The sequence below is a fragment of the Nocardiopsis halophila DSM 44494 genome, from assembly GCF_000341245.1.
GTDB classification, from domain to species: domain Bacteria; phylum Actinomycetota; class Actinomycetes; order Streptosporangiales; family Streptosporangiaceae; genus Nocardiopsis_A; species Nocardiopsis_A halophila.
This window is the reverse complement of record NZ_ANAD01000241.1, coordinates 1-57671: the sequence shown is the minus strand read 5'-3', so window position 1 is coordinate 57671 and position 57671 is coordinate 1. Positions and strand designations below refer to the sequence as shown.

At 72.7% G+C, this 57671-nt stretch carries 45 protein-coding genes, 2 tRNA genes and 2 pseudogenes (1 of these 49 running past the window's edge); 19 read left to right on the top strand and 30 right to left on the bottom strand.

The features are described from left to right. From mreD to D450_RS0125780, 5 genes are all read right to left on the bottom strand, one after another. Positions 1-324, bottom strand: partial view of a rod shape-determining protein MreD gene (gene mreD / locus D450_RS0125800; protein ID WP_026128773.1) — the 5' portion only. Its footprint begins 243 nt before the window's first position; only the first 324 of its 567 coding nucleotides appear in the window; its start codon is at positions 322-324; its stop codon lies off the left edge, out of view. Next, on the bottom strand, positions 321-1241 hold the full coding sequence (mreC, locus tag D450_RS0125795) for a rod shape-determining protein MreC (RefSeq protein WP_017541517.1): 921 nt from the start codon (positions 1239-1241) through the stop codon (positions 321-323). Before mreC ends, mreD begins: the two co-directional genes overlap by 4 nt. A gap of 1 nt (position 1242) precedes the next feature. Beyond that, positions 1243-2277, bottom strand: coding sequence for a rod shape-determining protein (locus tag D450_RS0125790; protein WP_026124486.1), 1035 nt, complete (start codon positions 2275-2277; stop codon positions 1243-1245). 191 nt (positions 2278-2468) lie between these two features. Then, entirely contained in the window at positions 2469-2879 is a 411-nt protein-coding gene (gene ndk / locus D450_RS0125785; RefSeq protein WP_017541515.1) for a nucleoside-diphosphate kinase, read from the bottom strand. Positions 2880-3119: 240 nt separating this feature from the next. Further along, positions 3120-3497 carry a winged helix-turn-helix transcriptional regulator gene (locus tag D450_RS0125780; RefSeq protein ID WP_241483285.1) on the bottom strand — a complete coding sequence of 126 codons (378 nt, stop codon included), beginning with the start codon at positions 3495-3497 and terminating at the stop codon, positions 3120-3122. A 102-nt stretch (positions 3498-3599) separates the two neighbouring features. Here D450_RS0125780 and D450_RS0125775 point away from each other — a divergent pair, with 102 nt between their 5' ends. Continuing rightward, positions 3600-4007: a RidA family protein gene (locus D450_RS0125775; protein WP_017541513.1), complete on the top strand. Its 408-nt coding sequence runs from the start codon at positions 3600-3602 to the stop codon at positions 4005-4007. Positions 4008-4062: 55 nt separating this feature from the next. Here D450_RS0125775 and D450_RS34340 read toward each other — a convergent pair whose 3' ends face one another. Both D450_RS34340 and D450_RS0125765 read right to left on the bottom strand, forming a co-directional pair. Then, positions 4063-5700 (bottom strand): protein kinase domain-containing protein, encoded by a 1638-nt coding sequence (locus tag D450_RS34340; protein ID WP_051063662.1) that lies wholly within the window; start codon positions 5698-5700, stop codon positions 4063-4065. A 347-nt stretch (positions 5701-6047) separates the two neighbouring features. Continuing rightward, entirely contained in the window at positions 6048-7223 is a 1176-nt protein-coding gene (locus D450_RS0125765; RefSeq protein ID WP_017541511.1) for a trans-sulfuration enzyme family protein, read from the bottom strand. Positions 7224-7285: 62 nt separating this feature from the next. Here D450_RS0125765 and D450_RS0125760 point away from each other — a divergent pair, with 62 nt between their 5' ends. The 3 genes from D450_RS0125760 (at position 7286) to D450_RS0125750 (ending at position 9555) form a co-directional block, all read left to right on the top strand. Continuing rightward, the gene (locus tag D450_RS0125760) at positions 7286-8740 is read left to right on the top strand and encodes an aminotransferase-like domain-containing protein (protein ID WP_017541510.1); all 1455 of its coding nucleotides are present in this window, start codon (positions 7286-7288) and stop codon (positions 8738-8740) included. Positions 8741-8881: 141 nt separating this feature from the next. Next, positions 8882-9136: a type II toxin-antitoxin system VapB family antitoxin gene (locus D450_RS0125755; protein ID WP_017541509.1), complete on the top strand. Its 255-nt coding sequence runs from the start codon at positions 8882-8884 to the stop codon at positions 9134-9136. Beyond that, the gene (locus D450_RS0125750; RefSeq protein ID WP_241483284.1) at positions 9136-9555 is read left to right on the top strand and encodes a PIN domain nuclease; all 420 of its coding nucleotides are present in this window, start codon (positions 9136-9138) and stop codon (positions 9553-9555) included. The genes D450_RS0125755 and D450_RS0125750 overlap by 1 nt, the downstream gene beginning before the upstream one ends. Positions 9556-9642: 87 nt before the next feature. Here D450_RS0125750 and D450_RS0125745 read toward each other — a convergent pair whose 3' ends face one another. The 5 genes from D450_RS0125745 to D450_RS0125725 all read right to left on the bottom strand — a co-directional run bounded on the left by D450_RS0125745 (position 9643) and on the right by D450_RS0125725 (position 16274). Further along, the gene (locus D450_RS0125745; protein WP_017541507.1) at positions 9643-10020 is read right to left on the bottom strand and encodes a DUF4233 domain-containing protein; all 378 of its coding nucleotides are present in this window, start codon (positions 10018-10020) and stop codon (positions 9643-9645) included. Next, positions 10020-11369 carry a bifunctional folylpolyglutamate synthase/dihydrofolate synthase gene (locus D450_RS0125740; protein WP_017541506.1) on the bottom strand — a complete coding sequence of 450 codons (1350 nt, stop codon included), beginning with the start codon at positions 11367-11369 and terminating at the stop codon, positions 10020-10022. Before D450_RS0125740 ends, D450_RS0125745 begins: the two co-directional genes overlap by 1 nt. Positions 11370-11546: 177 nt before the next feature. Then, positions 11547-12953, bottom strand: a complete 1407-nt coding sequence (locus D450_RS0125735; RefSeq protein WP_017541505.1) for an LVIVD repeat-containing protein — start codon at positions 12951-12953, stop codon at positions 11547-11549. Between the two features lie 136 nt (positions 12954-13089). Next, positions 13090-14475: an LVIVD repeat-containing protein gene (locus D450_RS0125730; protein ID WP_017541504.1), complete on the bottom strand. Its 1386-nt coding sequence runs from the start codon at positions 14473-14475 to the stop codon at positions 13090-13092. A 383-nt stretch (positions 14476-14858) separates the two neighbouring features. Next, positions 14859-16274, bottom strand: coding sequence for an LVIVD repeat-containing protein (locus tag D450_RS0125725; RefSeq protein ID WP_026128772.1), 1416 nt, complete (start codon positions 16272-16274; stop codon positions 14859-14861). A gap of 244 nt (positions 16275-16518) precedes the next feature. Between D450_RS0125725 and D450_RS0125720 the strand changes: the two genes are divergently transcribed. Continuing rightward, entirely contained in the window at positions 16519-17247 is a 729-nt protein-coding gene (locus tag D450_RS0125720; RefSeq protein ID WP_017541502.1) for a DUF305 domain-containing protein, read from the top strand. A 256-nt stretch (positions 17248-17503) separates the two neighbouring features. Here D450_RS0125720 and clpX read toward each other — a convergent pair whose 3' ends face one another. The 5 genes and pseudogenes from clpX to D450_RS0125695 all read right to left on the bottom strand — a co-directional run bounded on the left by clpX (position 17504) and on the right by D450_RS0125695 (position 22370). Continuing rightward, positions 17504-18778: an ATP-dependent Clp protease ATP-binding subunit ClpX gene (gene clpX / locus D450_RS0125715; RefSeq protein WP_017541501.1), complete on the bottom strand. Its 1275-nt coding sequence runs from the start codon at positions 18776-18778 to the stop codon at positions 17504-17506. 266 nt (positions 18779-19044) lie between these two features. Further along, entirely contained in the window at positions 19045-19707 is a 663-nt protein-coding gene (locus D450_RS0125710; protein WP_017541500.1) for an ATP-dependent Clp protease proteolytic subunit, read from the bottom strand. Between the two features lie 85 nt (positions 19708-19792). Further along, a pseudogene (locus tag D450_RS31300) lies at positions 19793-20328 on the bottom strand (ATP-dependent Clp protease proteolytic subunit). Between the two features lie 294 nt (positions 20329-20622). Next, positions 20623-22044 (bottom strand): trigger factor, encoded by a 1422-nt coding sequence (gene tig / locus D450_RS0125700; RefSeq protein ID WP_017541498.1) that lies wholly within the window; start codon positions 22042-22044, stop codon positions 20623-20625. 251 nt (positions 22045-22295) lie between these two features. Next, a tRNA-Pro gene (locus D450_RS0125695) sits at positions 22296-22370 on the bottom strand. A 111-nt stretch (positions 22371-22481) separates the two neighbouring features. Here D450_RS0125695 and D450_RS0125690 point away from each other — a divergent pair. From D450_RS0125690 to D450_RS31295, 5 genes are all read left to right on the top strand, one after another. Continuing rightward, positions 22482-22552 (top strand) — tRNA-Gly (locus tag D450_RS0125690). Between the two features lie 164 nt (positions 22553-22716). Beyond that, entirely contained in the window at positions 22717-23202 is a 486-nt protein-coding gene (locus D450_RS0125685) for an adenylyltransferase/cytidyltransferase family protein (RefSeq protein WP_017541497.1), read from the top strand. A 354-nt stretch (positions 23203-23556) separates the two neighbouring features. Further along, positions 23557-25440, top strand: coding sequence for an ABC transporter ATP-binding protein (locus D450_RS0125680; RefSeq protein ID WP_017541496.1), 1884 nt, complete (start codon positions 23557-23559; stop codon positions 25438-25440). Positions 25441-25605: 165 nt separating this feature from the next. Then, positions 25606-26253, top strand: coding sequence for a TetR/AcrR family transcriptional regulator (locus tag D450_RS0125675; RefSeq protein ID WP_017541495.1), 648 nt, complete (start codon positions 25606-25608; stop codon positions 26251-26253). A gap of 145 nt (positions 26254-26398) precedes the next feature. After that, entirely contained in the window at positions 26399-28054 is a 1656-nt protein-coding gene (locus D450_RS31295) for an MDR family MFS transporter (RefSeq protein ID WP_051063661.1), read from the top strand. A gap of 105 nt (positions 28055-28159) precedes the next feature. On the opposite strand, the gene D450_RS0125665 is transcribed toward D450_RS31295, so the two are convergent. Next, positions 28160-28606 carry a hypothetical protein gene (locus tag D450_RS0125665; protein ID WP_017541494.1) on the bottom strand — a complete coding sequence of 149 codons (447 nt, stop codon included), beginning with the start codon at positions 28604-28606 and terminating at the stop codon, positions 28160-28162. Between the two features lie 306 nt (positions 28607-28912). Here D450_RS0125665 and D450_RS0125660 point away from each other — a divergent pair, with 306 nt between their 5' ends. Continuing rightward, positions 28913-29713, top strand: a complete 801-nt coding sequence (locus D450_RS0125660; protein ID WP_017541493.1) for an ABC transporter ATP-binding protein — start codon at positions 28913-28915, stop codon at positions 29711-29713. Between the two features lie 71 nt (positions 29714-29784). Here the strand turns inward: D450_RS0125660 and D450_RS0125655 are convergent, their stop codons facing one another. The 3 genes from D450_RS0125655 to D450_RS0125645 all read right to left on the bottom strand — a co-directional run bounded on the left by D450_RS0125655 (position 29785) and on the right by D450_RS0125645 (position 32737). Next, on the bottom strand, positions 29785-30009 hold the full coding sequence (locus D450_RS0125655) for an antitoxin (RefSeq protein WP_017541492.1): 225 nt from the start codon (positions 30007-30009) through the stop codon (positions 29785-29787). A gap of 151 nt (positions 30010-30160) precedes the next feature. Then, on the bottom strand, positions 30161-31504 hold the full coding sequence (gene mgtE, locus D450_RS0125650; RefSeq protein WP_026128771.1) for a magnesium transporter: 1344 nt from the start codon (positions 31502-31504) through the stop codon (positions 30161-30163). Between the two features lie 117 nt (positions 31505-31621). Then, entirely contained in the window at positions 31622-32737 is a 1116-nt protein-coding gene (locus tag D450_RS0125645) for a PP2C family protein-serine/threonine phosphatase (protein ID WP_017541490.1), read from the bottom strand. Between the two features lie 242 nt (positions 32738-32979). Here D450_RS0125645 and D450_RS0125640 point away from each other — a divergent pair, with 242 nt between their 5' ends. Further along, the gene (locus D450_RS0125640) at positions 32980-34251 is read left to right on the top strand and encodes a GNAT family N-acetyltransferase (protein WP_017541489.1); all 1272 of its coding nucleotides are present in this window, start codon (positions 32980-32982) and stop codon (positions 34249-34251) included. Between the two features lie 644 nt (positions 34252-34895). Here D450_RS0125640 and D450_RS0125630 read toward each other — a convergent pair. The 5 genes and pseudogenes from D450_RS0125630 to D450_RS0125610 form a co-directional block, all read right to left on the bottom strand. Further along, positions 34896-35354 (bottom strand): annotated as a pseudogene (locus D450_RS0125630) (ribose-5-phosphate isomerase); the annotation flags it as partial. Positions 35355-35443: 89 nt separating this feature from the next. Beyond that, positions 35444-35599, bottom strand: coding sequence for a hypothetical protein (locus D450_RS34080; RefSeq protein WP_017541487.1), 156 nt, complete (start codon positions 35597-35599; stop codon positions 35444-35446). 84 nt (positions 35600-35683) lie between these two features. Then, a complete protein-coding gene (locus D450_RS0125620; protein WP_017541486.1) occupies positions 35684-37105 on the bottom strand; it encodes an aldehyde dehydrogenase family protein in 1422 nt (473 codons plus the stop codon). 106 nt (positions 37106-37211) lie between these two features. Continuing rightward, entirely contained in the window at positions 37212-37376 is a 165-nt protein-coding gene (locus D450_RS34075; RefSeq protein WP_017541485.1) for a hypothetical protein, read from the bottom strand. A gap of 45 nt (positions 37377-37421) precedes the next feature. Further along, positions 37422-38033, bottom strand: a complete 612-nt coding sequence (locus D450_RS0125610) for a mycothiol-dependent nitroreductase Rv2466c family protein (protein WP_017541484.1) — start codon at positions 38031-38033, stop codon at positions 37422-37424. 237 nt (positions 38034-38270) lie between these two features. On the opposite strand from D450_RS0125610, the gene pepN reads away from it, so the two are divergent. Continuing rightward, positions 38271-40820, top strand: coding sequence for an aminopeptidase N (pepN, locus tag D450_RS0125605; RefSeq protein WP_017541483.1), 2550 nt, complete (start codon positions 38271-38273; stop codon positions 40818-40820). A 1958-nt stretch (positions 40821-42778) separates the two neighbouring features. Here pepN and malQ read toward each other — a convergent pair. Next, a complete protein-coding gene (gene malQ / locus D450_RS0125600) occupies positions 42779-44836 on the bottom strand; it encodes a 4-alpha-glucanotransferase (protein ID WP_017541482.1) in 2058 nt (685 codons plus the stop codon). Between the two features lie 1003 nt (positions 44837-45839). On the opposite strand from malQ, the gene D450_RS32835 reads away from it, so the two are divergent. Beyond that, entirely contained in the window at positions 45840-47138 is a 1299-nt protein-coding gene (locus D450_RS32835) for an MFS transporter (RefSeq protein ID WP_017541481.1), read from the top strand. On the opposite strand, the gene D450_RS0125590 is transcribed toward D450_RS32835, so the two are convergent. Then, the gene (locus D450_RS0125590; RefSeq protein ID WP_026128769.1) at positions 47023-48456 is read right to left on the bottom strand and encodes an amidase; all 1434 of its coding nucleotides are present in this window, start codon (positions 48454-48456) and stop codon (positions 47023-47025) included. The two genes, D450_RS32835 and D450_RS0125590, sit on opposite strands and share 116 nt — an antisense overlap. A gap of 254 nt (positions 48457-48710) precedes the next feature. Between D450_RS0125590 and D450_RS0125585 the strand changes: the two genes are divergently transcribed. Both D450_RS0125585 and ilvD read left to right on the top strand, forming a co-directional pair. Beyond that, a complete protein-coding gene (locus D450_RS0125585) occupies positions 48711-49448 on the top strand; it encodes a nuclease-related domain-containing protein (protein WP_017541479.1) in 738 nt (245 codons plus the stop codon). A 277-nt stretch (positions 49449-49725) separates the two neighbouring features. Continuing rightward, complete coding sequence (ilvD, locus tag D450_RS0125580) at positions 49726-51588, top strand: dihydroxy-acid dehydratase (protein WP_083932792.1); 1863 nt, start codon at positions 49726-49728, stop codon at positions 51586-51588. A 263-nt stretch (positions 51589-51851) separates the two neighbouring features. Here ilvD and D450_RS0125575 read toward each other — a convergent pair whose 3' ends face one another. Both D450_RS0125575 and D450_RS0125570 read right to left on the bottom strand, forming a co-directional pair. Next, on the bottom strand, positions 51852-52058 hold the full coding sequence (locus D450_RS0125575; RefSeq protein ID WP_017541477.1) for an FmdB family zinc ribbon protein: 207 nt from the start codon (positions 52056-52058) through the stop codon (positions 51852-51854). Positions 52059-52138: 80 nt separating this feature from the next. Continuing rightward, a complete protein-coding gene (locus D450_RS0125570) occupies positions 52139-52639 on the bottom strand; it encodes an HNH endonuclease (protein ID WP_017541476.1) in 501 nt (166 codons plus the stop codon). A gap of 398 nt (positions 52640-53037) precedes the next feature. On the opposite strand from D450_RS0125570, the gene D450_RS0125565 reads away from it, so the two are divergent. From D450_RS0125565 to D450_RS0125555, 3 genes are all read left to right on the top strand, one after another. Then, positions 53038-55194: a prolyl oligopeptidase family serine peptidase gene (locus D450_RS0125565; protein ID WP_017541475.1), complete on the top strand. Its 2157-nt coding sequence runs from the start codon at positions 53038-53040 to the stop codon at positions 55192-55194. Positions 55195-55391: 197 nt separating this feature from the next. Beyond that, entirely contained in the window at positions 55392-55880 is a 489-nt protein-coding gene (locus tag D450_RS0125560) for an acyl-CoA thioesterase (protein WP_017541474.1), read from the top strand. A 232-nt stretch (positions 55881-56112) separates the two neighbouring features. After that, positions 56113-57066 carry a GNAT family N-acetyltransferase gene (locus D450_RS0125555; protein ID WP_017541473.1) on the top strand — a complete coding sequence of 318 codons (954 nt, stop codon included), beginning with the start codon at positions 56113-56115 and terminating at the stop codon, positions 57064-57066. The last annotated feature ends 605 nt before the right edge of the window (positions 57067-57671 follow it).

The following is a 57671-nucleotide window of genomic DNA, read 5'->3' as shown; positions in this document are numbered from 1 at the left end:
CGCGGCCACGGCCGCCGTGCCGTAGACCCGGGCGCGCCCGCGGCCCTCCACCCGTCCGTAGCGGCTGACCAGGTACCCGGCCAGGCAGTACAGCAGCGCGTAGCGGCCCGCCTCGTGGTCGGCCAGCGGCAGCAGGTCCACCGCCAGTCCGGCGCAGAACCCGGTGACGGCCGCCCCTGCGGGGCCGGTGCGCAGCGCGACGGCGGCCACCGCCAGCACCACCAGGTCGGGCCCCACCCCCCAGGGGAGCGGGAGCCGGTTGACCACCGCCGCCTGGACCAGGACCACCGCCGCCACCAGCAGCGCGGTCACCACGCCCTTCATCGGCCCACCTCCCGGGGCGCACGGGCGGCGTCGCCGTCCGGCTTCTCCGGCAGCACCGAGTCGCGCGGGTCCTCGGCCGGGCCGGCCACGACCACCCCGACCACGTCCAGGGCGCCCAGGTCGGCGGCGGGGCGCAGCTCGGCGGTGCGGCTGAGCGCCCCCGGGGTGTCGCGCACCCGGGTCACCGTGCCCAGCGGGACGCCGGGCACGAAGGGGGCGTCGTTGTGCGAGCCCATGGTCACCACCCGGTCGCCCTCCTCGATGCGGGCGTCGGCCTGCATGAGCTCCAGCACGGCCGGGGCGCGCCCGTCGAGCTCGTGCGCCTTGCCGTGCACGGCGCCGACCTCCCGGGAGCCCTCCATGCGGGCGCCCACCGAGGAGGCGCCGTCGGTGAACAGCAGCACGGTGGAGGTGGCATGCGAGGCCCGGATCACCCGCCCGACCAGGCCGTGGCCGTCGACCACGGTCATGTCGGGGGCGACGCCGTCGCGGGCGCCCACGTCCAGGGTGACGGTCTCGGCGTAGCCGCCCGACCCCATCCGGGTCACCGCCTGGGCGGGGACGACCTCGTACCCGCCCAGCCCGGACAGGTGCAGCAGGTCGGCGAGGCGCTCGGAGCGGACCCCGTCCTGTTCGGCGGCGTCGAGCTCGGCCGACAGCCGCCGGTTGCGCGCCTCCAGCTCCTCGATCCGCTCCTGGGCGCCGGGCGCGGCGGCGAGCGCGCGGTAGCCGTCGGCGACGGGCCGGGCGGCGGCCGACACCGCCCCGGCGACCGGGCCGAAGGCGGCGCCGGCCGCGGCGCGGCCTGCGGCGGTGACCGGGTCGGTCCCCGGGCGGCCGTCCAGCACCATCAGCGCGATGGACGCCGCCACCAGCAGGACCAGCACCAGGCGCGGGCGGGGGCCGTCGCGCCGCATCTCAGCGCCGCCGTTCGGGGACGAGGACCTGGTTCAGGCGCTCGTAGTTCTCCACGCAGGTGCCCGAGCCGATGGCGACCGAGTCGAGCGCGTTCTCGGCCAGGTGGATGGGCATGCCGGTCTCGTGGCGCAGCCGGTCGTCCAGGCCGCGCAGCAGGGCGCCGCCGCCGGTGACGGCGATGCCGCGGTCCATGATGTCGCCGGACAGCTCCGGCGGGCACTTGTCCAGGGTGGTGCGCACGGCGTCGATGATGGAGGTCACCGGCTCCTCGATGGCCTGGCGCACGTCGGCGGCCGAGAGCACCACCGTCTTGGGCAGCCCGGTGACCAGGTCGCGGCCGCGCACCTCGGCGTGCAGCTCCTCGGCGCCGGTCGGGTAGGCCGAGCCGATGGCGAACTTGAGCTCCTCGGCGGTGCGCTCCCCGATCATCAGGGAGAACTCCTTCTTGACCGAGGTCATGACCGCCTGGTCGAGCTCGTCCCCGCCGACGCGGATGGACTGGGAGGTGACGATGCCGCCCATGGAGATCACCGCGACCTCGGTGGTACCGCCCCCGATGTCGACGACCATGTTGCCGGTGGGCTCGTGCACCGGCAGCCCGGCGCCGATCGCGGCGGCCATGGGCTCCTCGACGATGTGCACCCGCCGGGCGCCGGCCTGGTAGCCGGCCTCCTTGACGGCGCGGTGCTCGACCGAGGTGATGCCGCTGGGCACGGCCACGACCACGCGCGGTTTGGCGAAGTGGCGGCGGCGGTGGATCTTCTGGATGAAGTAGCGCAGCATGCGCTCGGTGATCTCGAAGTCGGCGATCACGCCGTCCTTGAGGGGCCGGACCGCGGTGATGTTGGAGGGGGTCCGGCCGATCATCTGCTTGGCCTCGACGCCGACCGCGACGATCTTGCCCGTCGAGGTGTTGAGCGCGACGACGGAGGGCTCATTGAGCACGATGCCCCGGCCGCGCACGTAGACGAGCGTGTTGGCGGTACCGAGATCGACCGCCATGTCGCGGCCGAGAAAGGCGAGATTTGTGGTCATGAATCGTCCTCAGCGGCACCGAATCGGCGCGTCGCGCACGGGGCGGGCAATAGGGTCTCGTTCCAGCACGGATGTGGATCCAGCACCCGTATCGTAACGCTGGGGAGTTGCCTCGTTACGCAAACACACCGAATCGTTGCAACGCTGAGGACGCGCGCGGCGGGGACGTCGGCCCGCAGGGCCGAGAGGTGTCAGTCCTGCAGCTCGGGGAAGAAGAGCTTGATCTCCCGCTCGGCCGAGTAGGTCGAGTCCGAGCCGTGCACGATGTTGGCCTGGACCTCCAGGGCGAAGTCGCCGCGGATGGTGCCGGGGGCGGCCGAGACCGGGTCGGTGGCGCCGGCCAGGGCGCGGAAGGCCTCCACGGCGCGCTCGCCCTCGACGACCATGGCCACCAGCGGGCCGCCGGTGATGAACTCGACCAGCGAGGGGAAGAACGGGCGCTCGGCGTGCTCCTCGTAGTGGGTCTTGGCGGTCTCTTCGTCCAGCGTGCGCAGGTCCATCGCGGCGATCTTCAGGCCGCGGCGCTCGATCCGGGAGATGACCTCGCCGATGATGCTCCGCCGCACGCCGTCGGGCTTGATCAGGACAAGGGTGCGCTCCACGTGGTACTCCTCAGGGGTGTAGGCGTCATGCGGCGCGGCCGGCGGTTTCGGTTCGCACCGTTCGGCGGGCGGTCGGCCCGGGCCGGGGGTGCGCCGTCGGCCCCGGTGAGCGCAACTTTACCGGCGCGCCGGGGCTCCCGAGGCCGGTTCGGGGCGGCCCGTAATGCCGGCCCCGGGCGTCGGCCCCGGAACCCGTCGCCGGAACCCGGCGCCGCACCGCGCCCGGGGAGGGCCGCGCCCTCACGCGTCGAACCGCGTCCGGGAGTCCTCGATGCGGGCGAGGTGGGCGCGGGTCCAGTCGCAGAACATGTCGACCGTCTCCCGCAGGGCGCGCCCCGGGCCGGTGAGGGCGTAGTCGACGCGCGGCGGGACGGTGGGGTGGACCGTCCGCTCGGCCAGGCCGTTGCGCTCCAGCATGCGCAGGTTCTGGGTGAGCATCTTGTGGCTGATGCCCTCGACCTCCGTGCGCAGCTCGCTGAAGCGCAGGGTCCGCTCCCCCAGCGCCTCGATGATCAGCAGGGCCCACTTGTTGGCGACGTCGGAGAAGATCTCGCGGGCCAGGGAGTCCGCCCGGCGCAGGTCCGCATCGCCCTCGGAGCCGCTGTACTGCTCGGTCACCACCGGGTTCCTCCGTCACTGGAAAGTGCGTTCTTCCATGTCGCCGCTCACTCTCTTACGGTTCCCGGGTAACCGCAAGAGAGTGAAGACGAGAGGACCGACATGGCCGTCACGCTGCTGTCCCCCGAAGCCCTGCCGAAGATCGGCCTGTACCGCCAGGTGTCGGTGGCCACCGGGTCGAGGATCGTCTCCGTGGCCGGGCAGGTGTCCTGGGACGCCGACCAGGCCACCGTCGGCCGGGGCGACCTCGCCGCGCAGATCGAGCAGTGCTACCGGAACGTGGCCGCCGGCCTGGCCGAGGCGGGGGCGGGCTTCGACGACGTCGCGCGGCTGCGGGTGTTCGTCGTGGACTGGTCGCCCGACCTGATGCCGGCGTTCCAGGAGGGCGTCGAACGCGCCGCCAAGGCGCTGGGGTCGGCCCCGGTGCCGCCGGTCTCGGTCATCGGCGTCGCCGCGCTGGACGTCCCCGACCACCTGGTCGAGATCGAGGCCACGGCGGTCATCGACTGACCGGGCCGGTCCGCTCGGCCGGTGCCCGCCCGAGGGACGCCGGCCGACAGCGCCGTCACAGGTCGGGGTTGGGCTTCAGGCACACGATGTCGTCGGTGAGCGGGAAACTGGATCGGGTTCCCTCCGACCACCCGGGGACGCCTTCGCAGACATGGCGCGCGACGGTCCCGTCGAAGTACCGGTCCCCGGCGAGGCTTCCAGAAGACGACTCGTCGGCCTTCGAGCGCACACCCGCGACGGTGTGCGTGGCGGAGGCGGCGAAGCAGGGCACCTCGACCGCGTTGATGGCGCTGAGGTACATGGCGCAGTCCCCTACCTGGATGTCGGAGCGGCCGCTGTTGACCCACTGGTTGGCCCAGGCGGAGAACTCGTAGTGGTTGATGTAGAGGAGCACCGCGACGACGGCGGCTCCGGCCGCCAGCCACCAGCCGCCGTTGGACGACTGGTTCTGCGAGGCCGTTCCTTCGGCCGTGCCACTGCCGGAGGTGCTCGGCGCCGTGGCGGCCTTGGAGGCGCTCGAGGCCGCGGACGAGGGAGGCCTCTGGCCCGCCACCTGCTTCTTCGCCTTGGGGAACACGAAGCTTCCCGGCGAGCGGCCGGCCTTGCCCGACACGACACCGTGCTGCAGGGAACCGGCATAGGCCTCTTCGCCCGGCCGGATCTCGAAAGTGACCGTGCCTCCCTGCTTCAGGGTGATCAGCCCTGCATGGACCGCGGCATGGCCCACCGAGGAGTCGTCGGTGTAGACGGAGGTGCCCTTGACCTTCCCCCCGCCCTCGGTGCCTCCGGGCGGGAACGTCGCGGTGAACCGCTCGTAGTGGCGTCCCCGGAAGTTCACGGCCGTGAAGCCCCAGTTCACCTTCGTCGCCCCGAGGGAGATCGGCTTCTTCGCGCTCTTGGAGCCTGCCGGTGGCGCCGCCTTTCGCTCCGGCGCCCGCTCCCTCTTCGGTTCCGCATCGCGCTGCGGCTTCGGCCCTTGCCTCCCCTGCTTGCCGCCCTTCGGGCCGGCTTTGGGCGGGCCGGCCCCGACCAGCGTCAGAGCCCTCGTCGCCTCCAAGGTGATGACCTCGGTGACGGCCTCGGGCACCCACTGCCCGTCCGCCCACTCCTGTCCGGCCTCGCCCGTTGAGGAGAGCGCGTCCAGCACCTCGTCCGTGGAGGGCCTGCCCTCCGGTCTCTTTTCGAGGCAGGACCTCACCAGTGCGCCGAGGGCGCCGGGCACGTCGTCCAGGACCGGGGGCTCGTGCACGATGCGGTAGGTGACCGCGTGCGGCGCACCCGCCCCGAACGGACCGGTGCCTGTGACGGCGTAGGCCAGCACGCTCCCCAGGGAGAACACGTCGCTGGCGGGACCGGTCTCCTCCCCGCGCGCCTGCTCAGGCGACATGAACGCCGGCGTGCCCAGCACGCTCCGCGACTGCGTGTAGCTCGTGGAGTCCATCGCCCGCGCGATGCCGAAGTCGATCAGCCGGGGCCCGTCCCCGGCCAGGATGACGTTGCCGGGTTTGAGGTCGCGGTGCACCAGGCCTTTGGCGTGCACGGTGGCCAGCCCCTCCGCCAGGCCCGCCCCCAGGGCGGTCACCGAGCCCGCCGGCAGCGGGCCGTGCCTGTCGACGGCCCACTGCAAGGACGGGCCGGCGATGTAGGCCGTGGCGAACCACGGCGGGGTGCCGCCGGTGTCGGCGTCGACCACCTGGGCGGTGTNCCCCCCGCCCGAACCGCCGCAGGAACCCGCGGTCGTCGGCGAGTTCGTCGCGGACGACCTTGACCGCGACCGGCCGGCCGCCCTTGGAGCGCCCCAGGAACACCTCCCCCATCCCGCCGGCGCCCAGGCGCGCACGGATCCGGTAGGGACCGATCCGGCGCGGATCACTGTCACGCAGGGGACCGAGCACGAGACCTCCACCACGTCGGGGCCCGGGGGCCGGGGGTCTGTGCATCATGGCAAACGGGCCGATCGGTGAACAGCCTCCGCGTCCCCTGCCACACAGGCGTTCCCGGCCCCGGCGGCGCCCCGCGCGCCGCCGGGGCGCCCCTCGGTCAGACGGCGCCGAGGGCCTGCTCGACGTCCTTCCACACATCGCCCGGGTCCTCGATGCCCACCGCGATGCGCACCGTCCCCTCGCCGATCCCCGCGGCCTCCAGCTCCCCGGCGGAGAGGCGGTGGTGGGACGTGGAGGCGGGCGCCATGGCCAGGGTCCGCACATCGCCCAGGGACGGGGCCAGGCGGGCCGTCCTCAGCGCCTCGGTGAAGGCCGCGCCGGCCGCCCGGCCGCCGTGCAGGTCGAAGGAGAGCACGCCGCCGCCCGAGACCAGCAGGCGGGAGGCCAGGACACGGTCCGGGTGGTCGGGCAGGTCGGGATGGGCGACCGACCGCACCGCCGGGTGGCCGGCCAGCCGCCGGGCGACCTCCAGCGCGGTGGCGCTGTGCCGGGGCATGCGCAGCGCCAGTGTCTTGAGCCCGCGCAGGGTCAGCCAGGCGTTGAACGGCGAGGCGCAGGCGCCCAGTTCGAGGCCGTGCTCCCACACCCTGCGGTGCAGACCGGCGTCGGCGAAGACGGCGGCGCCGCCGACCGCGTCCCCGTGGCCGCTCAGGTACTTGCTCGTGGAGTGCAGGGAGATGTCGGCACCGTGGTCGAGGGGGCGGAACAGCAGCGGACTCGCGAAGGTGTTGTCGACGGCGGTGACGGCCCCGGCCTCGCGCGCGACGGCGGCCAGGGCGGGCACGTCGCTCACCCGGGTCGTCGGGTTGGCGATCGTCTCCAGGTAGAGGAGCCGCGTGGTGGGGCGCAGCAGCGCGCGCACCTCCTCGGGGTCGGTGCCCGAGACCCGGTCCACCTGGACGCCCCAGCGCCTTTCCAGGTCGGAGAGGAGGGCGTGGGTGCCGCCGTAGAGCGCGCGCTGGGCGATGATGTGGTCACCGCCGCCCACCAGGGCCGTCAGGACCGCGTTGATCGCGCCCATGCCGGAGGCGTAGGCGGTGGCGGCGGTGCCGTGTCCGAGTTCGGCCAGCGCCGCTTCGAGGGTGCGCACCGTGGGGTTGGAGTAGCGGCCGTACAGGTAGGGCCCGTCGGGGTCCCCGAAAGCGCCGGCCATCGCCTCGGCGGTCGGGAAGGCGAAGGTGTGGTCGAGGTGGAGCGGGGTGCCCAGGGGCGCGCTCGGCCCCTCCTCGGGCACGGGGGTGTGCACGGTCCGGGTCGCGTCGGTGGGGTCCATGCCTCCATGCCACCGCGTATTGGTCCGCCGGTACAGGGCCAATCAAGGCACAATGGTTCGCCATGGGAGCCGAGAAGGTGGACGCGCGGAGGCTGGCGGCGCTGCTGGGCCGCTGGTCGGCGGGGCGGGGGCCGCTGTACCTGCTGCTGTCGGGGCGGCTGCGGCGGCTGATCGAGGAGGGGACGCTGCGGGCCGGGACGGTCCTGCCGCCGGACCGGGCGCTGGCCGCGGCGCTGGCGGTGGGGCGCACCACCGTGGTGGCCGCCTACGAGGAGCTGCGCGGAGAGGGGCGGATCGAGCGGCGCCAGGGCAGCGGGACCCGGGTGGCCCAGGCCGTGCCGCTGCCCCCGGCGGCGGACGGCGGCCCCGAGAACCCGATGTTCCTGCACCTGCTGGAGCCGCAGGACGGCACGATCGTGCTGAGCTGCGCGGCCCCGGAGGAGCCCCCGCCCGAGGTGGAGCGGGCCTATACGGGCCTCGCCTTCCCCGGGCCGGTCGATCTGGGCTACCACCCGGCGGGGCTGGCCCGGCTCCGGGAGGCGGTGGCCGCGCGCTACACCGACCAGGGGCTGCCGACCGACCCGGGGCAGGTACTCGTCACCAACGGGGCCCAGCAGGCCCTGTCGCTGCTGGTCGAGCACCTGGTGGCGCCGGGCGACGGGGTCGTGGTGGAGGCGCCCACCTACGCCGGGGCCTTGGACGTCCTCCGGGCGGCGGGGGCGTCGGTGCTGCCGGTGGCCTCCGGCCCGGAGGGGCTGGACGTGGGCCGGGCGGAGCGGCTGATGGCCGAGCACCGGCCGGCGCTGGCCTACACGGTGCCGCGCCACCAGAACCCGACGGGCTCGGTGCTGCCGCCGGCGGCGGCGCGCCGGCTGGTCCGGGCGGCGGCCCGGTACGGGACGGTGCTGGTGGACGACGGGGTCGCGGCCGACCTGGCGCTGGACGGCTCCCCCGCCCCGCCGTCGCTGGCGGCCTACGGGGAGGCCGTGGAGGTCGGCTCACTGAGCAAGTCGGTGTGGGGCGGCCTGCGCGTGGGCTGGCTGCGGGCCCGCGAGGAGCTGGTGCTGCGGCTGGCGCGGCTCAAGTCGATGCGGGACCTGGGCGGGGACGTGGCCTCGCAGCTGGCGGCGATGCGGCTGCTGGAGGACTTCGACCGGGTGCGGCTGCGGCGCACCGGGGTGCTGCGCGAGCGCCACGACCTGCTCCGGGCCGAGCTGGGGCGGCTGCTGCCGGAGTGGGAGTGCCCGCCGGCGCAGGGCGGGCAGACGCTGTGGGTGCGCCTGCCGCGCGGCGACGCCGCCTCGTTCGCCCAGGTGGCGATCCGCCACGGGGTGGCGGTCCTGCCCGGCCCGGCCATCGACGCCTCCGGCGGCAGCGGGGACCGGCTGCGGCTCCCGTTCTCGCCCGCTCCGGAACGCCTGACCGAAGGCGTACGGCGCCTGGCCGAGGCCTGGAACGCCTACACGACCCCGCGGGGAGCCCCCCGCCCGATGTCCCTGGGCGCGGTGGTCGTATGAGGGGGGCGTCCGCACAGCGGGGGGCCACTCCCGAACGAATACCTCGGACCAACCATTGGTGCCTCGCCGACAACACTGGTGACACCAACTTCAGCGCCAATCTGTCACCAGAACCTCCACCTCCCCCCTTAGAATTGGTGCATGACTCGGATCACGATCGATGTCAACGATGAGTGGCTGGAGGCCGCTCGCGAGGAGTTGGGGACCGGCACGAAGGTCGCCACGATCAACGCGGCCCTTGCGAGCTTTGCCGATCGCAGGAAGGCGAAGGCCGCGATCGAGGCCTTCGACGAGGTCGACATGGACTTCGAGGGGTCGTCGGCTTCCTTCGGATATGGAGGTGGACGCGATCTGTCCCGCCTTGCAGAGGAGGCTCGCGAGAGGAAAGCCGGGTGATGGCGGGGACCGTGTACCTCGCTGACACCTCGGTCTATGTTCTCCGGGCACGCCATGCCGGGGTGAAGAGGCGGTTCGACGACCTGATGCTGAGCGGTCGGTTGGCCGCCTGCCAGATGGTCGCTCTGGAGTACCTCAACAACGCTCCGGACCCCAAGGCGTACGAGACCCTATGGGACGCACTGCACTCTCAGCGCTGGATGGACGTCACACGCACGGCCATGGACCGCGCCATGGACGTCCACCGCGAACTGGCGGCCTACAGCCGCCACCGGAACTTCCGGCTCCCGGACCTGGTCATCGCCGCGACGGCAGAGGAGAACGGCGCGGTCGTCCTGCACTATGACGCCGACTACGACCGGATCGCGGAAGTCACAGGGCAGCCGGTGGAGTGGGTGGTCCCCAAGGGCGGCATCTGAACGGCTCCCCGTCCACGCCTCGGAGGGCCGGAGGCGGTGGTACATGCGTGANCCCCCCCCCCCCTTTCGTGTCCCCGGCCGCCGGGCTCAGCCCGCCTCGGCGGCTCCTGCGGGTCCGCCTGCACCGTTCGCCTCTGCTGCGGCCTGGGCCCGTGCCTTCATCGCGTCGGTCTTCCTGCCGAGCATCACCCCGGCCACCCACAGGCCGCCGAAGATGATGCCCAGCACCCACAGGCCCGGCACCAGGAACCCGGTGGCCACCAGGGTGCCCTGCAGGACCCACCCGGCCCAGTGCGCCCAGGTGAAGCGCTGCAGGGCCGCCAGGACCAGCGCGGCCAGGGCCTGTCCGCCCCACACCGCGCCGGCCACCGCCGGGGAGAAGCCGCTGAGCTGGATGGCGACCGGCACGGCGAGCCCGATCACGATCACCTCGAAGGCGAGCACCACCGCGCAGATGGTCCGCATCAGTCCCCCTTCAGCAGGTGGCCGGCGTCGCCCGCCGTCACCACCGACCCGGTGATCAGCACGCCCGTCCCGGAGAACTCCGCGGTGTCCTCGGCCAGGGCGATGGCCCGGTCGATGGCGTCGTCCAGGCGGGGGGCCACGTGCACCCGCTCGCTGCCGAAGATCCCCTCGGCGATGTCGCCCAGGTCCTCGGCCGTCAGCGAGCGCGGCGAGGAGTTGCGGGTGACCACCACCTCGGTCACCAGCGGCTCCAGCGGTTCGAGGATGCCCTCGACGTCCTTGTCCTCCATCACCGCCAGCACGCCGATCAGCCGGGTGAAGCCGAACGACTCCTCGACGGCGGCGACCGAGGCGGTCATGCCGGCCGGGTTGTGCGCCGCGTCGACGATCACCGTCGGCCCGCGCCGCACCACCTCCATGCGCCCCGGGGACTCCACCCCCGCCAGCGCCTGCCCGATCATCTCCGGGTCGAGCTCGTCGTCGCCCTCGGCCGGGGCGGCGAACGCCTCCACGGCCGCGACGGCCACCGCGGCGTTGCTCGCCTGGTGCTCGCCGTAGAGCGGCAGGAAGAGTTTCTCATAGCCCCCGCGCAGCCCCTTGACGCTGACCATCTGCCCGCCCATGGCCACGTCGCGGTGGGTGACGCCGAACTCCAGGCCCTCCCGGGCCACGGTCGCGCCCACCTCGGCCGCCCGGCGCATGAGCACCTCGGCGGCGGGGAGCTGCTGCTGGGCCAGGACCGCGATGGACCCGGGCTTGATGATGCCCGACTTCTCTTCGGCGATGCCCTCGACGGTGTCCGGGAGGAAGTCGGTGTGGTCGATGCCGATCGGGGTGACCACGGCGACGTCGCCGTCGGCGACGTTGGTGGCGTCCCAGGTGCCGCCGAGGCCGACCTCGACCACCGCGACGTCCACCGGGGCGTCGGCGAACACGGCGAAGGCCATGACCGTCATGACCTCGAAGAAGGACAGCGGCACCTCGGAGCGCTCGTCGATCATGCGGATATAGGGGATGACGTCCTCGTAGGCGTCGATGAACGCCTCCTCGGAGACGGCGTCCCCGTCCAGCACGATCCGCTCGCGGGCGGTCCGCAGGTGCGGGCTGGTGTAGCGGCCCACCCGCAGGTGGCGCTCGCGCAGCAGCGCGTCGATCATCCGGGCCGTGGACGTCTTGCCGTTGGTCCCGGTCAGGTGGATGACCCGGTAGCTGCGCTGCGGGTCGCCGATGAGGTCGAGGACCTCCCGCACCCGCTCCGTGGTCGGGTCGATGTCGGTTTCGACGCGCCGCCCCATGATCTCGGCGATGATCCGGGTGTAGCGGTCGTGGACGCTCTGCTTGCTGCTCATGGCGCGGTGATTGGGGTCGGGATGCTCACAGGCCCAGCGTAGAAGACGCCGACCCGTGGCCCGGTTCACCCCGCGGGTGACACCCCGGGGCGGAGAACCGCGGCGGGCCGCCGCCCCGGCGGGGCGGCGGCCCTTCGTTTCCTGACGTCCCACCGGTATCCCGGTGGGTGGGTACCGCTAGTACTGCGGCTGGTTCTGCGGGTTGAACTCGTCCATCTCGACGTCCTCCGCCTTCTCAAGGCGCTTGTCGTCCACCTTCAGGACGTCGAAGCCCCGGCTGATGTCGGAGGAGTAGATGTATCCGTTGTAGTAGTACGTCGACCACGTGTTCGTGTTGACCTCGACGTCCCCGTCGACCCGGTCGTCGGCGTCGAAGTAGCCGATCTCCTTGGGCTTCTTGAGGTTGTTGAAGTCGATGATCGACACGCCGCCCTGGTACCAGGACTGCACGAAGTAGTTCTTGCCCTTGACCGGGATCAGCGAGCCGTTGTGCGCCACACAGTTCTGCTCGTCGCCCTGGTGCCGGTCGATCTTGTAGTAGCTGCGGAACTTCAGCTTGGCCTTGGCCGGCTTGTCGCCCTTGGCCTCCTTGGCGTTCAGCTTGTAGATCGCATCGGCGCCGCGCTCCGGGCCGACCTCGGGCGTGCAGGTCGGCGCGCCGCCGCCGCCCAGCTCGTCGGTGAAGACCACCCCGTCGCCCTTGTTGGTGAACGTCGCCGAGTGCCAGAACGCGAAGTTCTCGTCCCGCACCGTCTCGATCACCTCGGGCTGGAGCGGGTCGCTGATGTCCATGATCACGCCGTCGCCCATGCAGGCCCCGGCGGCGATGTCCTTCTCGGACCACACCGTGATGTCGTGGCACCCGGTGGTGGGCAGCAGCAGGCCGTCCTGGTCGTGGTTGCCGCCCTCGGGGAAGACGACCGGCTCACTGGCCAGGTTGGCGTCCTCGGGCGCGTCCTTGGGGACCTCGATGACCGAGAGCTGGTCGTGCGGCGGCTCACAGTTCGGGTACCGGTCGCTCGGCGAGTACGACGACACGTAGATGTAGTCGGTCTCCTCGCCCTGGATCAGGGAGTTGGTGTGCGACCCGCACGCCGTGGCCACGGCCGAGACGTACCGCGGCTCCTCCTTGTCGGAGATGTCGAAGACCCGGATGCCCTCGAAGGCGTCGGCGTCGGCCGGGGTGCTCGCGGCCGCGCCGCAGTCCTCGCTCTCGCGCGGGTAGTCCACCGAGAAGTAGAGCAGGTCCCCGCTGACCGACACGTCGCCCTGCCCGCCCGGGCACAGCACCGTGCTGACGATCTCGGGCTCCTCCGGCTCGGAGATGTCGTAGATGGCGAACCCGTTGTAGTTGCCTCCGATGGCGTAGTCGCCGGTGAAGGCCAGGTCCGAGTTGGTGCTCTCCAGGCCCGCGGGTTTGGGCAGGTGCGCCACGTGCTCGACGTTGTCACTGGTGACCGCGTCGGCCGGCGGGGTGTCCGCCGCGGCGGGAGGCGCCAGGGCCAGGCTCAGCGCCAGGCCCGCGGCGCCGGCGACGGCGGCGCCGAGGCGCCCGAACCGTCTGCGCTTGGGGGATAGCGACATGCAGAACTCCTCGTTCCGTGGGAGATGAGGGGCCGTGCGGACGCGTGCGGGCCCGACCGGCCCCGTTCGTGCGCCGCCCGCCCCGGGTCGCGGGGCGGGCGGACGGCGGGAGGTGGGGATCGGTGGTGCGGGTCCGTCAGTAGCGGGGCTGGTTCTGCGGGTTCAGCTCGTCGAAGCGCACCTTCTCGGCGCGCTTCAGGCGCTTGTCGTCCACCTTCAGGACGTCGAACCCCTGCTGGATCTCGGAGGAGTAGATGTGGCCGTTGTAGTAGTAGGCCGACCACGAGCCGCTCAGGTCCTCCTCGAAGGGGCCGCGGTCGAAGTAGGCGATCTCCTTCGGGTCCTCCAGGTCGTTGAAGTCGATGACCGACACCCCGCCCTGGTACCAGGCCTGCACGAAGTAGTTCTTGCCCTTGACCGGGATCAGCGAGCCGTTGTGCGCCACACAGTTCTCGGTGTCCTCCTGGTGGCGGTCGATCTTGAAGTAGCTCTGGAAGGCCAGGTCCGCTCGGGCGGGCCCGCCCCCCTTGCCCTTCTTCACCTTCAGCTCGTAGATCGCGTCGGCGCCGCGCTCGGGGCCGATCTCGGGGTTGCAGGTGGCACCGGCGCCGCCGCCGAGCTCATCGGTGAAGACCACCGCATCGCCCTTGTTCGTGAACGTCGCCGAGTGCCAGAACGCGAAGTTCTCGTCCCGCACCGTCTCGATCACCTCGGGGTTCACCGGGTCACTGATGTCCATGACGACGCCGTCGCCCATGCAGGCCCCGGCGGCGATGTCCCTCTCGGCGTAGACGGTGATGTCGTGGCACCCAGAGGTCTCCCGGGTCGGCGTGCCCGGAGGGTTGCCGCCGTCGGGGAAGAGCACCGGCTCGGACACGACCGACGCGTCCTGCGGGTCGTCCTTGGGCACCTCGATGACCGAGATCTTGTCGTGCGGGGGCCGGCAGTTCGGATACCGGTCCGAGGGCGCGTAGGAGGAGACGTAGATGTGGTCGCTCTCCTCGCCCTGGATCAGCGAGTTGGTGTGCGACCCGCAGTCGGTGGCCACCGCCGCCACGTACCGCGGCTCCTCGATGTCGGAGATGTCGAAGATCCGCATCCCTTCGAAGGCGTCCGGATCGGCCGGCGAGCTCTCGGCCGCGCCGCAGTCCTCGCCCTCGCGCGGGTAGTCCACCGAGAAGTAGAGCAGGTTCCCGCTGACCGACACATCGCCCTGGCCTCCGGGGCACAGGACGGTCGTCACGTGCTCCGGCTCCTCCGGCTCGGAGATGTCGTAGACCGCGAAGCCGTTGTAGTTGCCGTCGATGGCGTAGTCGCCGGTGAAGGCCAGGTCCGAGTTGTAGGCGGAGGTGCCGTCGAGCCCTTCGGGCTTGGGCAGGTTGGCCAGGTGCTCGATGTTCCGGCTCTTGTCGATGTCGCCGTCGTCGGTGCCGCCCGCGGCCGGGGCCGCGGCGAGCCCGGTGGCGAGCGCGGCCGCGCCCGTGAGGGCGATGCCGAGGCGCGCCAGGCGCGNTGTCGGCATCCGGACTCCTTCGTGAATGAGGGCCGAAAACACGTGAAAACTACATAGACCGGTCCCCAGCTGTACAGAGGGGTAACCCGCACCGCTTCCGATTCGACACACTGCGCACCGCGCCCGCCTCCGGGGCACACGGTGACGGCGCGGACACGATCCCCGAATGTGCGCACGCCGGAACGGGTGCGGGCGGGCTCGCCGGGGGCCCACCCGCGCTCCGCGCGCCCCGTACCTGCGGCCGACGTTCCGGACCGCCGGGAAGCGGATTCCGGTCTGAACAGAACAGGGCGTCCGGCACTCGGCGCCCCCGGTGCCCGGGCGGGCCCGGCCCCGCACCGGGGTCCGGGCCCGCCCGGCGCGTCAGAAGTGCCGGGCCTTCGTTCCGCCCCTCAGTAGCGGACCTGGTTCTGCGGGTTCAGCTCGTCGAAGCGGACCTTCTCCGCCTTTTCGAGCCGCTCGTCGTCCAGGCGGATGACGTCGAACCCTCGGGTGCGCTCGGCCGAGTAGACGTAGCCGTTGTAGTAGTAGGCCGACCAGCTACCGCCGCGCACCAGCTCGGTGTCGGACACCGGCCCGCGGTCGAAGTAGGCGATCTCCTTCGGGTCCTCCAGGTCGTTGAAGTCGATGACCGACACCCCGCCCTGGTACCAGGCCTGCACGAAGTAGTTCTTGCCCTTGACCGGGATCAGCGAGCCGTTATGCGCCACACAGTTCTCCGTGTCGGACTGGTGACGCGGGATCTTGTAATAGCTCTGGAAGGCCAGGTCCGCTCGGGCGGGCCCGGCCCCCTTGCCCTTCTTCGCCTTCAGCTCGTAGATCGCGTTCGCACCGCGCTCGGGACCGACCTCGGCGTTGCAGGTCGCCGCGCCGCCGCCTCCCAGCTCATCGGTGAAGACCACCGCATCGCCCTTGTTCGTGAACGTCGCCGAGTGCCAGAACGCGAAGTTCTCGTCCCGCACCGTCTCGATCACCTCGGGCCGCAGGGGGTCGCTGATGTCCAGGATGATGCCGTCGCCCATGCAGGCCCCGGCCGCCAGATCCTTCTCCGCGTAGGCGGTGATGTCGTGGCAGCCCTGGGTCGGACGCAGCAGGCCGTCCTGGTCGTGGTTGCCCCCGTCGGGGAAGAGGACCGGCTCCGCGACCACCGACGCATCCCGCGGGTCGTCCTTGGGCACCTCGACGACCGAGATCTTGTCGTGCGGGGGCCGGCAGTTCGGATACCGGTCCGAGGGCGCGTAGGAGGAGACGTAGATGTGGTCGCTCTCCTCGCCCTGGATCAGCGAGTTGGTGTGCGATCCGCAGTCCGTGCGCACGGAGGCGATGTACTCGGGGCGGGACTTGTCCGAGATGTCGAAGATCCGGATGCCCTCGAAGGCGTCCGGATCGGCCGGGGTGCTCGCCGGGGCGCCGCACTCGTCGCCGGCGCGCGGGTACTCGACCGAGAAGTAGAGCAGGTCCCCGCTGACCGACACGTCGGCCTGGCCGCCCGGGCACAGCACCGCCGCGGTGATCTCGGGCTCGGCGGGGTCCGAGACGTCGTGGACCACGAAGCCGTTGTAGTTGCCCACGATGACGTGGTCGCCGGTGAAGGCGAGGTCGGAGTTGGTGGGCTCGAACCCTTCGGGCTTGGGCAGGTTCGCCCTGAGCTCGACGTTGTCGCTCTTGTCGATCTCGTCGACGGGGGTGTCCGCCTGCGCCGGCAGCGCGGAGGCGGTCAGTCCCGCGGCGGCCAGGAGGGCCACGGCCGCGCCGGGTAGGCGCCGCCGGAACGGGCGTTTCTTGGACACCCGGGGGGATATCGGCATGAGGGCTCCTCTTCGTCTCCCTACCGAAGGTGAACACGAAGAAGATACATACCGATACGAACGGCGACCATAGGTAAAATCGTCACAAAAGACTACACAGGGCGATCGCGCCAGCTCACATGGTGCACACCCGCTCCGTCACCGTCCGTCGACCCTGCGGATACTGGACAAACCGCCCTGCCGACCAGTAGACATCCCGGAAGCGGCCGACCGCCGCTCCGTTCCCCCGCCGAGAGGAGCCCCCGTGCCGCGTCGCACCCTGACGCTCGGAGCCGCCCTCCTCCTCGCCGCGGCCACCGCCTGCTCGGGCGGCGCCTCCGGCGACGAGCCCGACGTGCTCATGCCGGGCGGACCCGGCGAGTCCGCCTCCCCCGCCTCCCAGGAGCAGATCGACGCCGCCAACCAGGAGATCACGCACAACGAGGCCGACGTCGTCTACCTGCTCAAGATGATCGAGCACCACAAGCAGGCGCTGGACATGACCGCGATGGCCCCCGAGCGCGTCGAGAACGAGGACGTGGAGAAGATCGCCGACCGGATCGAGGACGCGCAGGGGCCGGAGATCGAGGCCATGGAGGCCTGGCTGGAGACCAACGTCTACGGGCCGGCCGAAGGCAACCCCAACTACGCCGACTCCTGCGGCCTCACGCAGTGGCGCGAGGGCGACGACGGGGTCGAGGGCGGCGGCCACCACGGCGGGGGCGGCCTGGAGGCCTGCCCCATCGAGATCGACCACACCGACATGCCCGGCATGCTCACCCAGGACCAGCTGGACGACCTGGAGGCCAGCGACGGCGCCGAGTTCGACGCGCTGTTCGTGGAGCTGATGACCGAGCACCACGAAGGCGCCATCGAGATGGCCGAGGACGTCACGGTCGACGGCAAGGACACCGACGTACTGCGGATGGCCAACGACGTCATCGCCGAGCAGCAGGCCGACATCGCCCGCATGGAAGAGGCCCTGGAGGGCTGAGCCCCGGGGCCTCCCCCGACACGCGGGCGCCGCTCAGCGGGCCTTCGGTCCGCGGTAAGCGGATGCCGCTGCGCAGGACAGGGAACTGTACCGCGCAGGCGGTGTCGGCGCGGCCGACGAGTGACGGGCGGTGCGGACGCACCCGTCGGCGCGCACGGAACGCTCGGAGCCTCTAGAGCGGACGGATCCGGACGCGAAAGGAGCGGCCGCCCCTATCACGGGGCGGCCGCTCCTTTCGCGTCCGTGGGGAGGGCGCCTAGGCGCTCTTCTCCTCGGGCTCGTCGCCCGGTGCCACGCGCGGGACGATGGTGGGGTTGACGTGCTCCAGCACCGCCTCGCGGGTGATGATCACCTGGCCGACGTCCTCGCGGCTGGGCACCTCGTACATCACCGAGAGCAGGACCTCCTCGATGATGGCGCGCAGCCCGCGGGCGCCGGTGCCGCGGATGATCGCCTGCTCGGCGATGGCCTCCAGGGCGTCGTCGCTGAACTCCAGCTCCACGTTGTCCAGGTCGAACAGGCGCTGGTACTGCTTGACCAGGGCGTTGCGCGGCTCGGTGAGGATCTGCACCAGCGCCTCGCGGTCGAGGTTGTGCACGTTGGTGATGACCGGCAGGCGCCCCACGAACTCCGGGATCATCCCGAACTTGAGCAGGTCCTCGGGCATCGCGTCGGTGAACAGGTCCTCGGCCCGGTGCTCGGAGGGGGTGCGCAGCACCCCGTTGAAGCCCATCCCCTGCTTGCCCACCCGCTGGTCGATGATGCGGTCCAGGCCGGCGAAGGCGCCGCCGCAGATGAACAGCACGTTGGTGGTGTCGATCTGGATGAACTCCTGGTGCGGGTGCTTGCGCCCGCCCTGCGGGGGCACGCTGGCGGTGGTGCCCTCCAGAATCTTGAGCAGCGCCTGCTGCACGCCCTCGCCGGAGACGTCCCGTGTGATCGAGGGGTTCTCGCTCTTGCGGGCGACCTTGTCGACCTCGTCGATGTAGATGATCCCGGTCTCGGCCTTCTTGACGTCGTAGTCGGCCGCCTGGATCAGCTTGAGGAGGATGTTCTCGACGTCCTCGCCGACGTAGCCGGCCTCGGTGAGCGCGGTGGCGTCGGCGATCGCGAAGGGGACGTTGAGGATCTTGGCCAGCGTCTGGGCGAGCAGCGTCTTGCCCGAGCCGGTGGGGCCCAGCAGCAGGATGTTGGACTTGGCGATCTCCACGTCCTCGTCGCGGGGGCGGTCGCCCTCGGACTGGACCCGCTTGTAGTGGTTGTAGACCGCGACGGAGAGCGCCTTCTTCGCCTGCTCCTGGCCGATCACGTAGGAGTCGAGGAACTCGTAGATCTCCCGCGGCTTGGGGAGGCTGTCCCACTTGAGCTCGGTGGAGTCGGCGAGCTCCTCCTCGATGATCTCATTGCACAGGTCGATGCACTCGTCGCAGATGTACACACCCGGGCCGGCAATGAGCTTCTTCACCTGCTTCTGGCTCTTGCCGCAGAAAGAGCACTTCAGCAGGTCTCCACCGTCGCCGATGCGTGCCACCCAGCCACTCCTTAAAACGTAGGCCGCCCCGTCAACGGCGCCCGTGCGCCCGCTGCGCGGTCCGCTGTGCGAGGCGTCCCCAGCGAGCCATCCGCTATTGCAGGATATGCCCTCCGGCGCCGACTCCGTGCGGGGTGATCTGTGCGTCGCTCCTTACGAGCGTAAGCGAAGTGGGAGACCGGCTTCACCATCCGATCCCCCGCGGCGTGTGGAGCCGGTGCCCCGAGGGCGGGCCCCGCGGGCCCTGCCGGGCCCGCGGAAGCCGCCTACTTCAGCGAGGTCTTGCGGTAAGGGAGCACGAAGTCGACGATGCCGTACTCCTTGGCTTCCTCCGCGGTGAGGATCTTGTCCCGCTCGATGTCCTGCGAGATCTCTTCCTCGGTCTTGTCGGTGTGCCGCGCGAGCGTGCTCTCCAGCTGCTTGCGGATCCGCATGATCTCGTTGGCCTGGATCTCGATGTCGCTGGCCTGGCCGCGCGTGACGTCGGTGGCCGGCTGGTGGATCAGGATCCGGGCGTTGGGCAGGCAGCCGCGCTTGCCCTTGCTGCCGCCGGCGAGGAGCACCGCGGCGGCCGAGGCGGCCTGGCCGATGCACACCGTCTGCACGTCCGGGCGGACGAACTGCATCGTGTCGTAGATCGCCATGAGCGACGTGAACGACCCGCCCGGGGAGTTGATGTACATCTGGATGTCGCGGTCGGCATCGATCTGCTCCAGGGTGAGCAGCTGCGCCATGATGTCGTTGGCCGAGGTGTCGTCGATCTGCACGCCGACGAAGATGATCCGCTCCTCGAAGAGCTTGTTGTACGGATTCATCTCCTTGACGCCGTACGAGGTGCGCTCGACGAACGACGGAAGAATGTAGCGGTTCTGCGGGCTCGGCGGAGCCATACCGCCTGCGCCGAACGCCTTGTGCGCGTACTCGTTCATGTTCTGGCCCTCCACATGCACCGTACTTCGGGGGTAACCGGCCCTGCGCCCGTTCGCGGCCCCGGCCGCGGCCGGGAGCCCGGCCTCAGGACTGCCCGGAGACGTCGAGGGTGCCCTCGAGCACCTCGTCGATGAATCCGTACTCCTTGGCCTCCTGGGCGGTGAACCAGCGGTCCCGGTCGGAGTCCTTCGCGATCTGCTCCACCGTCTGGCCGGTGTGGAAGGCGATGCGCTCCTGGAACATCTTCTTCACGTAGAGCAGGTCGTCCGCGAGGATCCGGATGTCGGAGGCCNGCCCGCCCCCCCGACCCCGCCGATCGGCTGGTGCATCATCACGCGGGCGTGGGGCAGCGCGAAGCGCTTGCCGGTCGCACCGGCGCACAGCAGGAACTGGCCCATGGAGGCGGCCATGCCCATGCTGACGGTGCGCACGTCGTTGGGGATGTACTGCATGACGTCGTAGATCGCCATGCCGGCGGTGACCGAACCGCCCGGGGAGTTGATGTAGAGCGTGATGTCCCGCTGGCGGTCCTCGGCCGACAGCAGCAGCAGCTCACCCACGATGCGGTTGGCGATCTCGTCGTCGACCTGCTGGCCGAGGAAGATGATGCGCTGACGCAGCAGGCGCTGGGACGTCTGCTCGAACACCTGGGGAATAGGCGACTCGGCCGTTCGGGCATCGACTCGCATGGACTCATTCTGGGTCGGCGGCACTCTCGTCACCTGCTCCGAAATCGAAACGGTTGCGACGCTTGCGACACTAACGCTCTTCACAGGCCCGCTCGCACGCTTCGCGGTCCTGTTCGCTTTGAGCGCATGGCACGACCGGGAAAGGCCGCCCATTCCGCACGAAGCGAACGGGCCCCCGATCCGCGCACGGCGCGGCCGGGGGCCCAGAGCTTCAGAGCGCAAGCCTTACTCGGACTTGCCGTCCTCGGCCTTCTCTTCGATCTTCTCGTCGGCCTCGTCCTCGGCGCCCTGGTCCGCCTCCTCGGCGGCGGCGTCAACGGCGGCCTCGGCCTCGTCGCCGCCCTGGGCGGTCTCGACGGCGTTGCCGGACTCGTCGCTCACCTTGGCCTTCTCCAGGACCAGGTCCATGGCCTTGGAGCGGACGACCTCGGTGTAGGCGATCTGCAGCTGGTTGGACTGCACCAGGTGCTGGGCCAGCTGGTCCGGGGAGACGCCCATGCGCTGCGCCTGCTCGACGACGTAGGCGGTCAGGTCCTCCTGGCCGGCCGACAGCTCCTCCTGGACGGCGAGCTGGTCGAGGACGAAGCCGGCCTTGACCGCGGAGCGGGCGCTGGTCTTCAGCTCCTCGTCGAACTCCTCCTCGGTCTGGCCCTGGGACTCCAGGTAGGACTCCTTGGTCAGCCCGCCCTGCTGGAGCTGGTTCTCCAGGCTCTGGCGGCGGCGGTCGACCTCCTCGTCGACGACCGAGTCCGGCAGCGGGATGTCGACCGAGTCGACCAGCTTCTCCATGGCGCGGTCGCGGGCCTGGGAGAGCTGCTGGACGCGGCGCATCTCGCCGAGGCGCTTGCGCACGTCGGCGCGCAGCTCCTCAATGGTGTCGAACTCGCTGGCCAGCTGGGCGAACTCGTCGTCCAGCTCGGGGAGCTCCTTGACCTTGACGCTGTGCACCGTGACGGTGACGTCGGCGTCCTGGCCCTCGTGCTCGCCACCGACCAGCTTGGTGGAGAAGGTGGCCTCGTCGCCCTCGGCCATGCCCGTCAGGGCCTCGTCCAGGCCCTCGAGCATGGTGTTGGTGCCGACCTCGTAGGAGACGCCGCTGGCCTGGACGTCCTCCAGCTTCTCTCCGTCGACGGCGGCGGAGAGGTCGATGGACACGTGGTCGCCCTCGGCGGCCGGACGGTCGGCGCCGACCAGGGTGGAGAACCGCTCGCGCAGGTTGCCCAGCTGCTCCTCGACCTGCTCGTCGGCGGCCTCGGCGTCGTCGACCGTGACCTCGATGCCCTCCCAGTCGGTGACCTCGAACTTGGGGCGGACGTCGACCTCGGCGGTGAAGGCCAGCTCCTCGTTGTCCTCCAGCTTGGTGATCTCCACGTCGGGCTGGCCCAGCGCGAAGACCTCCTCCTTCTGGATGGCCTCGTTGTAGAGCTCGGGGACGGCGTGGTTGACCGCCTCGCTGATCACCGCTCCGCGGCCGACGTAGCGGTCGATCAGCCGGGCCGGCGCCTTACCCGGGCGGAAGCCCTTGATCCGGACCTGCTTGGCCAGCGACTTGTAGGTCTCGTCGAAGGCGTGGTCCAGCTCCTTGAACGGAACCTCGATGGTCAGCTTGACCCGGGTCGGGCTGAGCTCCTCGACATCGGTCTTCACGGGGCGGTACTCCTAGATTTCCGGCTGTTTTCCGGGACGACCCGGCACGCAGGGCACGACGCAAGGCCGCGGTGCCCGGGACGGCACCGGCCGAGCAGTCAGTGATCCGAGCCGTGGGGCCTTGATCCGAGACCGGCACCCGGTCTCGCGTTCGTCCCCCTGCTGATCACACCAAGTCTAGGGCAGAACAGCAGGGGCTCAGGGCCTACGGGAGCCGCAGCGCCCCCGGACCACGAGCCATGACGTACTCGTCGGGGAGGCGGGATTCGAACCCGCGGCCTCATGCTCCCAAAGCATGCGCGCTAACCAAGCTGCGCTACTCCCCGGACTGCTCGCGCCGGCCGTGCCTCCGGGTGTACGACCAACGCTGCGGAGACTGTAGTCTTGTCCCCGTCGGCTCAACGAGTCTAGAGGAAACTCTGACGCACCGGAGCCACGCGGGCGTAGTTCAATGGCAGAACTCCAGCCTTCCAAGCTGGCCATGCGGGTTCGATTCCCGTCGCCCGCTCTGGGCGGCGAAGGCCGGGTCCCCTCGGGGCCTGGCCTTTTGTCGTGTGGTGGGTCGTGCGTGCCCCGGGAGGGCCCGGGGCCCCCGGCGGGGATATCTTGGGTCGGGCGGGGAGGGCTCGCCTCGGCCGCTCCGCGTCCGGTCGATCGTGTGAAGGTGTGCAGATGCCGATGCAGGTTCCCGCGCTGACGGCCCGCTGGATCGCCGGGCCGCCGGCCGGTGCGGCCCCGGCCGTGGTGACCGGGGTGTTCGATGTGCTGCACGTGGGCCACCTGCGCTTCCTGTCCGCCATTCGCGACCGCGGGCTGCCCTTGGTCGTGGGGGTGGAGGACGACCGCCGGGTGAGCGCATGGAAGGGCCCCGACCGGCCGGTCAATCCCGACGACGAGCGGGCCGAGCTGCTGGCCGCGCTGCGCTGTGTGGACGGTGTGTTCATCGTCTCCGGGCCGCCCGAGGTCAACGACTGGGACTCCTACGCCGGCCTGCTGCGCCCGATGGCGCCCGCCGCGCTGGCCATCACCGCCGGGGACCCGCACACCGAGGCCAAGCGGCGCGGTGCCGAGGCGCTGGGCGCCGAGTTCTGGGAGCTGCCGCTGACCCGCGGCCGCTCCACCAGTGCCACCTTGAACCGCCTCTCCCCCAGCCTGTAGAGCAGGAGCCCGTAGCGCAGCCCCGGGTTCAGGGGTGGGGCCCCTGCCTCCAGGCGGGCCATGCCCTTCCGGGCCGGGTCAGGCCTCCGCCGGCGGGCCGCGCGTCCGCCGGCGGGCCGGGCGGGGGCGAGGCTCCGGTGGCTCCCGGTGTGCGCGGACGGCGGTTCCGCGGCACGGGAGGCCGGCTCCGGTGACGGCCGCTTCCGGCCGCCCGGCTCGAACGGAACGCCCGGGAACAGCCCGCACGGCGGGGCTGTTGACGACGCTGCAGGGCGGCGTCCGGTCCGGCGCGCGCCGCCGTGCTTCCGCGCGATGTCCCGATGGGGAACGAGCCCGAGGGGGAATGAGGTCGAGATGGCGATGATGGGCGGGGGCGGGCCCCCGATCTACCGTTCCCTGGTCAACGACGGCAGCGCCGCCAAGACGACGCTGCCCAAGGGCCTCGCCCGGCGCATCGTGGGCTATGCCCGGCCGCACTGGCGCTCCATCGTGCTCTTCGTGACCGGTACCTCACTGGCCTCGGCGATCGTGGTGGCCAACCCGCTGCTGCTCAAGCAGATCATCGACCAGGGCGTCGGCGGCCGCGACACCGGCCTGGTGGCCTCGCTGGCCCTGGCCGTGGCCGGTCTGGCGTTCCTGGAGGCCGTGCTCAACCTGGCCAACCGGTGGCTGTCCGCGCGCATCGGCGAGGGCGTCATCTACCTGCTGCGCACCCAGGTGTTCACGCACGTCCAGCGGATGCCGCTGGCGTTCTTCACCCGCACCCAGACCGGGTCGCTGATCAGCCGGCTCAACACCGACGTGGTGGGCGCCCAGCGGGCCATCACCTCGGTCCTGCAGTCGGTGGTGTCCAACCTCATCAGCACGGTCGCCGTGCTGGCCACCATGTTCGTGCTCTCCTGGCAGATCACCCTGGCCGCGCTGGTGATGGTGCCGCTGTTCCTGGTCCCCGCAAAGCTGATCGGCCGCCGGCTCGCCGGCATCTCCCGCGAGGGGATGAACCTCAACGCCGAGATGAGCTCGCTGATGACCGAGCGGTTCAACGTCGGCGGGGCGATGCTGGTCAAGCTGTACGGCCGCCCGAAGGAGGAGGCGGCCGCCTTCGCCGACCAGGCCGGCCGGGTGCGCGACATCGGCATCACCCAGTCCGTGGTGGGCGGCCTGCTGTTCACCATGATCGGGCTGATCACCGCGCTGGCCACCGCGGTCGTCTACGGCGTCGGCGGCGCGCTGGTCATCGGCGGCGCCTTCGAGCTGGGCACGCTGGTGGCGCTCGCCACCCTGCTCACCCGGCTGTACGCGCCCATCACCGCACTGTCCAACGTCCACGTCGAGGTGATGACGGCCCTGGTCAGCTTCGACCGGGTGTTCGAGGTGCTGGACCTGAAGCCGATGATCGACGAGGCCCCCGACGCCCGGCCGCTGCCCGCGGGCCCGCTGGACGTGGAGTTCGACGGGGTCTCCTTCCGCTACCCCACCGCCGCCGAGTCCTCGCTGACCTCCCTGGAGCTGACCCCCGCCGCCGAGTCGGGCGACGACACCCAGGTGCTCAGCGGGGTGTCCTTCACCGCCCCGGCCGGGGCGCTGGTGGCGCTGGTGGGCCCCTCCGGGGCCGGGAAGACCACCCTGACCCACCTGGTGACGCGGCTCTACGACCCGACCGACGGTGCGGTGCGCCTGGGCGGGACCGACCTGCGGGAGGCGACGTTCGACTCGGTGCGCGATGCGGTGGGCGTGGTCACCCAGGACGCCCAGCTCTTCCACGACACCGTCGGGGCCAACCTGCGCTACGCCCGGCCCGACGCCACCGACGCCGAACTGGAGGAGGCGATGCGGGCGGCGCAGCTGGGCCACCTGCTGGAGGCGCTCCCCGACGGCCTGGACACCATGGTGGGCGACCGGGGCTACCGGCTCTCCGGCGGTGAGAAGCAGCGGCTGGCGATCGCGCGGCTGCTGCTCAAGCGCCCCTCGGTGGTGGTGCTGGACGAGGCGACGGCGCACCTGGACTCCGAGTCCGAGGCGGCCGTGCAGCGGGCGCTGGCCACGGCCCTGGAGGGGCGCACCTCGCTGGTGATCGCCCACCGGCTGGCCACGGTGCGCGAGGCCGACCTGATCCTCGTCATGGAGGACGGGCGGATCCTGGAGCGCGGCACCCACGACGAGCTGCTGGACCAGGGCGGGCTCTACACGGCGCTCTACCGGACCCAGTTCGCCTCCCAGGAGAAGTCCCGGGCCTGAGCCCTGGTGGCCCTGACCGCCCTACCGCCCCGGACGGAGCGGTAGGGCGGTTCCGTATTCCACCCCCTGCCCGAGATTCAGATCACGCAGAAATTCAGTTGCCGCATTTTTGCAGAGACTGCAATATAGAGGGTGGCGAGGACGGACCGACACCGAGGGGGCGCCATGGGACTGCGCGAGCGCAAGAAGCGCGAGACCCGCCGCCGCCTGCACCGCGAGGCGGTCCGGCTGGTGCTGGAGAACGGCCTGGACGCGGTCACCGTCGACGACATCGCCGCCGCCGCGGACGTGTCCTCCCGGACCTTCTTCAACTACTACGCCTCCAAGGACGACGCCCTGGTGGGCGAGGGCCCACTGGCCGCCACCGACGAGGGCCGTGCCGAGTTCATCGCCGGCGGCCCTACGGGGGACCCCGTCGAGGACCTGAAGGCCTACCTGCTCACCTTCGTCCGCGACGACCCGGAGGAGCACCGTTCGGCGTTCGAGGACATGCTCCTGCGCAAGCGGCTCGTGCAGAAGGAGCCGTCGCTGATGCCGCGCGCCATGGCGCGGTTCGCCGAGACCGAGCAGCAGATCGCCGCCGACATCGCGGCGCGCCTGGGCGAGGAGGACGACGCGATCCGCCCCCAGCTCGGGGCGCACCTGGCCTCCACCCTGATGCGGTTCACCCTGCACCGCTTCAAGGAGTCCGGGCACGGCCCCTGCCAGGACGCCCGGACCGCCGAGGCCTACCTGAAGGACCTGGAGCGGGTCATGGACGAGACCTTCCAGGCCCTGCGGGGGTTCTTCCTGCTCCCCGGCCAGGGCCCCTGACCCCGGACCGCACCCGCCTCCCGTCCTCCCGGCGGCCCCGCCCCGGGCCCCGGCCCCGTCCCCACATCCCCTGCCCCACCGAATCGACGCGGCGCCCGCCCCGCGCGGGCGCCCACCCATCCCACGGGGAAGCGAGACCCATCCCATGACGACCACCGGCACCGAGGACCCCTCGGCTCCGCCGAGCGGCGGCAGCGGCGCAAAGGAGAAGAAGAGGCCGCACATCGGCTGGATCTTCTTCAGCGTCATGCTGACGATGCTGCTCGGCGCGCTCGACCAGACCATCGTCTCCACGGCCCTGCCGACCATCGTCGGCGAGCTCAACGGCCTTGAGCACCTGTCCTGGGTGGTCACCGCCTACATGCTCGCCGCCACGGTGGGCATGCCGATCTACGGCAAGGCCGGCGACCTGTTCGGGCGCAAGAACGTCTTCATCTTCGCCATCGGCATGTTCCTGGTCGGCTCGGTGCTGTGCGGCATCGCCCAGAACATGCCGCAGCTCATCGCCTTCCGCGCGCTGCAGGGCATCGGCGGCGGCGGTCTGATGATCACCGCCCAGGCGATCATCGCCGACGTGGTGCCCGCCCGCGAGCGCGGCCGCTACATGGGCCTGATGGGCGGCGTGTTCGGACTGGCCTCGGTGGCCGGCCCGCTGCTGGGCGGGTTCTTCACCGACCACCTCGACTGGCGCTGGATCTTCTACATCAACCTGCCGCTGGGCGCCGCGGCGCTGGCGGTCGCCGCCGCCGTGCTGCACCTGCCCACGCCGACCGGCCCGAGGCCGCGCCTGGACTACCTGGGCACGCTGCTGCTGGCGGCGGCCAGCGTGTGCGTGGTGCTGTTCACCAGCTGGGGCGGGGGCGAGTACGACTGGAACAGCCCGGTGATCATCGGCCTGGGCGCCGGCGCGGTGGTCAGCGCGGCGCTGTTCGTGCTGGCCGAGCACCGGGCGAGCGAGCCGATCATCCCGCTCTCGCTGTTCCGCAACCGCGACTTCGTGCTCACCGCGCTCATCGGCGTCACCGTCGGCATCGCGATGTTCTCCACGGTCTCCTACCTGCCGACGTTCCTGCAGATGGTCAACGGCGCCTCGGCCACCGAGTCCGGGCTGCGGATGGTCCCCATGGTGGCGGGCATGCTGACCGCGACCATCACCACCGGGCGGCTGATCTCCTCCACCGGGCGCTACAAGGTCTTCCCGATCCTGGGCACCCTGGTGATCATGGCCGGTCTGGTGCTGCTGTCCCGGATGGACGCCGACACGAGCTACCTGTACAACGCCACCGGGATGCTGGTGCTGGGCCTGGGCGTGGGCACGGTGATGCAGAACCTGGTGCTGATCGTGCAGAACTCGGCCCCGGCACGGCACCTGGGCACGGCCACCTCGGCGAACAACTACTTCCGGCAGATCGGGGCGTCGTTCGGCATCGCGGTGTTCGGGTCGATCTTCGTCGGACGGCTCAACGAGCGGGTGGCCGACCTGCCCGGCGGCGGACTGCAGGTGGAGGGCGGCGAGGCCGGGATCAGCTCGCTGACCCCGGACATGCTGCAGGCCCTGCCGCCCGAGGTGCGCGAGGTAGTGGTGCACGCCTTCGCCGGCGCGCTTCCGCCCGTGTTCCTGTACGGGGTGCCGATCGTGCTGGTCGGGTTCGTGCTGTCGCTCTTCGTCAAGGAGCGCCCGCTGGCGACCACGGTGGGCGCCGCCGAGGAGCCCGGAGACGGCGGCGGTCCCGGCGGAGAGGGCCCCGCAGAGCGGCCCGGCGACCCCGGGGAGCCGGAGAAGGCCGGGGCCTCCGCCTGACCCCCGCCCGACCTCCGGCCGGGCGCCCGCCCCCGCCGTCGGGAGGGGCGCCCGGAACGGCGGAGGGCGGACAGGAACAGGAGTGGGGTGGCGCGGGGGCCCACCTCACTTCTTCTTTTTCTTCTTCTTTTTCTTCTCGCCCTTGCCGGAGCCGCGCTCGGAGGCCCCGTCCCCGGCGCCTTCCGGAGCCGCGGACGCCTTCTCCTTCTCGGCCCGCTTGCGCTCCTTCTTGCGCCGCTTCTTGAGGTCCTTCTTCTTGGGCTTCTTCGCGTCCTTGGACGTGAGGTGGGGGCGGAGGGGGTCGGGCACCGGCACCACCCCGGGGCCGCCCTCGAAGATCCAGTCGTCGAGCTCGTCCAGCAGCCCGTCCTCGGTGAAGTCGCCCAGCCACACCGGCCGCCCGCCGGACGCGCGCCCCTTGGAGGAGGGCTGGACCACCACCACGTTGGCCTTGAAGCAGATGCCGAGGCACTTGCTCACGCGGACGGGCACGGACCGCCCGTCATGGTCCTCGATCCCGCCGAGCCGCTTCAGCTGCCCCTTGTGGTCCACTCCGGGGACCTTCTTCTTGGTCCCGCAGCAGCACCCCCGGCAGACGACGAGCTTGCACGGCTGGTCCGCTGGATCCGCTCCCACCTTCTCGCGCCCCTTCCGCGCCCTGTGCGGCGCGATGTGCCCATTGCCGCTTACCACGGTAGACGTGCAGGCCGACCGCGAAGAACGCGGCCCCGTCGGCCGGGGAAGCGCCGCCCCGGCCCCGCGACCGCAGGCCCGGGGCGCCCCCGGCGGTAGGGTGATCCGGCGCCGGGCCCGGCGCCGAGGAGGAACCGACCCGTACCGACGGAGGGCGGTGAGCGCGTGGCCGCCGACGACCGCGCCCCGAACGTGATCGAGGCCGACGGGGTGGACCTGGTCCGCTCCGGCAAGCCCCTGCTCGACCAGGTGGACCTGGCGGTGCGCCCCGGCGAGCACTGGGCGCTGCTGGGCCCCAACGGCGCGGGCAAGACCACCCTGCTCCACCTGCTCGGGGCCCGCGCCCACCCCACCCGCGGCACGGTGCGCGTGCTCGGCCACCTGCTGGGGCGGGTGGACGTGCGCGCGCTGCGGGCCCGGATCGGCCACGTCGACCCCCGCCACGACCTGCGGTCGGCACTGCCGGCCCGCCGGGTGGTGCTCACCGGGGCGACCGGGAGCATCGAGGTCCCGCCCCGCTGGGAGCCCTCCCCCGCACAGCGGGCGCGCGCCGAAGAGCTGCTGGACCTGCTCGGCGCCGCGGACCGGGCGGACGACCCGTGGACCACGCTGTCCCAGGGCGAGCGCGGCCGGGTGCTGATCGCCCGCGCGCTGATGGCCGAGCCCGACCTGCTGCTCATGGACGAGCCGGCCACCGGGCTGGACGTGGCCGCGCGCGAGGGGCTGCTGGCGGCGGTGGACCGGCTGCGCGCCGCGCGCCCGCACATGGCCACGGTGATGGTCACCCACCACCTGGAGGAACTGCCGGCGACCACCACCCACGCGCTGCTGCTGCGGGCCGGGCGGGCGGTGGCCCACGGACCCGCGGACTCCGTGCTGACCTCGAAGCACGTCTCGGAGTGCTTCGACCACCCGATCGGGATCGAGCGGCGCGGCGGCCGCTGGAGCGCCCGGGCCCGCCCATGAGCGCGGTGCGGCGCCCGGGGCCTTCCCCGGGCGCCGCACCTCCTCACGTCTGCGCGCGCCGGCGCGGGCGGCTATCCCTTCCCGTCAGCGCCGCCGTCCTCGCCGCGCTCCTTGGCCGCCTGCTTGCGGAGGTACTCGGTCGCCGCACCGCCGGCCTTGTCGATCGTGTCGTCGTGCGCGCCGCCGGTCTTCTCCTTGGCGAATCCGGCCGCCTTGTCCACCCCGTCGGCGAGCTTCTCGCCGTGGTCCGCGGCGGCCTTCTTGGCCTTGTCGAAAGCGTCCCCGATTCCGGACATTCCGTCCCCCTTCGGCGCGTCCGGCCAGTGTCTCTCCGTACGCGATACCCAGGGCCGCGGCCGATCATGCCCGCTCGGAGCGGGGACCGGGCACGGCACGGCCACCGGACGGGCGCACAGCGGGGGCCGACGGGCGCGCCCCGGGGCCGGGTCAGATGTGCAGCACCAGCCGGGCGATGTTGAAGTAGATGAGCAGGCCGGTGGCGTCGACCAGGGTGGCCACCAGCGGCGCGGAGACCACCGCCGGGTCCACCCCGACGCGGCGGGCCAGCAGCGGCATGCAGCTGCCGATCGCCGCGGCCCAGACGCAGATGGAGATCACCGACAGCCCCACCACCCCGGCGACCATCGGCCCCACCAGGGCCGAGCCGATCACCAGCGCGACGCAGGCCAGCATCAGCCCCAGCAGCAGGCCGACCCGGGCCTCCTTCCAGGCCACCCGGGGCAGGTCGCGCACGCGCACCTCGCCCACGGCCAGGGCGCGCACGATGGCGGTGGCCGACTGCGAGCCCACGTTCCCGCCGGTGCCGGTGAGCATCGGCACGAACAGGGCCAGCGCGGTGACCTCCTCCAGCGTCGCCTCGTAGGCCTGCATGACGTTGACGGTCAGGGTGGCGGCGACGATGAGGAGCAGCAGCCAGGTGGCCCGGGCGCGGGCCAGGCGCACCACGCCGGCGGCCACGTAGTGCCCGGCCACCGGGCTGGCGCCGGACTGGCGGGCGATGTCCTCGGAGTCGGCGGCCTCGATCAGCTCCAGGGCGTCGTCGAAGGTGAGCAGCCCGACGAAGCGGTCCTCGGAGTCGACCACCGGCAGGGCGACCAGGTTGGCCTCCTGCATCAGGCGGGCGGCGTCCTCGGCCGGCTCGGTGGCGCGCACCCGCGGCACCAGGACGTCCACCACGTCCTTGAGCTCGGCCTCGTCGTCGGCGCGCACCAGGTCGGCCAGCTGCACGGTGCCGTCGAACCGGCGGCCGTCGGCGACCACCGGCAGGGTGTAGACCGTCTCGGCGTCGGCGCTCTTGGCCCGCACGACCTCCAGGGCGCGGCCCACCGTCAGGTCGCGGTGCAGGATCACCGTCTCCGGGGTCATGTACCGGCCGACCGAGCCCTCGGGGTAGCCGAGCAGCGCGGCGGTCATCTTGCGCTCGGCGGGGCTGAGCCCGGCCAGGGCCCGGGTGGCGATCTTGGCGGGGGCCTCCCCGATCAGCCGTGCGCGGTCGTCGGGGTCCATCTCCTCCAGCAGGTCGTGGAAGGCCGCATCGCGCAGGCCGACCAGGATCTCCTGCTGGTGGACGGGGTCGAGCTCCTCGAAGACCTCAAGCTCGCGGTCCTTGTCCAGGAGCCGGAAGGGCACGATCGCACGGTGGCTGTCCATGCGTTCCAGCTCGTCGGCGATCTCATAGGGGGCGTGGCCGGCCAGCCATAGGCGGATCCCGGTGAGGTCGTTCTCCTCGATCAACCGGATGAGCTCTTCGCCGTTGTCCTCTTCGGACATCCCGAGCACCCCCCTTGCTCCCTCGTCCGTTGCGGCGCGCGTGTCCCGGACACGCGCGGGCCCGCGGCAGGCACCGTGCGACGGTACCCCCGCCCGGGGGCCCACTCGGGGAAGGCGTCAGGAACGCCAGATGACCACGAGCGCCGTGTCGTCGTTGCCGCCCTTGCCGAGGGTGTCCACGATGCGCTCGATGCCCTTGCGGAAGCCCTGCCGGGACCCTTGGGCCACCATCTGGTCGGCCGCGCCGAGAAGCCGGTCGACGCCCGCGTCGAGGTCCTCGCCGGGGGTCTCGATCAGCCCGTCGGTGTAGAGCATGATCGCGTCGCCGGGGCGCAGGCGGCCCTCCGCCGGCGTGTAGGTCATCTCGGGGATGACCCCGAGCACGACGCCCTTGGCATCGGTAGTCGACCACTGTCCGGCGCCGTTGTCGAACTGGACCGCCGGGGGGTGTCCGGCCGAAGTGATGAGGTAGTCGCCGGTTTCCAGGTCGATGCTCAGGTGCACCGCCGTGACGAATCCCTCACCTTCGGCCGTGCGGACCAGGTGGTCGTTGCAGTAGGCGAGGAACTCCTCGGTGGGCACGGCGCTGAGCATGCCGCTGAAGGCGCCGGAGAGCAGCAGGGCCCGGGTCCCGGCGTCCACGCCCTTGCCCGAGACGTCCACCAGGGCCAGGTCCAGGCGCCGGTCCTGCTGCCGGGAGAGGAGGAAGTCGCCGCCGAAGGAGGACCCCCCGGCCTGGCGCAGCACCGCGCCGGCGCCCCAGCCCGAGGGCAGGTCGGGCAGGCGGCCCTGGGCGCGCAGCCGGTCGCGCAGCTCCAGCAGCATCTTCTCGCCGCCGAAGCCCTGCACGCCCAGCCGCTCGCGCACCCCCGACAGCAGGTAGGCCAGCACCCCGGCGACACCGATGGTGACGGCCAGGCCGGGGCCGACCTGGCCGAAGTCCAGGGCCAGGGCGGTCGCCAGCAGCGCGGCGGCCACCACCCCGAGCAGGAATGCCAGGCTCTTGCGCTTGAGCAGGAGTCCGCCGGCGAGCACGGTGAGGATGACGGCGCTGGGCGGGAACCAGCCGGGTGGGCCCCACACGGCCCCGGCGCAGATCCCCACCGCGAGCAGGACCAGGGTGATGAGCACCAGCCGGTAGCGGAAGAGCACTTTGCGCCGGAGAAAGGCGGCCGCGCGCTGCCAGAGGGAGCGGAGGCGGCGGCTGATCTTCGCGGCAGGCGTGGAGTTCATCGTTCCCGCACCTTAGCGCGGGAAAACCGGTCGAGCACGCCGCCCCGTCGGCAAATCCGGCAGCGGTCTCCAAAAGGGACCATCCGATATCGCGCCTGCGTGCGGCCCGGAAATCGCGCAGAACTCCTCATGGTCAAGTATGGCCGGACGAGCGGGCGCGCGTCAGGCATCCGGCGATCTCACACCCGATTCGGCGGAAAAACCATTCGCCTCCGGCGGGGCGCGGGCGGTAGGAACCGGTCATGGCAGAGTACGCAGATCCCGGCCGCCCGCACTGGTCGGTCCGGCCCATCGAGTCCGACGAGTTCACCGACTTCGCCCGCGTGTGCGGGACGGCGCTGCTCGCCACCCGCGACCCGGCCGACGAGGGGTTCCGCCGCCCGGTCACCGAGCTGGGGCGCACGCTGGCGGCCTTCGACGGGGACCTCATGGTGGGCACCACCGTGGTGCACCCCTTCACCATGACGCTGCCGGGCGGCCCGCGCCCCGTCGCCGGGGTCTCGGCCGTGGGCGTGTGGCCCACCCACCGGCGCAGGGGCGTGCTGACCGCGCTGATGCGCCGCCAGCTGGCCGACGTCCACGCGGCCGGTGAGAGCGTGGCCGCGCTGTTCGCCTCCGAGGGCGCGATCTACGGCCGCTTCGGGTACGGCCCGGCCAGCCGGGCGATCAGTGCGACCCTGCCGGCACGGGAGGCGGCGCTGCGCCCGGACGTGCCGCGCGACCCGTCGCTGTCGCTGCGCCTGGGGACGCTGCCCGAGATGCGCAAGGAGATGGAGCGCGTGCACGGCCTGGCGGCCGCGCGGCGCGTCGGGGAGTTCCAGCGCAGCGGGGCCTGGTGGGACCTGCTGCTGCGGGACGAGCCGGGCGGGCGCGAGGGGTACGGCGCCAAGATGTGCGTGGTGGCCGAGGGCCCCTCCGGGCCGCTGGGGTACGCGGTGCACCGCGCCCGGCCGGGCTGGGACGACTTCGAGATGCCCACCGGGCGCATGCAGGTCACGCAGTTCTTCGCCGTGACCCCGGCCGCCGAGGCGCTGCTGTGGGAGCACCTGCTCGGACGGGACCTGATCCGGGACCTCGAAGTTCCCATGCTCCCCGAGGACACGCCGCTGTTCCACCTGCTCACCGACCGGAACCACATGCGCGCGACGGTCGGCGAGCCGCTGTGGATCCGCCTGGTCGACCTGCCGCGGGCGATGGAGGAGCGCTCCTATGCGGCGCCCGTGGACACGGTGCTGGAGGTGGCCGACCGCGACTGCCCCTGGAACGCGGGCCGGTGGCGCCTGCACGCCGACGGCGCGGGGGCGGCGTCGTTCACCCGAGTGGAGGGGGGCGCGGGGACCGAGCCGGACCTGGTGGTGGACGTGGCCCGGCTGGGAGCGGCCTACCTCGGCTCGACCAGGCTCGCCTCCTACGTCGCGGCCGGCATGGCCGAGGAGCGGACCCCTGGGGCGGCCGCGAGGCTGGACGTGGCCCTGACGATCGACCACGAGCCGTGCTGCTCGGTGATCTTCTAGGCCGCGCCCGGAACCGCGCGGACCGAGGGTCTCCCCCGAGCACGGTGGCCCGCATTCCGACGCCATCTGGAGGATTCCCGTATGCCCGGTGCGCGCCGGGCCCGCCGAACGGTCCGTCCCGCGCTCCGCCCGGTACGGCCGGAAACGGCACCACTCCGGCGGGCCTGGCCGAGACCGGGAGCTCCGGGCGAACGCCGATGGAAATCCCTTGGGCCGCCAGGGGCCCCGGGGATGCACGGCGACCGCGATGCCCCTGTGGACGTACGGCCCGCTCGGGCCGAACCGTCGGCGGTCCGCGGGCACGCCGACCGGCTTCCGTGCCCTCTGCCATGGCCGAACACGGACGGGGCGCCGGGGGATGTTCCCCCGGCGCCCCGTATCCGGTCGCGGGCCGGCCCCGGCCCGCCTGCGGCGGCGGTCCGAGAGCGGTGACGCTCCCGGCGCTTTTCAGCGGCCGCCAACCGTATTACCGTCGCTGCAGGACGTCGCCCCGGCCGAGTTCCGGGGACGTCCCGCCCGGCGGGTCCGCTCCCCGGCAGCGCAGCGGGCCCGCCGATCGCCGACGGAGGCCGGCCTCGGTGCCGTGATGAGGCCCCGTGAAGGGGCGCCCCCTGAAAAGGCACCGCGGCGGCGCTACGGGGACGCTACGGAAGCGGCGGCAGCTCGCCGCTCTCCTCGTAGCGGCTCAGCATGTCGATGCGGCGGGTGTGCCGCTCCTCCCCGCTGTAGGGCGTCTCCAGGAAGCGCTCCACCAGGCGGGTGGCCTCCTCCAGGCTGTGCATGCGCGCACCGATCGCGACCACGTTGGCGTCGTTGTGCTCGCGCCCCAGCACCGCCGTCTCCTCGCTCCAGGCCAGCGCCGCGCGCACGCCCTTCACCTTGTTCGCGGCGATCTGCTCGCCGTTGCCGGAGCCGCCGATAACGATCCCCAGGGAGCCCGGGTCGGAGGCCACGCCCTCGGCGGCGCGCAGCACGAAGGGCGGGTAGTCGTCGACGGCGTCGTAGACGGCGGGACCGGCGTCGGCGACCTCGTGGCCGTGCTCCTTGAGCCAGGCGACCAGGTGCTCTTTCAGCTCGTAACCCGCGTGATCGGAACCAAGATANGCAGGTCAGCGGCGCAGGAACGCCGCGGCCCGCCCCTCCCCGGACGCACCGGGGCGGAGCGGGCCGCTGCAGGCCGCGTCGGCCCGCCTCAGAACACCAGGGTGCCGTTGGCGGCGTAGGCGACGCCCAGGCCCAGAGCCGCGAACAGGGCCATGGACAGGATCGCCACCATGTTCGTGACGACCATGGCCTTGACGTCCTTGCTCAGCGGACCGGCCTTGGACACTTCGGGCTTGCTGCTCACGTCACACCTCGACTGGGGAACCGGGACAAAACGCCATCGATCATCTTATGCGGCCGCCCCAGGTGCCCCGTCCGGCCCCACCCGTCACCGCTGGATGGCCTTGACCTCGCAGAACTCGTCCAGGCCGTGCAGGCCCCACTCCCGGCCCACACCGGACTGCTTGTAGCCGCCGAACGGGGCGAGCGGGTTCACCCCGCCGCCGTTGACCTGGACCTGCCCGGCGCGCAGCCGGCGGGCCACCCGCATGGCGCGGTCGGCGTCGCCGGACCACACCCCGGCCGCCAGCCCGTACTCGGTGTCGTTGGCGATGCGCACGGCCTCCTCCTCGTCGTCGTAGCCGATGACGACCAGGACGGGGCCGAAGATCTCCTCCCGGGCGATGCGCATGTCGTTGGTGACGTCGGCGAAGACGGTGGGGCGCACGTAGTACCCGCGCTCCAGGCCCTCGGGGGCCCCGGCGCCCCCGGCGACCAGCCGCGCACCCTCGGCCGAGCCCGTCTCGATGTACTCCAGCACCCGCTCGCGCTGCTGGGCCGAGACGACCGGGCCCATCCGGGTCCCCTCGTCGGCGGGGTCGCCCGGGGCGTACTTGGCGGCGGCCTCGGCGGCCAGGGCGACCGCCTCGTCGTAGCGGGCGCGGGGCACGAGCATCCGGGTCAGGGCGTTGCAGCTCTGCCCGGTGTTGCGCATCACGTCGGCCACGCCGGCCTTGACGGCGGCGGGCAGGTCGGCGTCGTCGAGGAGCACGTTGGGCGACTTGCCGCCCAGCTCAAGGGCGACCTTCTTCACGGTCGCGGCGGCGACCTCGCTCACCCGCTTGCCGGCGCGGCCGGAGCCGGTGAAGGAGACCATGTCCACCCCAGGGTGCGCGGCGATGGCCTCCCCGACCTCCGGGCCGGTGCCGGTGACCAGGTTGAACACGCCGGCCGGCAGGCCTGCCTCGTGCAGCGCCTCGGCGAGGTCGTAGGCGCTGAGCGGGGCGACCTCGCTGGGCTTGAGCACCACGGTGTTGCCGGCGAGCATCGCCGGGACCACCTTGAGCACCACCTGGTGCAGGGGGTAGTTCCACGGCGTGATGGCGCCGACCACCCCGAAGGGCTCGCGCACCACCACCGAGCTGCCCACCTCCTCGCCGGTGAAGTAGCGCTCGCCCACCTGGTCGACCAGGTCCAGGAAGGTGGAGAACATCAGCAGGGGCAGGCCGATCTGCACCTTGGCCGCGAAGCGCAGCGGCGCGCCCACGTCGGCGGCCATGGTGGCCGCCATCGTGTCGGCCCGGCCGCGCAGCAGGTCCAGGGCCTTGCCCAGGGCGGCGCGGCGCTCGGCCACGGGCAGGTCCGACCAGGCCGGGAAGGCGGCGCGGGCCGCGCGCACGGCGCGGTCGGCGTCGGCCGCGGCCCCGGCGGGCACGGCGTCGATGACCTCCTCGGTCGCCGGGTTCACGACGTCGATGGAGGTGTCGGAGGCGGAAGGCGTCCAGGCGCCGTCGATGTAGAGGGATCGCATGCCGCCCACCTTCCCAGAACGCTGTTAGGTTAATCCGTCCGGCCCCTCCGCACGGACGTCCCGGGCCGCCCGAACGCGGGCGGCCCGGGGCACGGGGCTCGGGCGCTCAGCCCCAGTGGGGAGGCCGGTCCTCCAGCAGGCGCGCCAGGTCGTCCTCTTCCCGCTCCCCCCACGACGAGCCGCGCTCGTCGTCGGTGATGTCGGGAAGGACGGGTGGCCCGTCGTCGAAGTCCGACAGGTCGACCCGCCGCTCGTCGTCAGGTCCGCTCATCGCCGGTCCTCCCGGTGCTGGTCTCGGTACGGGTTCGGGTGGTCGTCAGTCGAAGACGGGCTCGCGGGTGCGGCTGCGCTTCAGCTCGAAGAAGCCGTCGGTTCCGGCGACCAGGAGCACGCCGTCCCACAGCCGTCCGGCCGCCTCGCCCTTGGGCGCGGGGGTCACCACCGGGCCGAAGAAGGACACCCCCTCGACGGAGATCACCGGGGTGCCGACCTCCTGGCCGACACGGTCGATCCCGTCCTGGTGGGAGGCGCGCAGGGCCTCATCGTAATCGGAGGACTCCGCGGCGTCCGCCAGGTCGGCCGGAAGGTCGAGCTCCTTGAGGGCGTCGCGCACCGGCCCGATGCCCAGCTCCTCCCCCTGCACATGGAACCGGTTGCCCAGCGCCGTGTAGAGGTCGCCCACGACCTCGTTGCCGAAGCGCTGCTCGGCCGCGGTCGCGACCCGCACCGGCCCCCAGGCGGTGGTGAGCATCTCGCGGTAGCGCTCGGGCAGGTCCTCGCGGCCCTCGTTCAGCACCGCCAGGCTCATCACGTGCCAGCGGGCCCGGACCGGCCGGACCTTCTCGACCTCCAGCAGCCACCGCGAGGCCAGCCAGGCCCACGGGCACGCCGGATCGAACCAGAAGTCCACGGTCTTGGTGTCGCTCATCGCTTCGCCCTCGTCTCAGGGTCGTCGTCGCTGCGGGGGTCGCTCGGGCGGCCCAGGGCCGCCCGTGCACCACAACCCCGCCACCGCGCGCGGCATTCCGGTTCCGCATACGCGGCCGGGAAGTGGCAGGATCAACGGCGGAAACCGAATCACGTGGGCCGCCGGAGGCGCACCGCGCTCCGGGGGCCGTTTGTCGAGTCCGGCCGGCGATGCCGGCGGCCGGGAAGGGAGCGGTACGTGGCGGGCAATCTGACACGCGACGAGGCACGCGAGCGCGCAAGGCTCCTCGACGTCGCCTCCTACGACGTCGAGCTCGACCTGACCACCGGTGACGCGACGTTCACGTCCACCACGGCGATCCGCTTCGACTGCAGCGAGCCCGGGGCGTCCACGTTCGTGGACCTGGTGGCGCCCGAGGTGGAGTCGGTGGAGCTCAACGGGCGCTCCCTGGACCCCGCCCGCGTCTTCGACGGCGGGCGCATCGCCCTGGAGGGCCTGGAGGCGCAGAACGAGCTGAAGGTGGTCGCCCGGGCGGCCTACATGCGCACCGGCGAGGGCCTGCACCGGTTCGTCGACCCGGTCGACGGCAAGGTCTACCTGTACACCCAGTTCGAGACCTCCGACGCGCACCGGATGTACACCTGCTTCGACCAGCCGGACCTGAAGGCCCGGTTCACGCTCTCGGTGACCGCTCCCCCCGACTTCGAGGTGGTCTCCAACAGCGCGCCGGACACCGAGCGCGCGCCGGTCGAGGGACGCGATGACGCGGTGCGCTGGCACTTCCCGGCCACCGAACCGATCTCCACCTACATCACCGCGCTCATCGCCGGGCCGTACCACGTGGAGCGCGACTCCCACGACGGCATCCCGCTGGGCGTCTTCTGCCGCGCCTCGCTGGCCGAGCACCTGGACGCCGACGCCATCTTCGAGGTCACCAAGCAGGGCTTCGACTTCTACCACCGCGTCTTCGGGATGCGGTACCCCTTCGGCAAGTACGACCAGCTGTTCGTGCCCGAGTTCAACGCCGGGGCGATGGAGAACGCCGGCGCCGTCACCTTCCTGGAGGACTACGTCTTCCGCTCCCGGGTCACCGACGCCCGCTACGAGCGGCGCGCCGAGACGATCCTGCACGAGATGGCGCACATGTGGTTCGGCGACCTGGTCACCATGCGCTGGTGGGACGACCTGTGGCTGAACGAGTCCTTCGCCACCTACTCCAGCGTGCACTGCCAGGCCGAGGCCACCAAGTGGACCGATGCCTGGACCACCTTCGCCAACGTGGAGAAGGCCTGGGCGCTGCGCCAGGACCAGCTGCCCTCCACCCACCCCATCGCCGCCGACATCCCCGACATGCAGGCGGTGGAGGTCAACTTCGACGGCATCACCTACGCCAAGGGCGCCTCGGTGCTCAAGCAGCTGGTGGCCTACGTGGGCGTGGACGCGTTCTTCGCCGGGGTGCGGGAGTACTTCAAGGAGCACGCCTACGGCAACACCGAGCTCTCGGACCTGCTGCGGCAGCTGGAGCGCGCGTCGGGCCGCGACCTGTCGGACTGGTCCCGGCAGTGGCTGGAGACCGCCGGGGTCAACACCATGCGCCCGGAGTTCGCCACCGACGACGAGGATCGCTTCACCTCCTTCGCGGTGCTCCAGGAGGCCGCCGAGGACTACCCGACGCTGCGCGACCACCGCCTGGCGGTCGGCCTGTACGACCGCACCGACGCGGGCATCGTCCGCCGCCGCCGGGTGGAGCTGGACGTGAGCGGGGCCCGCACCGAGGTGCCCGACCTGGTCGGCGAGAAGCGCCCGGACCTGGTGCTCATCAACGACGACGACCTGACGTTCACCAAGGTCCGCCTGGACGACCGGTCGCTGCGCACCGTGGTGGAGGGCGTCGGGGAGATCACCGGGTCGCTGCCGCGCGCGCTGTGCTTCTCGGCGGCCTGGGACATGACCCGCGACGCGGAGATGGCCGCCCGCGACTACGTCCGGCTGGTCGAGTCGGGCATCGGCGGCGTGAACGACGTGTCGGTGGCGCAGATGCTGCTGCGACAGGCCGTGTCGGCGCTGGTGAACTACGCCGACCCGGAGTGGGCGCCGACCGGGTTCGAGCTGCTGGCCGACCGGCTGCGCGACCTGCTGACCGCCGCCGAGCCCGGCAGCGACCTGCAGCTGGTCTACGCGCACGGGTTCGCCGACGCCGCGATCTCCGACGCCCACCTGTCGCTGCTCCAGGGGCTGCTGGACGGCGCCCTGGAGGTCGAGGGGCTGACCGTCGACACCGACCTGCGCTGGACGCTGCTGCGCCGCCTGGTGGCGCGCGGCAAGGCCGGCGAGGAGGAGATCACCACGGAGCTGGCGGCCGACAACACGGCCACCGGCCAGCGGCACGCGGCCGGCTGCCGGGCGGCCATCCCGACGTCCGAGGCCAAGGCCGCGGCCTGGGACCGGATCACCTCCGGCGACATGGCCAACGCCGAGTTCCGGGCCACGCTGCTGGGCTTCACCGAGCCTTCCCAGGCCGAGCTGTTCCGGCCCTATGTCGAGCCGTACTTCGCGCGGCTGAACGAGGCCTGGGAGAAGTGGACCAAGGAGTTCGCGCAGTCCTTCGCCGAGATCGCCTACCCGAGGCACCTCGTCGAGGAGCAGACCCTGCGCCGGACGGACGCCTACATCGAGGCGCAGTCCCCGGCGCCGGCGCTGCACCGCCTGCTGATCGAGGGCCGCGCCACGGTCGAGCGGGCGCTGCGCGCCCGCCGGCGCGACGCCGAGGCCGGCGCCGCAGAGTGACCGCGGCTGCGGCCGCAGCCGCGGTACCCCGGTGACACCGGACGGCGGGGAGGGGCACCGGCCCTTCCCCGCTCACGGCTGTCGGCCGCCGGGCCTCTCGCGGTCCAGGGACAGCGGAAACGGCGGCACGGCCGGTACCCCGCTCGCGCCTGCCGGCCGGGCGGCGGGCCGCCGGGGTGCAGGGAGATGGGCGGCGACGAGAAGGGGGCTCTTTCCCCGGTGTCACCGGTCGGCCGCCGGGCCTCTCGCGGTCCAGGGACAGCGGAAACGGCGGCACGGCCGGTACCCCGCTCGCGCCTGCCGGCCGGGCGGCGGGCCGCCGGGGTGCAGGGAGATGGGCGGCGACGAGAAGGGGGCTCTTTCCCCGGTGTCACCGGTCGGCCGCCGGGCCTCTCGCGGTCCAGGGACAGCGGAAACGGCGGCGCAGCCGGTGCCCCGCTCACGGCTGTCGGCCGGGCGCCGGACCGCCGGGGTGCGAGGGGGTGGCGGCGACGAAGAGGTGGGGCGGTTCCCCGGTCTTGGCTGTCGGCCGCCGGGCGTCTCGCGGTCCGGGGACAGCGGCAACGACGGCACGGCCGGTGCCCCGCTCGCGCCTGCTGGCCGGGCGGCGGGTCGTCGGGGTGCCAGGGGGAGTGCAGCGACGAAAAGGTGGGGCGGCTCCCCGGTCTTCGCTGTCGGCCGCCGGGCTTCTTGCACTCCCGGAACAGCGACGACTACGGCGCGGCCGGTGCCCCGCTCACCGGCCCCGCCCGGACCGCAGGCCGCCGGGCACTCCGCGTTGATCTCGGGAAAAACGACCCTAAAAACGGGCGGGAAGGGTCGTTTTTCCCGAGATCAACGAGAGAACCAGGCAAACCCGGCGGACGGCGGAACCGGGCAGGGAAAAGAGAAACCAGGAACCTAACGAAGTACTACTAGGGGCGCGGTCGGGCCCGGGAGCGTCCGCCCGCGCCCGCCCGCTCCCGCGGCGCACCCACCCGCCGCGCACCGACCAGATGCACCCTTCTGACCTGGGGCAATACGCACCGTCATGCGGCGGGAAGGGCGCGAGCGCGCTGATCGACGCCCGCAGGCGGCCTCCGCGTGCGATCCCGGCCAGACCAGAACGGGATTCGGTAACGCAGTGCCCGTATTGCCCCTGTTCGTCCGCCCACCACCGGAGAAGGAACGGCGCGGCAAGGGCGGGACACCCGTCCGCGCGGGGCCCGATGGCGGCGCCGACCCGTTCTCGGCTACCCGGAGTGACCGGGCGTCCCTCAATCGGGTTCGGTGTGCCGGTAGAGGGGGTACGGGGCACCGAATCCCGTTCTGGTCTGGCCGCCGCCGTACACCCGACCGGCCCCGGGGGCCGCTCCGGGCGCGCGCGAGCCCCGCACCCCCTTCCGACCCCCGACAAACAGGACACCCGGCAGGGCGCGGCAGCCGGAGGGCGCCCCGGGAGGGCCGGTTCTCCATCGATAGTGGCGGTACCACCACGCGATGTGCAGTTGCGTGGTGGTACCGCCACTATCGATGCCCGACCGCCGCCCGGCGCGCCCGGTATGCCCGGAACGCGGACGAGAGGGGCCCCTCCAAGGCCAAGGCGGCGGACCACCCGGCAGCCGACCGCCGAGCCCGGGGAACCGCCCCACCTCCTCGTCGCCGCCGACTCCCTGGCACCCCGCCCGCCCGCCGCCCGGCAAGCAGCCGTGAGCGGGGTACCGGCTGGGCCGTCGTTGCTGCTGTTCCTGACGCCACAGAGCCCCGCCGCCCGGCCGGGGCCCGTGAGCGGGGGACCTGCTGGGTCGCCGCCGCCTCCCCTGGCACCCCGGCGGCCCGCCACCCGGCATGCAGGCCGGAGCGGGGTATCAGCCGCCCCTTCGTCGCCGCCCCCTCGTACCGAAGGACCCCGCCGCCCGGCCGGGGACCGCGAGCGGGGCACCTGCTGCGCCACCCCCTCCGCTGTCGACGCCGCCGGCTCAGCCGCCCCGGCACAGGCCGGCCGTGACCGGCTGGAGGGCGCGGCGCACCGCCGCCGACAGGTGCGGGTCGGCGAACAGCTCGTCCAGCAGCACCGGCTCGCCCTCGGCGCTGGTCAGGGGCATCCGCCAGTTGGGGTACTCGGTCGAGGTACCCGGCTGGTTCTGCATGCGCCGGTCCCCCACCAGGTCGGTCAGCGCCAGGCCGACCAGCCGGGCCGGGGTTCGGGCCAGGTAGGCGTGCAGCGCCGCCACCACCGTGGACGGCGAGGAGACCGGGTCCACGTCCGCGTCCAGCAGGCCCAGCTCCACCAGGCGCCGGCGCCAGGCCTCCACCTGGGCCTCGGCCTCGGCCCGCTCCTCGGCCACCGGGCGCTTGAGCAGCCCCAGCCGGTCGCGCAGCTCCACGTGCTCGGCCGTCAGGAAGGAGGCCACCGGGGGCAGGTCGTGGGTGGCGACGGTGGCCATGCACTCGCGCCGCCAGTCCTCGGGCCGCTTGGGCGCCCCCTCCTCGTCGCGCTCGAACCACAGCACCGAGGTGCCCAGCACGCCCCGGTCGGCCAGGTGCTCGCGCACCCACGGCTCCACCGTGCCCAGGTCCTCGCCGATGACCAGGGCGCCGCTCTCGCGCGCGGTGAGCAGCAGCGACCCCACCATGCCCTCGTGGTCGTAGCGCACGTAGGCGCCCTCGGAGGGGTCGGCGCCCTCGGGGATCCACCACAGCCGGAACAGGCCCATGACGTGGTCGGCGCGCACGCCCCCGGCGTGCCGCATCGACTGGCGCAGGGTCTGGCGGAAGGGGCCGTACCCCTCCTCGGCCAGCCGCACCGGGTGCCACGGCGGCTGCGACCAGTCCTGCCCCTGCTGGTTGAAGGCGTCCGGCGGGGCGCCCACGCTCACCCCCTCGACCAGGGTTCCGCGGTACATCCAGGCGTCGGCGCCGCCCGAGCGCACGCCCACCGCCAGGTCGTGCACGATGCCCACGGGCATGCCGGCGGCGCGGGCGCTGGCCTGGGCGGCGGCCAGCTGGTCGTCGATCACCCACTGCATCCAGCGGTGGAAGTCGACCTCGGGCCAGCGGCGCAGGGCGCGGGACCCCACCTCCTGGCCGGCCACGTCGCGCAGCTCCGGCGGCCAGGACCGGTAGTCGGGGCCGTGCTCCTCGGCCAGGGAGCACCAGGTGGCGTACTCCACCAGCGGGGCGCCCTCGCGCTCCAGGTAGGCCTGGAAGGCGGCCTCGCGGGCGGGGGAGCGCGGCACCTGGTACAGGGCCTCCAGGGCGGCGCGCTTGGCGCTCCAGACGGCGTCCCGGTCCAGGAGGTCGGCGGTGCGCCCGCGCTCGCGCAGGGGGCGGGCCAGGCGCTGCACGGCCTCGCGCTGGGTGGGGTCGAGCCGGGTGTACTCGGGGACGTCCTCGACCCGGATGTAGAGCGGGCTGGAGTAGCGGCGGCTGACCGGCAGATAGGGAGAGGGCTCGAGGGGGATCTCCGGCTCGGTGGCGTGCACCGGGTTGACGGCGGTGAAGGCCGCGCCCAGGTCGCGGGCGCTCCAGTCGGCCAGCTCGGCCAGGTCCCGCAGGTCGCCCAGGCCCCAGGACGCGCGCGAGCGCACCGAGTACAGCTGCGCGGTCAGGCCCCAGGCCCGCCGGTCGCCCAGGGCGGGCGGGGGGTCCAGGCGGTCGGGCACCACGAGCAGCGGGGCGCTCTGCGCCACGCCCCCGCACTCGGCGTGCAGGGAGTGCACCCCGGTGGGCAGGTCGGGGCCGGGGCGGGCCCATCCGCCGTCGGCCAGCTCGACCCAGGCACGGGTGCCGTCGGGCAGCGGCAGGCGGGGCGAGCGGCCGGAGCGTGCCACCACCGCGGGCGGCAGCATGCGGCGGGCCTGGTCGGCCCAGTGGGCCTCCAGGGAGGCGCGCGGGTCGGAGGCGTCCACCCCCAGGGCGGCCAGCACGTGGCGGAGGGTGTCGGCACCGACCCGCACCCGGCGGCCCCGCCAGTCCTCATAGGTGGTCGCAACGCCGTGCTCTTCGGCCAGCCGGGCCAGGTCCGCATCGCTCACAGCACACGATGATGCCGCATGGAGGGCCCTTCGGGCCTTGAACGCCATGCACCGTTCGGGACCGGAACGGACCGGATCCGGGTCCGGTTCGGCCTGCGGAGGGGGTTCGCCGCGTTCTGGGCCGGTGGCCGGAACCGCCGCGGCCGGGGGTCACGGTCCGGCGCGGGCCCGCGCTCTGCCCGCTCACCGGCCGTCGTTCCGGGGGCGGAGCGGGGGCGAGGAGCGGGCCGCCTCTGCGTCGGGGCAGGTCATGAGGTCGGCACCAGTGACCACCGCCCCTCCCCCGCCGCCTTCGCCCTCCCGGGCGGATCCCCGCCCGGCGGTGGGAGGGGCTCCGGACCGCCGACCGGCGATGTCCGTTCTGTCCGGAACCCGAAGAGGACGCGCACAGCGCCGCCGCGGACCGCGCCCCCTGCCCCCGGGCTCCCCTGCTCGGCCCCGCATGCGAACCGTGCCGGGAACCGGACGCCCGGCCGACCGCCCCGCCCCTGCCGTCAGCCCTTCGGCCTACCGGCGGCGGACGCGGCCCAGCGCAGCCTCGCGGGCCGAAGCCGACGCGGGGAGGACCCTTTGCCCAGAGCCAGGGCACGTCCGCTGGAGTGGCGTCATCTCCGTCCCGCCGGTCAAGTGCCATCGCCACGACTCTGAGCCGGTCCCGAGGCGCCTTCGGAGCCCTCAGCGGCGCCCCCGCCCCTCGGCAGACGACCGAAGGCCTCCCAGCGATGGCGGTCACGGCCGCCGACGGTCACACCCACTCCGACGGACTCCGTCCGTCTCCGTACGGGGACGGCACGCGCACCGCCACACCGACGGTCGCCGACCACGCCCCACGATCGGCCGCCCCCAGCGGCGACGCCCGGCGACCGCACCGGCCGCGGAGCCGAGCGGTCCGGTGCCGCCCTCTCAGGCTCCGTGCACGGTCGGTCCGAACGTGTGAACAGCTTCTTCTACCCAAACATGGGACCCTTTAACAATAGGACGAATCGTGTGATTGAGTAGGGCAATGCTCCAGTCCTACCGACGGCTGTTCGCCGTGCCCCATCTCGGGTCACTGCTCTTCTGGTCGCTGGCGGCGCGCATGCACATCGGGGGCATGCCGATCGCGGTCACCTTCCTGGTGGCCGGCTGGACCGGCTCCTACGGACTGGCCGGCCTGGTCGCGGGCGGGCTGACGGTGGGCACCGCGCTCGGCGGGCCGATCCGCGGGCGGATGGCCGACAACCGCCCCAACGACCGCCTGCTGCTGATGTCGGCCCTGGTCTACGGCCTCGGTCTGGGCTCGATGGCGCTCCTGCCGGCCGGGCTGTGGTGGGCCTCGCTGCCGCTGGCGGTGGTCACCGGCGTCTTCCAGCCGCCCGCCACCCAGATCGGCCGCTCGCTGTGGCCGCGCATCACCTCCGGGCCCACGCGGCAGTCCATGTTCGCCGCCGAGGCGACCCTGCAGGAGCTGCTGTTCATCGTGGGGCCGCTGCTGGCCGCAGCCGTGGTGGGCCTGGGCGGCGGCCGGGTCGGGCTGCTCACCCTGGGCGCCATCGCCTGCACCGGGGCGGTCGGCTTCGCGCTCGCGCTGCGTCGGGCCGGGCACACCCGCCCCGCCCGCGACGCCGGGGCCGAGGCCTCCCCGGACGCGGCCCCGCGCCGCACGCTTCTGGCCGACCCCCGCCTGCTGGTGGTGATCGGCGTGGTCATGCTGATGGTCGCCGGGCTCGGCTCGGTCGACCTGGCCATGGTGGCCTGGGCCCGGGAACTGGGCACCCCCGGCTATGCCGGCGGGCTGATGGCGGTCTACGCCTTCGGGTCGCTGGTCGGCGGGCTGATCGCGGGCACCGTGGCGGGGCCGCCGCGGATCGCGCTGCGGGCGTTCGGCGCCGCCGCCGGGGCCGCGCTGCTCGTCCCGCTCCTGCCGCCGGTCCTGGAGCTGCCGACCCCCTGGCTGCTGACCCCGGTGCTGTTCGCGGCCGGCCTGGCGATCGCCCCCACCGTCGCCGCCGTCACCGAGCGCCTGGGCGACCTGGCCCCGCCGGACCGGCGCGGCGAGGCCTACGGCTGGATGACCACCGCCACCACCGGCGGCATCGCGCTGGCCTCGCCCCTGACCGGCTGGCTGATCGACCACGGCGGGGTGGCCCTGGGGGTGGCCGGGGCCGCCGCCCTGGCCACCCTCGCCGCACTGCTCAGCCTGGGGATCAGGACTCCAGGACGGACAGGTCCGGACGGCGGTCCGCCCACGGGCGGGCCCGCTCCAGCTGGGCCGACAGGGACAGCAGCAGGCCCTCCTCCCCCATCCGCCCCGTCAGCATGACGCCGACCGGCAGGCCCCCGGCGGTCCAGTGCAGCGGCACGCTCACCGAGGGCTGGCCGGTCACGTTGAACATGGAGGTGTAGGGGGTGAACGCCGACATCCGGGCGAACTCCTCGCGCGGGTCCTCGGCCGCGAAGTGGCCCACCGGCGCCGGGACCTGCGCCAGAGTCGGGCACAGCAGCGCGTCGTAGGCCTCCAGGCGCGGCATCGCCCGGCGCACCGCCGCCTGGATGCCGCCGGTGGCGCGCATGTAGTCCTCCACCGAGGCCGCGCGGGCCTGCGCCCGCATGCCGCGGGTCAGGGGGCGCAGCCGCGCCTCGTCCTCCTCGGGCACCGGGGTGGCCACCGCCATGCCCGCCCAGACCACCTCGAACATGCGCAGCAGCGAGGCCTCGAAGGGCGGATCGACCTCCTCGACCTCGTGGCCGAGGGAGGCCAGCAGCCGGGAGGCCTCCTCGTAGCCGTCGGCGGCCTCGGGCGCGAGCCGGGCGCCGGGCACCGGCGGCGCCGAGAAGCGGCCGATGCGCAGCCGCCCCGGCTCGGAGCGGGCGTGGTCCAGGAAGGTGCGCGCGTCGGCGGAGGGCGGCGCGGCGAAGTAGTCGCCGGGCGCCCCGCCGGCCATGGCGTCGAGCAGCGCGGCGGCGTCGGCCACGGTGCGGGCCAGCGGCCCGCTGGTGGACAGGCCGATGTAGTCGGGCTGGAGCGGGGCGTTGGTGATCCGGCCCCGGGTCGGCTTGAGGCCGAACAGCCCGCAGACCGAGGCCGGGATGCGGATGGACCCGCCGCCGTCGCTGGCGTGCGCGGCCGGGGCCAGCCCCGCGGCGACGGCCGCCGCGGCACCGCCGCTGGACCCGCCGGCCGAGCGGGAGGGGTCCCAGGGGGTGCGGGCGGGCGGCGCGACGTCGTTCTCGGTGTAGCAGGGGACCCCGAACTCGGGGGTGTTGGTCTTGCCGGTGAGCACCGTTCCGGCCGTGCGCAGCCGGGCCGCGACGTCGGCGTCGACGTCGGCGGTGCGCTCGGCGAAGGCGGCGGACCCGGAGGTCCAGCGCACGCCCGCCACCGGTGTGAGGTCCTTGACCGGGACCGGAACGCCCAGCAGCGGGGGCAGCGCCTCCGGCGTGTCGTGGACGACCCGTTTCTCCGCATTCCGGGCTTGTTCGCGTGCGATTTCCCCGGTGACCGTAATGAAGGCCCCCAGCGCGGAGCCGTACCGCTCGATCCGGTCCAGGTAGTGGTCGGCGATCTCCACCGGGGAGAGCTCGCGGCGGCGCACCGCCGCGGCCTGCTCCAGCGCCGTCAAGTCGTGAATCTGACCCATGGTCGAAGCCTAGACCCCGGGTGCGGCGGCACCGGCCTGGGAACATCTCTAGAGAGGCTGGCCGAAAGGTAAGCCTTCCCTGATATAACCCCGAGGACACGCGTGCACCCGGAATCCACCGGGGAAGAAAAGTGTGAGTTTCAATGGACTAGGACTCGCATATGGATCGAACTACTCTTTCCGATGTGGAATCGGCAACCAGTGAGAAGGACGGCGCACAGCGCCAGGAGACGGCTTCCCCGGCGCCTTTCTTCGTGCCGGCGGGAAGGACGCCCAACCGTACGGCGGGCCCCGAAGGCGCGGCCCGGACGACCTATGGCGATCTGCTCACTTCCAAGGACGCACGCCGCTGGGCCGTTCGCGGAGCCGCCGCGCTCCTGGTCGGCCTGGCGACCGGACTCCTCACCGGCGACTGGCGCATCGGTGCCACGTTCGCCGCGGGCACCCTGGTCGGATTCATCGTGTACGCCTCCCGGCGGCACTCGGAGGTGCCGCGGTGGCGCAAGCCCTCCATGGCCCAGCGGCGCACCGAGGCGCAGCTGCGCGTGATGAAGAAGGTGGGCTACCAGGTGCTGCACGCCCGCGAGGTGCCCGGCGGCAACGGGCAGATCGACCACTTCATCGTGGGGCGGCGCGGGGCGTTCGCCATCGACTCCGAGTCGTGGGACAAGCGGCTCCCGCTCCGCAACAAGCTGGAGAAGCTCTACCACGGGCGGTTCTCCAAGAACGAGCGCATCGACGAGGCGCTGACCGAGGCGCGCGAGGCCGAGCGGCTGATCAGCGAGGAGCTGGGGCGGCAGGTCACGGTGCGGGCGGCGCTGGCGATCTACGGCCCGGGCATGCCCTGGGACAGCCACAACCTGCGCGGTGTGGACATCATCCAGGGCCAGAAGGTGCGCAAGTGGCTGCGTTCGGGCAAGAGCAGGCTCACCGAGAAGGAGATCGAGGAGATCCACCGGGCGGCGCAGAAGGTGCTGCCGGCGCGGTACTGACGGCACCCGGCGGACGCTGGGGGCCGCCGGGCGCCGCGGCGCGCACCGAGGACACGACAGCGACGGCCAGAGCGACGAGACGGAACGGGCGGCACCGGTCGGGACCGGTCCACGAGGGGCGGGGCGCGGGCCCCGCCCCTCCGTCGTGCCCCGCCACGACCGCTTCCACCTCCCTGCGTCTCATTATTCGGACGTCCGATCTTCTGTACCGAGACACGAGCAGGGGGCGCACGGGGCTAAGATCGACGGAAGAGCACGTATCGATCGGGAGCATCCCATGCCAGAACTCCGCTCACGCACGGTCACCCACGGCAGGAACATGGTCGGCGCGCGCGCCCTCATGCGCGCCACGGGGGTAGAGCGCGAGGACTTCGGCAAGCCGATCGTGGCCGTGGCCAACAGCTTCACCCAGTTCGTCCCCGGGCACGTGCACCTGCGCGAGGTCGCCGACGTGGTCGCCGGCGGGGTGCGCGAGGCCGGAGGCGTGCCCCGCGAGTTCAACACCATCGCCGTGGACGACGGCATCGCCATGGGCCACGGCGGCATGCTGTACTCGCTGCCCAGCCGCGAGGTCATCGCCGACGCGGTGGAGTACATGGTCAACGCGCACTGCGCGGACGCCCTGGTGTGCGTGTCCAACTGCGACAAGATCACCCCCGGCATGCTGCTGGCGGCGATGCGGCTGAACATCCCCACCGTCTTCGTCTCCGGCGGCCCGATGGAGGCCGGGCGCGTCACCGTCGTCGAGGGCACCGCCACCAAGGAGCGCAAGCTCGACCTGATCAACCCGATGATCGCCTCGGCCGACGAGAGCGTCTCGGACGAGGAGCTGGCCGAGCTGGAGGAGGCCGCCTGCCCCACCTGCGGCTCCTGCTCGGGCATGTTCACCGCCAACTCGATGAACTGCCTGACCGAGGCGATCGGGCTGGCCCTGCCGGGCAACGGCACCGTGCTGGCCACCCACGTGGCGCGCAAGCGGCTCTACGAGGACGCCGGGCGGCTGGTCGTGGACGTGGCGCGGCGCTACTACCAGGACGACGACGACTCGGTGCTGCCGCTGTCGGTGGCCTCCCCGGCCGCGTTCGGCAACGCCATGGCGCTCGACATCGCCATGGGCGGGTCCACCAACACCATCCTGCACCTGCTGGCGGCGGCCACCGAGGGCGGCGTCGAATTCGGCCTGCCGGAGATCGACGCGATGTCCCGCAAGGTGCCCTGCCTGTGCAAGGTGGCGCCGAACACGGAGAAGTACCACATCGAGGACGTGCACCGGGCCGGGGGCATCCCCGCGATCCTGGGCGAACTGGCCCGCGGCGGGCTCATCGACACCTCGCTGCCCACCGTGCACGGCATGACCGTGGGCGAGTGCCTGGCGCAGTGGGACATCGCCGAGCCCACGGTCTCCCCCGAGGCGGTGGAGCTGTTCCACGCCGCCCCGGGCGGGCGGCGCACCACCAAGGCCTACTCCCAGGACGTGCGGTGGGACAGCCTGGACACCGACCGCGCCGAGGGGTGCATCCGCTCGGTCGGGCACGCCTACAGCGCCGACGGCGGGCTGGCGGTGCTCTACGGCAACCTGGCCGCCGACGGCGCCGTGGTCAAGACGGCGGGCGTGGACGAGGAGCTGATGACCTTCAGCGGCCCGGCGAAGGTCTTCGAGAGCCAGGAGGACGCGGTCGACGGCATCCTGGGCAAGCGCGTGGAGCCGGGCGACGTGGTCGTCATCCGCTACGAGGGCCCCAAGGGCGGCCCGGGCATGCAGGAGATGCTGTACCCGACCAGCTTCCTGAAGGGGCGCGGCCTGGGCAAGGCGTGCGCGCTGGTCACCGACGGGCGCTTCTCCGGCGGCACCTCGGGCCTGTCCATCGGCCACGCCTCCCCCGAGGCGGCGGCCGGCGGCGACATCGCCCTGGTCGAGGACGGGGACCCGGTCAGCATCGACATCCCGAACCGGGGCCTGGTGCTGGAGGTGCCCGAGGACGAGCTGGCCGCCCGGCGCGAGCGGCTGCTCAAGGAGCTGGGCGGGTTCAAGCCGCGCGCCCGCGAGCGGAAGGTGACGCCGGCCCTGCGCGCGTACGCGGCCATGGCCACCTCCGCCTCCACCGGCGCCGCCCGCGACGTCACCCAGGTCGAGGGCTGAACTCCGGGTCGCCTGCGGGCCGCACGGCCCGCAGGCGACCGCCCCGCAGGGCGGCCGACTCCCCTGCGTGGATCGACAGTGGTGGTATCACCGCTTCAGGACGCCGATAGCGGTGGTAGCACCACTGTCGAAGCGCCCGGTGAGCCGACGAAGAACCCGGTAGGACCGTCTCCAGAAGTCCTGCGGGGAGGTCGGGCGCTGTGGGGACCCGCAAGGCCTCCAGCCCCTTCGGGGTCCGGGCGCCGGGGCGGGCGGGGGCGGGCTCAGCCTCCGCCGCAGCAACCGCCTCCGCAGCAGCCGCCGGACGGGGCCGGGGACTCGGCCACTCCCCCGACCGCCACGCGGGACAGCAGCTTCACCGTGTCGCCGTGGCCGTCGGGGCAGGGCGCCGGGGCGCCCGACTCGGCCATCGGACGGGTCAGCTCGAAGGTGGTGCCGCACGCGCGGCAGGCGTACTCGTATCGGGGCATGGCCGCATCCTAGCCGGGCCCGCCGGGGCGGCCGGGCCGGGCGGGACGCCGGTTGAGGCCCCGCCCGGCCGCCCGTGCGGTCAGGCCGCCTGACGTGTCATGTACGGCGCCCACTGGGGGTCGCCGTGCTGCTCGCCGTTGATCAGCCGCCAGTGCAGGCCGCGCGGCACCGTGGGGGTCACGTTGAGCCTCCACCCCAGCTCGTCCAGGAGCCGGTCGGCCTTGCGGTGGTTGCACGGCTTGCACGAGGCCACCACGTTCTCCCACACGTGCGCGCCTCCCCTGGAGCGCGGGACCACGTGGTCGATGGTCTCGGCCCGCTTGCCGCAATAGGCGCAGTGGTGCCCGTCCCGGCGCATGAGCGCGACCCTGGTGAGGGGGATCCGCCTGCGGTACGGGACCCGGATGTAGCGGTGCAGCCGGATCACCGACGGCACCGAGAGCACCGTCGACGCCGAGTGGAGCACCGCGCCCGCGGCGTCGCCGTGCACCACCTCGGCCTTGTCCCGCAGCACCAGGAGCACCGCGCGGCGCAGCGGGAGCGTGGTCAGCGGCTCATAGCTGGCATTGAGCAGCAGCACGTGGCGGCTTACCGGACCGCCCTCCGTTCCGAGCGCGGCCCTCATACCGTCACCCCGGACCTGCGTGTCTCTACCCCGGCCAGCCGATCGGCCAGCCAGGAGACCTCCTTGTGGGCCGGCCTGACGACCGGCGCTGTCGACTCTTCCACACGGACCTCCCGTGGGTGGTTCCCGCCGAGTGACGTCCCGCAATCAGTTTGCTTTGTCCGACCGCTCCCCCGCCACCCCGTTTCTCACCGGCGACGGCGGTCCACTGGGCTCCGATAATCGCGCAGACGGTCCCCGCCGTCCGGGAAGCGCGCCGACCGGAACGGCTTTGCGGCCGCGTCCGGCCGTCCTGAGGGGGGACGCACCCGGGCGGTCACCGCCCGTGGCGCCCCCTTAAGTAGAGTTCGGGCATGCCTGATCTCCGCTACCCGCCGGCCGAGCGCCAGGACCTGGTGGACGAGCTGCACGGGATGCGCGTCGCCGACCCCTACCGGTGGCTGGAGGACCCCGAGTCCGCACGCACCAAGGAGTGGTCCCTGGCCCAGGACGCGCTCTTCGCAGCCGCCGCAGAGGGCTTCACCGGCCAGGAGGGGTTCGCCGCCGACATCCGGGGCCTGCTGTCGGCCGGGTACACCGGCCCGCCGGTCTGGCGCGGCGACCGCTCCTTCTCCATCCGGCGCGCCCCCGACGCCGAGCACGGCGTGCTGGTGACCTCGGCCCCCGGGGAGGGCGAGCGGGTGCTCGTCGACCCCGGCGCCCTGGACCCGACGGGCACCACCACGCTCGACTACTGGCGGCCCGACCGGGAGGGCCGGCTGCTGGCCTACCTCCTCTCCGAGGGCGGGGACGAGGAACCGCTGCTGCGGGTGATGGACGTGGTCACCGGGCGGACCGTGGACGGCCCCATCGACCGGTGCCGGTACTCGCCGGTGGCGTGGCTGCCCGGCGGAGAGGCCTTCTACTACGTGCGGCGCCTGCCCCCCGAGGCGGTTCCCGAGGACGAGCGGCAGTACCACCGGCGGGTGTACCTGCACCAGGTGGGCGCCCCCGTCGAGTCGGACACCGCGGTGTTCGGCGAGGGCCGGAAGATGACCGACTACTTCGGTGTCGCGGTCGGCCGCGACGGGCGCCACCTGCTGCTGACCGCCTCTGAGGGCACCTCCCCCAGCAACGACGCCTGGATCGCCGACCTGAGCGAGGGGCCGCCGGAGGCGCCGCGGCTGCGCCCGGTCCAGGTGGGCGTGGACGCCGAGGCCTCCCCGCACGTGGGCAGGGACGGGCGGCTGTACCTGTTCACCGACCGGGACGCACCGCGCGGCCGGCTGTGCGTGTGCGACCCGGCCGCGCCCGGAGCGGAGAACTGGCGCCCCCTCATCGGCCCCGACCCCGAGGCGGTGCTGGACGACTACGCGCTGCTCGACGGGCCGGGCCTGGACCGGCCCCAGGTGGTGGCCTCCTGGCGGCGGCACGCGATCAGCGAGGTCACCCGGCACGACCTGGAGACCGGTGAGCTGCTGGAGACCGTGCGGCTGCCCGGCCTGGGCAGCGTGGGCGGGCTGATGGACCGGCCCGAGGGCGGACACGAGGTGTGGTTCACCTACACCGACCCCACCACCCCCGTCGGCGTGCACCGGCTGGACGCGCGCACCGGGCAGGTGGAGCGGTGGGCGTCGGCGCCCGGCGCGGACGGGCTGGACCTGCCCGCGGTCCGCACCGAACAGGTGGTGACCGCCTCCCGGGACGGCACACCGGTGCGGATGCTGGTGGTGCGCCCCGACGACGGCGACGACCGGCCGCGCCCCACGGTGCTGTACGGCTACGGGGGCTTCTCCATCTCCATGACGCCCGGCTACTCGGCCACGGTGCTGGCCTGGGTGCGGGCCGGGGGCGCCTACGCGGTGGCCAACCTGCGCGGCGGCCTGGAGGAGGGCGAGGAGTGGCACCGGGCGGGGATGCTCGGGGCCAAGCAGAACGTGTTCGACGACTGCGTCGCCGCCGCGGAGCACCTGGTGGCCTCGGGCACCGCACGCGCGGACGGGCTGGCGGTGATGGGCGGCAGCAACGGCGGCCTGCTGGTGGGCGCGGCCGTCACGCAGCGCCCGGACCTGTTCTCGGCCGCCGTGTCGTCGGCCCCGCTGCTGGACATGGTGCGCTATGAGCGGTTCGGGCTCGGGCGGCTGTGGAGCGTGGAGTACGGCAGCGCCGACGTGCCCGAGGAACTGGAGTGGCTGCTGGCCTACTCGCCCTACCACCGGGTGCGCGAGGGGGTGCGCTACCCGGCGACGCTGTTCACGGTCTTCGACAACGACACCCGGGTGGACCCGCTGCACGCGCGCAAGATGTGCGCGGCGATGCAGCACGCGACGTCGGCGCCGCCGCAGGAGCGTCCGGTGCTGCTGCGCCGGGAGGCGCAGGTGGGGCACAGCGCCCGCTCGGTCAGCCGCAGCGTCGCCCTCAACGCCCACCAGCTGGCGTTCCTGGCCCGGTACACCGGCTTGGAGGCGGGGGCCGCGGTGCAGGGCACGCCGGAGACGGCCCAGGCGGACCCTCTGCTCAAGGGCGGCTGACCCCGGTACGGCCGCCGTCCCCGCCCTCCCCTCTCTTCTCCGGCGGCGCCGCACCGGAGCGGCACGGCAGGGGCGGCGGCCCGGCCGGGCGCCTCCGCGGCGAGCGGGAGCCGCCGACCGGTCGGTCTGCCACCCCCGATACCCTGGGATGCCGTGCCCGGACGGGCCTAACGAGTCGGACCAGGGGGGACGGAAGAGTGCTGGACACGGGGACGCGGACACCGGACGCGCACACCGCCGACGACGAGGGCGGCGCCGCGCCGGCGAAGGGCGGGCGCCACGTGCACCACGCCCAGGTGCGCTTCGCCGACCTGGACCCGCTCAACCACGTGAACAACGTGCAGATGCTGACCTACCTGGAGGACGCCCGGGTCGCGTTCCTCCGGTGGGACTCCGCCGACGGGCCCGCCGGGGACGGCGGCACGCTCGGCGCCATGGTGGTGGCCCGGCACGAGGTCGACTACGTCGCCCCGCTGCTGATGCGGCGGGAGCCGGTGCGCGTGGAGACCCGTGTCACCGAGGTCCGACGGGCCAGCTTCCGTCTGGCCTACGAGATCCTCGACGACGAGCGGGTCTACCTGCGCGCCGAGTCCGTCATCGTCGCCTACGACCTGGACCGGCAGCGCTCGCGCCGGCTCACCCCCGCCGAGCTGGAGTACCTGGAGGGCTACCTGGACCCGGCCTGAGGGCGCGTGGGCCGCCTCCTCGGCCGCGACCGGCAGGCCCCGCAGCGCGCCCTGGAGATCCAGACGGCCCTGCGCCTGCACACCCTGCTGCACGGCGCGTGGACATGGACGGCGACGGGTGGTGAGGACGGGGCCGCTTCGCGGCCGAGAAGCCGTGGCTTCCGGATCCTGCGGTTGCAGCCCCCGGAAAAGGAATCGACAGGCCTGCCGCGGCTTGCCACAGTGAATCACCATGGCACCCTTCGAGGTTCTGACGGCTGCGGACGTGCAGCTCATGCAAGAGGTGGCGCAGCGTGTGACGGCCGTGCGCCCGGACCTGCTGAACAGCGACGCGACATTCGGCGAACTCGCGTGGAACTGGGGAAAGGGGCACGCCGCCGAGGGCGCCTTCTGGCCGCGCAGACTGTGGTTCTCCGGCGGGGAACCGGTGGCGTGGGGGTGGGCGCGGCTCCCGCACCGAGTCGTGCGCAACGACGGGTCGGTCAAGGACGTCACGGACGCCTCCCTGACCTATCTGGTGCACCCCGACCATGCCGGGATGATCGACGAGGTCATCGAGTGGTACGAGGGCGTGGCGGTAGGGACCGACCGCACGGTGGTACCGAGCGCCGCCGACGGGTTCGCCCTGGAACGGTGGGCCGCGCACGGCTACAGGACCGACCCTGCCTCGCTCGGCGACACCGGTGACTGGACGCAGCTGAACGAGCGGGACCTCGGCGAGCTGGAGCATCCGGTGCTCCCCGACGGCTTCCGGTTCCGGACCGCCGACGAGGCGGGGGCGGAGGCGGCGGTCCGGGCCCACGTGGACGCCTGGGCCCCGTCTGCGTACACGGCCGAAAGCTACAGGGGCGTCCGGGGGACGGCGCCGTACCGCGGCGACCTGCACGTCCTGGTCGAGGCACCGGACGGGACGATGGCCTGCTCGACCATCATGTGGCTGGACGAGGCGAACGCGACCGCGGAGTTCGAGCCGGTCGGGACGCATCCGGACTACCGGAGACGGGGGCTCGGCAGGGCGATGCTCCTGCACGGGATGCACCTGGCACGGGAGGCGGGGGCCGGGCACGTGACGGTCGCCTGCCTGGGAGCACCGGGCCACCCGGCAGCGCGGGGCCTGTTCATGAGCGTCGGCTTCCGAGAGCTGTCCCGGGATGCGCCACTCATCAAGCCCGCGTCTGCGGAGTGACAGCCGCCCCCACGGGGAGGGGCGGTCGGCTCCTGACCACGAATCGAGAGTGGTGACATCACCACCTAATCGCACATTCAGTGGCGATATCACCACTCTCGATCGCTCGGCGAACCATGCGTAGCCGACCACAGAACAAAAAACCCAGCGGTAGAGCGCCCGAGCCGGTCTGAGCTGCTGCGGACCACAGGAATCGAAAGGAAACGGCCGACCGGACGGCTCCAGAAAGCACTCGGATCGAGAACGTCAGCGCTACAAATCCCCCGAGGCCGCTGCACCGGCACAAGGCCGACACCACGACGAACTCCGCGGGCCCCGCGTGACCATTCGGAGAGTGGCTACCACAAGCCTGCCCCTCCTTGCATCAGGAGCAGTCATGCTTCCGCACGGCCTACAGTTCCGCAGTGACTATCCCCGCACGTGCGGGGAGCGGAGTCCGCGGTGCCGCCGTAGCCGAAGAGCCGGGGCCATCCCTACGGCGCGGGACTCGCACCGGCATGGAAGGCCTCGCGAAGACCACACTCGGCCCATTCCCACGGGCGTGAGCCTCGCCGACTGTCGATCCGGTCGTGTCCGCCGGCGTGGTGGAACCCTCCGGGCCCCGA

Bases quoted from the DNA above. Each gene is read 5' to 3' on its own strand.
- ilvD (WP_083932792.1), top strand. From the start codon at position 49,726: ATGCCAGAACTCCGCTCACGCACGGTCACCCACGGCAGGAACATGGTC.
- D450_RS0125775 (WP_017541513.1), top strand. From the start codon at position 3,600: ATGGCCGTCACGCTGCTGTCCCCCGAAGCCCTGCCGAAGATCGGCCTG.
- D450_RS32835 (WP_017541481.1), top strand. From the start codon at position 45,840: ATGCTCCAGTCCTACCGACGGCTGTTCGCCGTGCCCCATCTCGGGTCA.
- D450_RS0125735 (WP_017541505.1), bottom strand. From the start codon at position 12,953: ATGTCGCTATCCCCCAAGCGCAGACGGTTCGGGCGCCTCGGCGCCGCC.
- D450_RS0125790 (WP_026124486.1), bottom strand. From the start codon at position 2,277: ATGACCACAAATCTCGCCTTTCTCGGCCGCGACATGGCGGTCGATCTC.
- mreC (WP_017541517.1), bottom strand. From the start codon at position 1,241: ATGCGGCGCGACGGCCCCCGCCCGCGCCTGGTGCTGGTCCTGCTGGTG.
- D450_RS0125710 (WP_017541500.1), bottom strand. From the start codon at position 19,707: ATGAACGAGTACGCGCACAAGGCGTTCGGCGCAGGCGGTATGGCTCCG.
- D450_RS0125725 (WP_026128772.1), bottom strand. From the start codon at position 16,274: ATGCCGATATCCCCCCGGGTGTCCAAGAAACGCCCGTTCCGGCGGCGC.
- D450_RS0125645 (WP_017541490.1), bottom strand. From the start codon at position 32,737: ATGAACTCCACGCCTGCCGCGAAGATCAGCCGCCGCCTCCGCTCCCTC.
- D450_RS0125565 (WP_017541475.1), top strand. From the start codon at position 53,038: ATGCCTGATCTCCGCTACCCGCCGGCCGAGCGCCAGGACCTGGTGGAC.
- D450_RS0125755 (WP_017541509.1), top strand. From the start codon at position 8,882: ATGACTCGGATCACGATCGATGTCAACGATGAGTGGCTGGAGGCCGCT.
- D450_RS0125765 (WP_017541511.1), bottom strand. From the start codon at position 7,223: ATGGACCCCACCGACGCGACCCGGACCGTGCACACCCCCGTGCCCGAG.
- D450_RS0125555 (WP_017541473.1), top strand. From the start codon at position 56,113: ATGGCACCCTTCGAGGTTCTGACGGCTGCGGACGTGCAGCTCATGCAA.
- mgtE (WP_026128771.1), bottom strand. From the start codon at position 31,504: ATGTCCGAAGAGGACAACGGCGAAGAGCTCATCCGGTTGATCGAGGAG.
- D450_RS0125760 (WP_017541510.1), top strand. From the start codon at position 7,286: ATGGGAGCCGAGAAGGTGGACGCGCGGAGGCTGGCGGCGCTGCTGGGC.
- D450_RS0125640 (WP_017541489.1), top strand. From the start codon at position 32,980: ATGGCAGAGTACGCAGATCCCGGCCGCCCGCACTGGTCGGTCCGGCCC.
- D450_RS0125685 (WP_017541497.1), top strand. From the start codon at position 22,717: ATGCCGATGCAGGTTCCCGCGCTGACGGCCCGCTGGATCGCCGGGCCG.
- D450_RS0125620 (WP_017541486.1), bottom strand. From the start codon at position 37,105: ATGCGATCCCTCTACATCGACGGCGCCTGGACGCCTTCCGCCTCCGAC.
- D450_RS31295 (WP_051063661.1), top strand. From the start codon at position 26,399: ATGACGACCACCGGCACCGAGGACCCCTCGGCTCCGCCGAGCGGCGGC.
- D450_RS0125590 (WP_026128769.1), bottom strand. From the start codon at position 48,456: ATGGGTCAGATTCACGACTTGACGGCGCTGGAGCAGGCCGCGGCGGTG.
- D450_RS0125575 (WP_017541477.1), bottom strand. From the start codon at position 52,058: ATGCCCCGATACGAGTACGCCTGCCGCGCGTGCGGCACCACCTTCGAG.
- D450_RS0125675 (WP_017541495.1), top strand. From the start codon at position 25,606: ATGGGACTGCGCGAGCGCAAGAAGCGCGAGACCCGCCGCCGCCTGCAC.
- D450_RS0125745 (WP_017541507.1), bottom strand. From the start codon at position 10,020: ATGCGGACCATCTGCGCGGTGGTGCTCGCCTTCGAGGTGATCGTGATC.
- D450_RS0125655 (WP_017541492.1), bottom strand. From the start codon at position 30,009: ATGTCCGGAATCGGGGACGCTTTCGACAAGGCCAAGAAGGCCGCCGCG.
- D450_RS0125750 (WP_241483284.1), top strand. From the start codon at position 9,136: ATGGCGGGGACCGTGTACCTCGCTGACACCTCGGTCTATGTTCTCCGG.
- D450_RS0125610 (WP_017541484.1), bottom strand. From the start codon at position 38,033: ATGAGCGACACCAAGACCGTGGACTTCTGGTTCGATCCGGCGTGCCCG.
- D450_RS34075 (WP_017541485.1), bottom strand. From the start codon at position 37,376: ATGAGCGGACCTGACGACGAGCGGCGGGTCGACCTGTCGGACTTCGAC.
- D450_RS0125740 (WP_017541506.1), bottom strand. From the start codon at position 11,369: ATGAGCAGCAAGCAGAGCGTCCACGACCGCTACACCCGGATCATCGCC.
- D450_RS0125680 (WP_017541496.1), top strand. From the start codon at position 23,557: ATGGCGATGATGGGCGGGGGCGGGCCCCCGATCTACCGTTCCCTGGTC.